53 protein-coding genes and 1 other RNA gene (1 of these 54 running past the window's edge) are annotated in these 56,687 nt (G+C 62.0%); 23 read left to right on the top strand and 31 right to left on the bottom strand.

Annotated elements, in window-relative coordinates:
- Window positions 1–542: 542 nt before the first annotated feature.
- Window positions 543–1,841, bottom strand: coding sequence for an amino-acid N-acetyltransferase (gene argA, locus ACXX81_RS23720; RefSeq protein WP_209986156.1), 1,299 nt, complete (start codon window positions 1,839–1,841; stop codon window positions 543–545).
- A gap of 135 nt (window positions 1,842–1,976) precedes the next feature.
- Entirely contained in the window at window positions 1,977–3,125 is a 1,149-nt protein-coding gene (argE, locus tag ACXX81_RS23715; RefSeq protein ID WP_231422769.1) for an acetylornithine deacetylase, read from the bottom strand.
- 158 nt (window positions 3,126–3,283) lie between these two features.
- Between argE and ACXX81_RS23710 the strand changes: the two genes are divergently transcribed.
- From ACXX81_RS23710 to ACXX81_RS23685, 6 genes are all read left to right on the top strand, one after another.
- Complete coding sequence (locus tag ACXX81_RS23710; RefSeq protein WP_209986162.1) at window positions 3,284–4,651, top strand: CYTH domain-containing protein; 1,368 nt, start codon at window positions 3,284–3,286, stop codon at window positions 4,649–4,651.
- 316 nt (window positions 4,652–4,967) lie between these two features.
- A complete protein-coding gene (locus ACXX81_RS23705) occupies window positions 4,968–6,629 on the top strand; it encodes a GspE/PulE family protein (protein ID WP_458572489.1) in 1,662 nt (553 codons plus the stop codon).
- 90 nt (window positions 6,630–6,719) lie between these two features.
- Window positions 6,720–7,640 (top strand): SPFH domain-containing protein, encoded by a 921-nt coding sequence (locus tag ACXX81_RS23700; RefSeq protein ID WP_057006438.1) that lies wholly within the window; start codon window positions 6,720–6,722, stop codon window positions 7,638–7,640.
- A 10-nt stretch (window positions 7,641–7,650) separates the two neighbouring features.
- Window positions 7,651–8,097 (top strand): NfeD family protein, encoded by a 447-nt coding sequence (locus tag ACXX81_RS23695; protein ID WP_231422771.1) that lies wholly within the window; start codon window positions 7,651–7,653, stop codon window positions 8,095–8,097.
- Between the two features lie 66 nt (window positions 8,098–8,163).
- The gene (locus ACXX81_RS23690; RefSeq protein ID WP_003234790.1) at window positions 8,164–8,478 is read left to right on the top strand and encodes a DUF2388 domain-containing protein; all 315 of its coding nucleotides are present in this window, start codon (window positions 8,164–8,166) and stop codon (window positions 8,476–8,478) included.
- Window positions 8,479–8,639: 161 nt separating this feature from the next.
- On the top strand, window positions 8,640–9,782 hold the full coding sequence (locus tag ACXX81_RS23685) for a DegT/DnrJ/EryC1/StrS family aminotransferase (protein ID WP_322212143.1): 1,143 nt from the start codon (window positions 8,640–8,642) through the stop codon (window positions 9,780–9,782).
- A gap of 139 nt (window positions 9,783–9,921) precedes the next feature.
- Here the strand turns inward: ACXX81_RS23685 and gcvH are convergent, their stop codons facing one another.
- The 8 genes from gcvH to ACXX81_RS23645 all read right to left on the bottom strand — a co-directional run bounded on the left by gcvH (window position 9,922) and on the right by ACXX81_RS23645 (window position 18,872).
- Window positions 9,922–10,305, bottom strand: coding sequence for a glycine cleavage system protein GcvH (gcvH, locus tag ACXX81_RS23680; protein ID WP_209986175.1), 384 nt, complete (start codon window positions 10,303–10,305; stop codon window positions 9,922–9,924).
- 53 nt (window positions 10,306–10,358) lie between these two features.
- Window positions 10,359–11,441: a glycine cleavage system aminomethyltransferase GcvT gene (gcvT, locus tag ACXX81_RS23675; protein ID WP_209986178.1), complete on the bottom strand. Its 1,083-nt coding sequence runs from the start codon at window positions 11,439–11,441 to the stop codon at window positions 10,359–10,361.
- Between the two features lie 157 nt (window positions 11,442–11,598).
- Entirely contained in the window at window positions 11,599–13,215 is a 1,617-nt protein-coding gene (locus ACXX81_RS23670) for an ABC transporter permease (RefSeq protein WP_458572488.1), read from the bottom strand.
- Between the two features lie 156 nt (window positions 13,216–13,371).
- Window positions 13,372–14,376, bottom strand: a complete 1,005-nt coding sequence (locus ACXX81_RS23665; RefSeq protein WP_458572487.1) for an extracellular solute-binding protein — start codon at window positions 14,374–14,376, stop codon at window positions 13,372–13,374.
- Between the two features lie 95 nt (window positions 14,377–14,471).
- The gene (locus ACXX81_RS23660) at window positions 14,472–15,689 is read right to left on the bottom strand and encodes a 2-octaprenyl-3-methyl-6-methoxy-1,4-benzoquinol hydroxylase (RefSeq protein ID WP_209990560.1); all 1,218 of its coding nucleotides are present in this window, start codon (window positions 15,687–15,689) and stop codon (window positions 14,472–14,474) included.
- A 99-nt stretch (window positions 15,690–15,788) separates the two neighbouring features.
- Complete coding sequence (gene ubiH / locus ACXX81_RS23655; RefSeq protein ID WP_458572486.1) at window positions 15,789–16,976, bottom strand: 2-octaprenyl-6-methoxyphenyl hydroxylase; 1,188 nt, start codon at window positions 16,974–16,976, stop codon at window positions 15,789–15,791.
- Window positions 16,973–18,295 carry a Xaa-Pro aminopeptidase gene (gene pepP / locus ACXX81_RS23650; protein WP_209986189.1) on the bottom strand — a complete coding sequence of 441 codons (1,323 nt, stop codon included), beginning with the start codon at window positions 18,293–18,295 and terminating at the stop codon, window positions 16,973–16,975. Before pepP ends, ubiH begins: the two co-directional genes overlap by 4 nt.
- A 19-nt stretch (window positions 18,296–18,314) precedes the next feature.
- Entirely contained in the window at window positions 18,315–18,872 is a 558-nt protein-coding gene (locus ACXX81_RS23645; RefSeq protein ID WP_057006429.1) for a YecA/YgfB family protein, read from the bottom strand.
- A gap of 138 nt (window positions 18,873–19,010) precedes the next feature.
- Here ACXX81_RS23645 and ACXX81_RS23640 point away from each other — a divergent pair, with 138 nt between their 5' ends.
- From ACXX81_RS23640 to ACXX81_RS23625, 4 genes are all read left to right on the top strand, one after another.
- On the top strand, window positions 19,011–19,220 hold the full coding sequence (locus ACXX81_RS23640; RefSeq protein ID WP_003177365.1) for a TIGR02449 family protein: 210 nt from the start codon (window positions 19,011–19,013) through the stop codon (window positions 19,218–19,220).
- Complete coding sequence (locus ACXX81_RS23635) at window positions 19,217–19,534, top strand: cell division protein ZapA (RefSeq protein ID WP_003234809.1); 318 nt, start codon at window positions 19,217–19,219, stop codon at window positions 19,532–19,534. The genes ACXX81_RS23640 and ACXX81_RS23635 overlap by 4 nt, the downstream gene beginning before the upstream one ends.
- Before the next feature lie 30 nt (window positions 19,535–19,564).
- A non-coding RNA gene (gene ssrS / locus ACXX81_RS23630) (6S RNA) lies at window positions 19,565–19,743 on the top strand.
- 58 nt (window positions 19,744–19,801) lie between these two features.
- The gene (locus tag ACXX81_RS23625; RefSeq protein WP_209990563.1) at window positions 19,802–20,431 is read left to right on the top strand and encodes a 5-formyltetrahydrofolate cyclo-ligase; all 630 of its coding nucleotides are present in this window, start codon (window positions 19,802–19,804) and stop codon (window positions 20,429–20,431) included.
- 7 nt (window positions 20,432–20,438) lie between these two features.
- Here ACXX81_RS23625 and ACXX81_RS23620 read toward each other — a convergent pair whose 3' ends face one another.
- Entirely contained in the window at window positions 20,439–20,585 is a 147-nt protein-coding gene (locus tag ACXX81_RS23620; RefSeq protein ID WP_163001020.1) for a hypothetical protein, read from the bottom strand.
- A gap of 194 nt (window positions 20,586–20,779) precedes the next feature.
- Between ACXX81_RS23620 and ACXX81_RS23615 the strand changes: the two genes are divergently transcribed.
- Both ACXX81_RS23615 and ACXX81_RS23610 read left to right on the top strand, forming a co-directional pair.
- Window positions 20,780–21,229 (top strand): EVE domain-containing protein, encoded by a 450-nt coding sequence (locus ACXX81_RS23615; protein WP_231422773.1) that lies wholly within the window; start codon window positions 20,780–20,782, stop codon window positions 21,227–21,229.
- 102 nt (window positions 21,230–21,331) lie between these two features.
- Window positions 21,332–23,323: an acyltransferase family protein gene (locus tag ACXX81_RS23610; RefSeq protein WP_458572485.1), complete on the top strand. Its 1,992-nt coding sequence runs from the start codon at window positions 21,332–21,334 to the stop codon at window positions 23,321–23,323.
- Here the strand turns inward: ACXX81_RS23610 and ACXX81_RS23605 are convergent.
- Window positions 23,313–23,720, bottom strand: a complete 408-nt coding sequence (locus tag ACXX81_RS23605) for a flagellar basal body-associated protein FliL (protein WP_209986201.1) — start codon at window positions 23,718–23,720, stop codon at window positions 23,313–23,315. The genes ACXX81_RS23610 and ACXX81_RS23605 overlap by 11 nt on opposite strands.
- A gap of 150 nt (window positions 23,721–23,870) precedes the next feature.
- Between ACXX81_RS23605 and ACXX81_RS23600 the strand changes: the two genes are divergently transcribed.
- Window positions 23,871–24,848, top strand: coding sequence for an NADPH:quinone oxidoreductase family protein (locus tag ACXX81_RS23600; protein ID WP_003234819.1), 978 nt, complete (start codon window positions 23,871–23,873; stop codon window positions 24,846–24,848).
- 247 nt (window positions 24,849–25,095) lie between these two features.
- Complete coding sequence (glpT, locus tag ACXX81_RS23595; protein ID WP_209986205.1) at window positions 25,096–26,433, top strand: glycerol-3-phosphate transporter; 1,338 nt, start codon at window positions 25,096–25,098, stop codon at window positions 26,431–26,433.
- Here glpT and ACXX81_RS23590 read toward each other — a convergent pair.
- On the bottom strand, window positions 26,430–27,083 hold the full coding sequence (locus ACXX81_RS23590; protein WP_003234823.1) for a gamma-glutamylcyclotransferase: 654 nt from the start codon (window positions 27,081–27,083) through the stop codon (window positions 26,430–26,432). The two genes, glpT and ACXX81_RS23590, sit on opposite strands and share 4 nt — an antisense overlap.
- Window positions 27,084–27,304: 221 nt before the next feature.
- Between ACXX81_RS23590 and ACXX81_RS23585 the strand changes: the two genes are divergently transcribed.
- Window positions 27,305–27,787, top strand: a complete 483-nt coding sequence (locus ACXX81_RS23585; RefSeq protein WP_209986208.1) for a sn-glycerol-3-phosphate transporter — start codon at window positions 27,305–27,307, stop codon at window positions 27,785–27,787.
- A gap of 87 nt (window positions 27,788–27,874) precedes the next feature.
- Here ACXX81_RS23585 and ACXX81_RS23580 read toward each other — a convergent pair whose 3' ends face one another.
- The 6 genes from ACXX81_RS23580 to ACXX81_RS23555 form a co-directional block, all read right to left on the bottom strand.
- Entirely contained in the window at window positions 27,875–28,846 is a 972-nt protein-coding gene (locus ACXX81_RS23580) for a CDP-6-deoxy-delta-3,4-glucoseen reductase (protein ID WP_209986211.1), read from the bottom strand.
- Window positions 28,846–30,312, bottom strand: coding sequence for a 4-hydroxy-3-polyprenylbenzoate decarboxylase (ubiD, locus tag ACXX81_RS23575; RefSeq protein ID WP_209986213.1), 1,467 nt, complete (start codon window positions 30,310–30,312; stop codon window positions 28,846–28,848). The genes ACXX81_RS23580 and ubiD overlap by 1 nt, the downstream gene beginning before the upstream one ends.
- 59 nt (window positions 30,313–30,371) lie before the next feature.
- A complete protein-coding gene (locus ACXX81_RS23570; protein WP_458572484.1) occupies window positions 30,372–32,354 on the bottom strand; it encodes an acyltransferase family protein in 1,983 nt (660 codons plus the stop codon).
- Between the two features lie 148 nt (window positions 32,355–32,502).
- A complete protein-coding gene (gene rho, locus ACXX81_RS23565; protein WP_003176825.1) occupies window positions 32,503–33,762 on the bottom strand; it encodes a transcription termination factor Rho in 1,260 nt (419 codons plus the stop codon).
- Window positions 33,763–33,996: 234 nt separating this feature from the next.
- Window positions 33,997–34,326: a thioredoxin TrxA gene (gene trxA / locus ACXX81_RS23560; RefSeq protein ID WP_003234832.1), complete on the bottom strand. Its 330-nt coding sequence runs from the start codon at window positions 34,324–34,326 to the stop codon at window positions 33,997–33,999.
- A 119-nt stretch (window positions 34,327–34,445) separates the two neighbouring features.
- Complete coding sequence (locus ACXX81_RS23555; protein WP_231422776.1) at window positions 34,446–35,141, bottom strand: FadR/GntR family transcriptional regulator; 696 nt, start codon at window positions 35,139–35,141, stop codon at window positions 34,446–34,448.
- 265 nt (window positions 35,142–35,406) lie between these two features.
- On the opposite strand from ACXX81_RS23555, the gene ACXX81_RS23550 reads away from it, so the two are divergent.
- From ACXX81_RS23550 to ACXX81_RS23535, 4 genes are read left to right on the top strand one after another with little or no spacing between them, the layout of a single operon-like run.
- Entirely contained in the window at window positions 35,407–36,192 is a 786-nt protein-coding gene (locus ACXX81_RS23550) for a transporter substrate-binding domain-containing protein (protein ID WP_458572483.1), read from the top strand.
- Window positions 36,193–36,209: 17 nt separating this feature from the next.
- The gene (locus ACXX81_RS23545) at window positions 36,210–36,878 is read left to right on the top strand and encodes an amino acid ABC transporter permease (protein ID WP_209986224.1); all 669 of its coding nucleotides are present in this window, start codon (window positions 36,210–36,212) and stop codon (window positions 36,876–36,878) included.
- Window positions 36,875–37,525, top strand: a complete 651-nt coding sequence (locus ACXX81_RS23540) for an amino acid ABC transporter permease (protein ID WP_209986227.1) — start codon at window positions 36,875–36,877, stop codon at window positions 37,523–37,525. Before ACXX81_RS23545 ends, ACXX81_RS23540 begins: the two co-directional genes overlap by 4 nt.
- On the top strand, window positions 37,512–38,249 hold the full coding sequence (locus ACXX81_RS23535) for an amino acid ABC transporter ATP-binding protein (protein ID WP_209986230.1): 738 nt from the start codon (window positions 37,512–37,514) through the stop codon (window positions 38,247–38,249). Before ACXX81_RS23540 ends, ACXX81_RS23535 begins: the two co-directional genes overlap by 14 nt.
- Here the strand turns inward: ACXX81_RS23535 and ACXX81_RS23530 are convergent.
- The 4 genes from ACXX81_RS23530 to ACXX81_RS23515 form a co-directional block, all read right to left on the bottom strand.
- A complete protein-coding gene (locus tag ACXX81_RS23530; RefSeq protein ID WP_231422780.1) occupies window positions 38,221–38,754 on the bottom strand; it encodes a DUF1120 domain-containing protein in 534 nt (177 codons plus the stop codon). The two genes, ACXX81_RS23535 and ACXX81_RS23530, sit on opposite strands and share 29 nt — an antisense overlap.
- Window positions 38,744–41,215 (bottom strand): fimbria/pilus outer membrane usher protein, encoded by a 2,472-nt coding sequence (locus ACXX81_RS23525; protein ID WP_458572482.1) that lies wholly within the window; start codon window positions 41,213–41,215, stop codon window positions 38,744–38,746. Before ACXX81_RS23525 ends, ACXX81_RS23530 begins: the two co-directional genes overlap by 11 nt.
- 7 nt (window positions 41,216–41,222) lie before the next feature.
- Window positions 41,223–41,921, bottom strand: coding sequence for a fimbria/pilus chaperone family protein (locus ACXX81_RS23520; protein ID WP_416195183.1), 699 nt, complete (start codon window positions 41,919–41,921; stop codon window positions 41,223–41,225).
- A 121-nt stretch (window positions 41,922–42,042) separates the two neighbouring features.
- Window positions 42,043–42,693, bottom strand: coding sequence for a DUF1120 domain-containing protein (locus ACXX81_RS23515; protein ID WP_458572481.1), 651 nt, complete (start codon window positions 42,691–42,693; stop codon window positions 42,043–42,045).
- 447 nt (window positions 42,694–43,140) lie between these two features.
- On the opposite strand from ACXX81_RS23515, the gene ppx reads away from it, so the two are divergent.
- Window positions 43,141–44,643, top strand: coding sequence for an exopolyphosphatase (gene ppx / locus ACXX81_RS23510; protein ID WP_209986242.1), 1,503 nt, complete (start codon window positions 43,141–43,143; stop codon window positions 44,641–44,643).
- A gap of 126 nt (window positions 44,644–44,769) precedes the next feature.
- On the opposite strand, the gene ppk1 is transcribed toward ppx, so the two are convergent.
- Entirely contained in the window at window positions 44,770–46,992 is a 2,223-nt protein-coding gene (gene ppk1, locus ACXX81_RS23505) for a polyphosphate kinase 1 (RefSeq protein ID WP_209986245.1), read from the bottom strand.
- Between the two features lie 18 nt (window positions 46,993–47,010).
- Window positions 47,011–48,024 (bottom strand): porphobilinogen synthase, encoded by a 1,014-nt coding sequence (gene hemB / locus ACXX81_RS23500; protein ID WP_322212156.1) that lies wholly within the window; start codon window positions 48,022–48,024, stop codon window positions 47,011–47,013.
- Window positions 48,025–48,232: 208 nt separating this feature from the next.
- Here hemB and ACXX81_RS23495 point away from each other — a divergent pair, with 208 nt between their 5' ends.
- Window positions 48,233–48,874: a DedA family protein gene (locus tag ACXX81_RS23495; RefSeq protein WP_458572480.1), complete on the top strand. Its 642-nt coding sequence runs from the start codon at window positions 48,233–48,235 to the stop codon at window positions 48,872–48,874.
- 104 nt (window positions 48,875–48,978) lie between these two features.
- Window positions 48,979–49,644: an isoprenoid biosynthesis glyoxalase ElbB gene (gene elbB / locus ACXX81_RS23490; protein WP_209986255.1), complete on the top strand. Its 666-nt coding sequence runs from the start codon at window positions 48,979–48,981 to the stop codon at window positions 49,642–49,644.
- A 3-nt stretch (window positions 49,645–49,647) separates the two neighbouring features.
- Here the strand turns inward: elbB and ACXX81_RS23485 are convergent, their stop codons facing one another.
- The 5 genes from ACXX81_RS23485 to ACXX81_RS23465 all read right to left on the bottom strand — a co-directional run bounded on the left by ACXX81_RS23485 (window position 49,648) and on the right by ACXX81_RS23465 (window position 55,449).
- Window positions 49,648–50,103 (bottom strand): YaiI/YqxD family protein, encoded by a 456-nt coding sequence (locus ACXX81_RS23485; RefSeq protein WP_458572479.1) that lies wholly within the window; start codon window positions 50,101–50,103, stop codon window positions 49,648–49,650.
- A gap of 159 nt (window positions 50,104–50,262) precedes the next feature.
- Complete coding sequence (locus ACXX81_RS23480) at window positions 50,263–52,131, bottom strand: FTR1 family protein (RefSeq protein ID WP_458572478.1); 1,869 nt, start codon at window positions 52,129–52,131, stop codon at window positions 50,263–50,265.
- Between the two features lie 138 nt (window positions 52,132–52,269).
- The gene (locus tag ACXX81_RS23475) at window positions 52,270–52,902 is read right to left on the bottom strand and encodes a LysE family transporter (RefSeq protein ID WP_209986263.1); all 633 of its coding nucleotides are present in this window, start codon (window positions 52,900–52,902) and stop codon (window positions 52,270–52,272) included.
- 73 nt (window positions 52,903–52,975) lie between these two features.
- Window positions 52,976–53,539, bottom strand: coding sequence for a mechanosensitive ion channel family protein (locus ACXX81_RS23470; RefSeq protein WP_057006403.1), 564 nt, complete (start codon window positions 53,537–53,539; stop codon window positions 52,976–52,978).
- A complete protein-coding gene (locus ACXX81_RS23465) occupies window positions 53,539–55,449 on the bottom strand; it encodes an ATP-binding cassette domain-containing protein (protein WP_209986266.1) in 1,911 nt (636 codons plus the stop codon). Before ACXX81_RS23465 ends, ACXX81_RS23470 begins: the two co-directional genes overlap by 1 nt.
- A gap of 50 nt (window positions 55,450–55,499) precedes the next feature.
- Between ACXX81_RS23465 and ACXX81_RS23460 the strand changes: the two genes are divergently transcribed.
- Window positions 55,500–55,964 (top strand): TIGR02444 family protein, encoded by a 465-nt coding sequence (locus tag ACXX81_RS23460; RefSeq protein WP_209986271.1) that lies wholly within the window; start codon window positions 55,500–55,502, stop codon window positions 55,962–55,964.
- Here the strand turns inward: ACXX81_RS23460 and ACXX81_RS23455 are convergent.
- Window positions 55,961–56,687, bottom strand: the 3' portion of a protein-coding gene (locus ACXX81_RS23455; protein ID WP_458572477.1) for an AlgP family protein. It continues 419 nt past the right edge of the window; the window shows 727 of its 1,146 coding nt (coding positions 420–1,146); its start codon lies off the right edge, out of view — the gene reads right to left on this strand; its stop codon occupies window positions 55,961–55,963. The genes ACXX81_RS23460 and ACXX81_RS23455 overlap by 4 nt on opposite strands.

Raw genomic sequence — 56,687 nt, 5'->3', positions numbered from 1 at the left:
ACAGATGCGCGATTAGCACCGGTTAGTGACTGACAAGTCAATCGTAACCTTGTGTGTCTACTACCTTCGTCTAATCACAGTTGATTTGGTCCGTGCAGGGTAATGAGTTTCTCATACACCCAAAAAGAATTATTTCATCCTTTTTCATACGATTCAGGAATAAGACTTTGCAGGGCAGCGAACCGGTCAGAGTAGACGAGTTGCCGCGCAACCTAATTCCTAAAGGGTATTATTCAGAGCTTTTTTAGATCGTTTAGGACACTGCAGACGTCATTCACGACCAGAAAGGCGGCGCCATCATGGCTAAGCGCTATCCTGGCGTCAATTTGTTACAGTTTTTGTGTCACTAATAATTTCTTTGGTTGTCCAAGCGGCCGATTTGATCGCTGGCAATTGTTGTATCGGCGCGCTTTCACGGTTCTGAAGTATTGAAACAAATGTGGGGGCTTGCTCCCGACGGCATTCGATCAGTCAACACATCAGTGACTGAGCTAAGGCCATCGGGAGCAAGCCACCTCCCACATTTTTGATGTGTGCTGTCTTTACAGCGCCTTTTCGAAGATCTTGGAATTGCGCTGATAGTTGTACAGCGACGCCCGCGCCGAAGGCAGGCGGTCTACGCTGCTGGGTTCAAAGCCGCGCTCGCGGAACCAGTGCGCGGTGCGCGTGGTAAGCACGAACAAGGTCTTCAAGCCCTGGGCCCTGGCACGGCCCTCGATACGCTCGAGCAACACATCACCGCGCGCGCCATGGCGGTATTCCGGGTTCACCGCCAGGCAGGCCAGCTCACCGGCGTCGGAATCGGCGATCTGGTACAGCGCGGCGCAGGCGATGATCATGCCTTCGCGTTCCACCACGCTGAACTGCTCGATCTCGCGCTCCAGCACTTCCCGCGAACGGCGTACCAGAATGCCCTGCTCTTCCAGCGGGCTGATCAGGTCAAGCAAACCGCCGACGTCTTCAATTGCCGCCTCGCGTACCAGTTCGAATTGCTCCTGGGCCACCAGCGTGCCGCCGCCGTCGCGGGTAAACAGCTCGGTGAGCAAAGCGCCGTTCTCGGCGTAGCTGACGATATGGCTGCGCCCCACGCCGCCGCGGCAAGCCTGGGCGGCAGCGTCGAGCAGTTCAGCCTGATAATTGCTGCCCAACCGCTGCAGGTGCGCCGGCACTTGCTGTGGACGCAACTCACGCACCAGGCGACCATTTTCGTCGATCAGACCAAGGTCGGCGCCAAACAGCAGCAGTTTGTCGGCAGCCAGGTCGATGGCGGCGCGGGTGGCCACATCTTCACAGGCCAGGTTGAAGATCTCGCCGGTGGGCGAGTACCCCAGCGGCGACAGCAGCACGATGGAGCGTTCGTCGAGCAGGCGATTGATGCCCTTGCGGTCGACCCGGCGCACTTCGCCGGTGTGGTGATAGTCCACGCCGTCGAGCACGCCGATGGGCCGCGCGGTGACCAGATTGCCACTGGCCACGCGCAGGCGTGAACCCTGCATGGGCGATGAGGCCATGTCCATGGACAGGCGCGCCTCGATGGCGATACGCAAGTGCCCGACCGCATCGATCACACATTCCAGGGTGGCAGCATCGGTGATGCGCATGCCTTCGTGATAAGCCGACGTAAGGCCACGCGCCTCAAGGCGGGTTTCAATTTGCGGACGCGAGCCATGCACCAGCACCAGCCGCACACCCAGGCTGTGCAGCAGCACCAGGTCGTGGACGATATTGCCGAAGTTGGGGTGGTCCACACCGTCGCCAGGCAACATGACCACAAAGGTGCAATCGCGGTGGGCGTTGATGTAAGGGGAAGCGTGACGAAGCCAATTGACGTATTCGGGCATAACACCTGGGCCTGTAATAAAAAGCAGCCGAAAAAGGAAGGATCGTGGAAGCGCACGGCGGGCTGATGGTTATCGTCGGAACAGGCTTGGCGACACGCTCACTCTCCTTCTATGGACGTACAGGCAGGGGTTAATTTATGCAGGTTTGAGGCAGTAATGTTCGATCAGTTCGCGCAATAACTGCACTGTAGGCGTCAAGCGTGACATTTCGAGGTACTCGCCCGGCTGGTGCGCACAGGCGATATCACCAGGGCCGAGCACCAGGGTTTCGCAACCAAGGCGCTGAAGATAAGGCGCTTCGGTGCCAAACGCCACTGCTTCGGCACGATGGCCGGTCAAACGCTCCGCAACCCGCACCAGTTCGGCGTCTTCGGGCTGTTCGAACGGTGGCACTTCGGGAAACAGCGGCGCGTAGTCGATTTGGACGTGATGGCGCTCGGCCAGAGGTGCGAGTTTCTGCCGGATAGCGGCACGCAGCACTTCAGGGTCCATGCCCGGCAATGGCCGCAGGTCGAACTCCAGGGAGCACTGGCCGCAAATGCGGTTGGGGTTGTCGCCGCCGTGGATGCAGCCCAGGTTCAGGGTGGGCTGCGGCACGCTGAATTGCGGGTTGCGGTATTCGCGCTGCCAGGCCAGGCGCAGGCCGCGCAGTTCGCCGATGGCATCGTGCATGGCTTCAAGGGCGCTGTGGCCCAGGCTCGGGTCCGACGAATGGCCGCTGCGGCCGAGGATGTCGATGCGCTCCATCATCACGCCCTTGTGCAGGCGGATCGGCCTCAGGCCAGTGGGCTCGCCGATCACCGCTGCGCGGCCCAGCGGACGGCCCGCTTCGGCCAACGCCCGGGCGCCGGACATGGAGCTCTCTTCATCGCAGGTGGCGAGAATCAGCAACGGCTGTTTGAACGGCTGGTCGAGCAGCGGCAACACCGCTTCGATGGCCAGGGCGAAAAAACCCTTCATGTCGCAGCTGCCCAATCCTACCCAGCGGCCGTCAACTTCCGTCAGCTTGAGCGGATCGGTCTGCCACAAGGCGTCATCATACGGCACCGTGTCGCTGTGCCCGGCCAGCACCAGCCCGCCGGGACCGCTGCCGAAGGTGGCCAGCAGGTTGAACTTGCCGGGGCTGACCTGCTGGATGTCGATGGCAAAGCCCAGATCGCCCAGCCAACTGGCGAGCAGATCGATCACCGGACGGTTGGTCTGGTCCAGAGACGCCTGCGTGCAACTGACCGATGGCGCGGCAATCAGCGCGGCGAATTGCTCTTTCAGGGTAGGTAACGGCATGCGCGGCCTCTCGACTTCACGGATGGGGCCCACTATAGAGCCATCTGCACGACACAATAAACCGTTGCGGCGCGTTGCCGGGCTCAGTCCTGTACACTGCACGGCCTTGGCAGCCACTCTTTTCCCCGGCTGCGCTCCCGATCCTGGATTTTCCGGCCATGCAGAAAGAAACCGAAATCAAGCTCCGCGTCAGCCGCGAAACCCTCGCTGCGCTGCGTGAGCACCCGCTACTGAAAAAACGCAACAAAAGTGGCTGGGAACGCCGTGAGTTGATGAACCAGTATTTCGACACCCCCGAGCGCGACCTGGCCCAGGCCAAGGTTGCCCTGCGCCTGCGCAAGGACGGTGACGAGATTATCCAGACCCTCAAGACCCGTGGCCAAAGCATCGCCGGCCTGTCGGAACGCAACGAGTACAACTGGAACCTGCCCAAAGCCAAGCTCGACGTGAAGAAACTCGACGGCGAATGCTGGCCCGAGCAACTGGCCGAGCTGGACAAAAAGACCCTCAAGCCGATCTTCACTACCGATTTTGTGCGCGAGCGCGCCGAAATCGCCTGGGGCCGTGGCAAAGCCAAGGTGGTGATCGAAGCCGCCCTGGACCTGGGCCACGTGGTGGTCGGCAAGCAGAAAGAAGAAATCTGCGAGCTGGAACTGGAGCTGCGCGAAGGCGAACCGGCGGCCCTGCTGGAACTCGCCGCCGAGCTGGCCGCCACGCTGGCGCTGATGCCGTGTGACATCAGCAAGGCCGAGCGCGGCTACCGCCTGTACGACGCCGGCAGCTACTCTCTGAGCCTGCCGGCGCCGCAGATCCACGCCGAAATGCCGCTGGACGACGCCTTCGCCGCGATCATGTGGCACCTGCTGGGCAGCAGCCAGCGTCTGGCCGAGCAATACCGGTTCAACGGCCATTGGCGCCTGTTGCAGGACTGGGTAGATCACCTCGGCGAACTGCGCGCCCTGATCGGCAGCCTTGGTCAGGCGGCGCCACGCCAGTCCACCAGCGAACTGCGCAGCGCACTCGATGCCCTGCTCGAAGACTGGCGCCCGCTGGTACAGGCCGGTGACGACGACGAAGACATTCGCAAAGCCGCGCCGGAGCAATTCGCCGAAGAGCTCGAAGACGTGCGCTGGGGCCTGTTCTCATTGAACACCTCGCGCTGGCTGCTGGCCCGCACCTGGACCGCCGAGCGCACCGTGCGCGGCAACCGCCAGGGCGCAGCGCAACTCACCAACTGGCTGCCGCGCCTGCTGGCCGACGATGCCGTCGCCCTGCAACTGCCGCGCTACCAGCAGCAACCCGAAGACCTGGCCGAGCAGCTGCCGCGCATCGAGCGCATCCAGGCCTGGCTGCATCACGCACGTCAGGTGGTGGACATTGCCGAGCTGGACCGCCTGTACGGCGAGCTGAACAAGTTGGTGCAACTGGCCAACCAGCCAATCACCGATGAGTCGCTGGACGCGCGGATGCATCAGGCGATTGCGGTGTATCAGAACCGGGCGTGGAAAACGTTGCTGCGTCTGTAATACCAAACCACGGCCCTGTGGCGAGCGGGCTCGCCCCGCGTTGGGGCGCGAAGCGCCCCCACTCAAGGAAAACGCGGTGTACCTGATATGGCTCAGCGCCTGGCTTTGGGGCTGCTGCGCAGCCCAACGCAGGACAAGCCTGCTCGCCACAGGGAATCTGCGCTTAACTGAACGGCATTAGGGCAAGCCCGCTCGCCACGGGGATGTGGCTGCCTTCCCGTTGTTCAGCGTAAAAGCCTGCAATACACCCTGAGAGGCAAAAATACAGCACCTGACTAGCCTGAGGAGACGTCCAGCGCTTCTCAGGTAAATCTGCATGTCTGTTGATCACCGTTTGCAATTGCACGCGTTGCTGCCGCCTCTGGTCGAGGCCGGGCTGGTCGCAGCCGACGTCGCACAGCGCCTGTCGACATTGCCCGCCGGCAACCGGCATCCGCTGGAACTCATCGCGGCCCAGGGCGCCGACCTGGAAGCGCTGACGCAATGGCTCGCCCGGCAGGCCGGACAACCTTATCTGCGCATCGACCCGCTGAAGATCGACGTGGCGACGGTGGTGCCGCTGATGTCCCACGCATTCGCCCAACGTCACGCGATCCTCGCTGTGGCCGTGGATGCACACACCGTCACCGTCGCCAGTGCCCAGCCCTATGTCACCGAGTGGGAAGCCGGCCTGGCGCAGGTGCTCAAACGCTCGATAAAGCGCGTGGTCGCCAACCCCCAGGCAATCGAGCACTGCATGGGCGAGTTCTACCGCGTGGCGAAGTCGGTGCGCGGCGCGGATCAGAAAATCGCGGCGCCTGCCAATGTCGAACTGCTCAACCTCGGCGGCAGCGATCAGGAGCCGGATGCCAACGACGCGCATATCGTCACGATCGTCGACTGGCTGTTGCAGTACGCCTTCGGCCAGCGTGCCAGCGATATCCACATCGAACCTTGCCTGGACCAGGGCCGCGTGCGCTTTCGCATCGATGGGCTGCTGCATGATGTCTATCAATTCCCGCCCCAGGTCACGATGGCAGTGGTCAGCCGCCTGAAAAGCCTGGGCCGGATGAACGTGGCGGAAAAACGCAAACCCCAGGACGGCCGCCTCAAGACCAGAAGCCCTGCGGGCGCCGAGGTGGAGTTGCGTCTGTCGACCTTGCCCACGGCCTTTGGCGAGAAACTGGTGATGCGGATTTTCGACCCCCAGGTGCTGCTCAAGGACTTCGACCAGCTCGGCCTGTCGCCCGAAGACCAGCAGCGCTGGCACGCCATGACCAGCAAGGCCCATGGCATCATCCTGGTCACCGGACCGACCGGTTCCGGCAAGACCAGCACCCTCTACACCACGCTCAAGCGACTGGCGACCCGCGAGGTCAACCTGTGCACGGTGGAGGACCCGGTCGAAATGGTCGAGCCTGCGTTCAACCAGATGCAGGTGCAGCACAATATCGACCTGACCTTCGCCAGCGGCATTCGCGCCCTGCTGCGCCAGGACCCGGACATCATCATGATCGGCGAGATACGCGACCAGGAAACCGCCGAAATGGCGATCCAGGCCGCGCTTACCGGGCACCTCGTGCTGTCGACCCTGCACACCAACGATGCGCCCAGCGCCATCAGCCGCTTGCAGGAGCTGGGGATTGCTCATTATTTGATCAAAGCCACCTTGCTGGGGGTCATGGCCCAGCGTCTGGTACGCCTGCTGTGCCCCGCCTGCAAGCGCGTTGCGGGCGATAGCTGCGAGGCCGTGGGGTGCGCAGAGTGCCGTGACAGCGGTTACCGAGGCCGAGCCGGCGTCTACGAAATCATGGTGATGGATGAGGCGCTCACGACACTGATCACGCCCGGCACCGATGTGCAGGCATTGCGCAAGGCGGCGTTGCGGCAAGACATGCACAGCCTGCGGATGGCCGGGTTGCTGAAGGTACAGGCCGGGCTGACCACCCTGGCCGAAGTGCTGCGGGTCACCCCTGGAGATTCAGAAATAATCCTTTGATTGTCGGACAATGAAACCGTCTTATCGGCGACAACCCCGTTACAATCGGCCGAACGTCGTTTTACCGACACCATCAGATAGGGAATCGCAATGCAGATCGGAACCGTACTGCTTCTTTTCGTGGGTTTGGCCATCGCCATTCTTTTCATGGGCTTCAAGGTGGTGCCCCAGGGCTACCAGTGGACGGTCGAGCGTTTTGGCCGCTACACCAACACCCTCAAGCCTGGCCTCAATATCATCATTCCGGTCATGGACCGCATCGGTCGCAAGATCAACGTGATGGAAAGCGTGCTGGATATCCCGCCCCAGGAAGTGATCACCGCCGACAACGCCACTGTGCAGATCGACGCCGTGTGCTTCTTCCAGGTGGTAAACACCGCCCAGGCGGCCTACGAGGTCAACAACCTCGAACACGCCATCCGCAACCTGCTGCAAACCAATATCCGTACCGTGCTCGGTTCCATGGAACTGGACGCCATGCTCAGCCAGCGTGACGGCATCAACGAAAAGCTACTGCGCACCGTCGACGAAGCCACGGCGCCGTGGGGCATCAAGATCACGCGTATCGAAATCAAGGACATCAGCCCGCCGGCAGACCTGATGGCTGCCATGTCCGGGCAGATGAAGGCCGAGCGAATCAAGCGTGCGCAGATTCTCGAAGCCGAAGGCCTGCGCGCTTCGGCGATCCTGACCGCCGAGGGCAAGAAGCAGGCGCAGATCCTCGAGGCCGAGGGTAGCCGACAGGCCGCATTCCTGGAGTCTGAAGCCCGTGAGCGTCAGGCCGAAGCGGAAGCCCGCGCCACGCAAGTGGTGTCGGAAGCAATCGCGTCGGGCAACGTGCAGGCGGTCAACTATTTTGTCGCGCAAAAGTACATCGACGCCCTGGGCAAGCTGGCGTCGGCCAACAACAGCAAGGTGATCCTCATGCCGCTGGAAGCCAGCCAGGTGATCGGCGCCATCGGTGGTATCGGCGAGATCGTCAAGGCAACGTTCGACAACAAGAAAGGCTGAGACCATCGCCATGTGGGAATTCCTTCAGCATCTGTCGTTCTGGGACTGGTTGGCACTGGGTACCGTGTTGTTGATTCTCGAGGTGTTCGGGGCCGGCGGGTATCTGCTGTGGATGGGCATCGCGGCCGCTGCGGTGGGCGTAATCAAGTTCGTGGTGCCATCGCTGGGGCTGGAATGGCAACTGCTGCTGTTCGCCCTGCTGTCGATTCTGACGGCGGTGTACTGGTGGAAGCGTCAGCGCAGCAGCGCCAAGGCGAGCGATCAGCCGGGTCTGAACGAGCGGGGCTCGGAGCTGATCGGCCGCACCTTTGTTGTGCATCAAGCCATTGTGGATGGCCGGGGCAAGGTGAAAGTCGGCGACGGTGTATGGATGGTGACCGGCCCGGATACGCCTGCAGGCGCTCAAGTGCGGGTGATCGGCCAGGACGGCGTGGTATTGAAAGTCGAAACTGTTTAGTCATGATTGAACTCGATTGGTCTGATTACAATCAAACCCAACAGACAACCACCGGAGTCACCTACCATGCGTCTTAAATATGCTGTCGCAACCCTCGCTGTGCTATCCCTCCCAGTCGGTTCAGCCATGGCCGACAGCTTCTGGCGCAATGTCATCTCGTCGGGTGCCACGACCGGCTCCACGTACCTGACCTTCAAGGACCACAAGATGGTGGTTGCCGCTCAAGACGACGCAGGCAGCTTCGTTGCCAGCGACGGCGGCATCCGCGGCCCTTACCTGGAAGCCGCCATGCAGAAGGTCCGCGCCGACAACCCTGGCCTGCAGGCCACGGACATGCAACTGGCCAACGCCATTCTCGCGAAGAATGCCGTTACCGAGTGATACCTGCTCTAAAGGATGCCGCTTTTTCAAGCGGCATTTTTTTGCCTGCCAGATGACAATTCGTTCACCGGCGACAGGCTATATTCAGTCGAACCGTGCAACCATGCCGGGCACTCACAGCCTTTATTCGTCGCCACTCTGAAACGGATGCCTTCCTCGTCATGAGCCAACAGCCCTTCCTGCCGTTTTCCAAACCCACCATCGATGAAGCCACTATCTCGGCGGTCGGCGATGTGCTGCGCTCCGGCTGGATCACCAGCGGGCCGAAAGTGCAGGCATTCGAAGCACAGCTGTCGGAATATTTCGGCGGGCGCCCGGTACGCACGTTCAACTCGGGCACCTGCACCATGGAGATTGCCTTGCGCATCGCCGGTATCGGGCCGGGCGATGAAGTCATTACCACGCCAATCTCGTGGGTCGCTACAGCCAACGTGATTCTGGAAGTGGGTGCAACGCCGGTGTTTGCCGATATCGATCCGGTCACCCGCAATATCGATCTGACGCAGGTGGAAGCGGCCATTACCCCGCGTACCAAGGCGATCATTCCGGTATACCTGGCCGGTTTGCCGCTGGATATGCCAATGCTTTATGCACTGGCCAACAAGTACAACCTGCGCATCATTGAAGACGCCGCCCAGGCCCTGGGCTCCAGCTGGGATGGCGAGCGAATCGGCGCCACCGGCGACTTCGTTTCCTTCAGTTTCCAGGCGAATAAAAACATCACCTCGTCCGAGGGCGGTTGCCTGGTATTGAACAACGCCGAGGAAGCACGCCTGGCGGAAAAATACCGCCTGCAGGGTGTTACCCGCACCGGCTTTGACGGCCTGGACGTGGATGTGTTGGGTGGCAAGTTCAACATGACTGATATCGCCGCTGCCATCGGCCTGGGCCAGTTCGCCCATATCGAAAAAATCACCGCCCACCGCCAAAATCTGGCGCGGCATTACTTCCAGTGCTTCGGCAGTGATTTTGAACAGGCATACGGCGCGCAATTACCGCCAGCGGACTTCGAAAACAGCAACTGGCACCTGTTCCAACTGGTGCTGCCGGAACGCCAGGACGGCTTGCCCGCCCGCGCGACGTTCATGGAGCAGATGCAGGCCCATGGCGTCGGCATCGGTTACCACTACCCACCGATCCACCTGCTGAGCCTTTATCGGGCACAGGGTTTCAAGGAAGGCATGTTCCCGGTGGCGGAAAAAGTCGGCCGTTTGATTGTGTCGTTGCCGATGTTTACGGCAATGACCAAGGCGGATGTGGAACGAGCGGTAGCGGCGGTCAAAGCGGTACTGAACGCGAACTGAAAAATCCGGCTCACCTCAACCCAATGTGGGCGCTGGCTTGCCTGCGATGACATCACTGCGGTGTAACTGATACACCAAGGTGTCTGCATCGCGGGCAAGCCAGCGCCCACACTGGTTTGTGCTGTTCAACGCTTTGCGTTTACTCGCCGATAGCAGCCTTGTAGCCGGCGGCGTCCAGCAGTTTATCCAGGTCAGCCGGGTTGCTTGGCTTGAGCTTGAAGATCCACGCGCCGTAAGGGTCGGAGTTCAGCAGCTCGGGGCTGCCACTCAGCTCTTCGTTCACAGCGATCACTTCGCCAGCCACTGGCGCGTAGATATCCGAGGCGGCCTTCACCGACTCAACCACCCCCGCCTGCCCTTCGGCTTCAAACGTGGCGCCCACTTCGGCCAACTCAACAAACACCACATCCCCCAGCGCTTCCTGGGCATGGTCGGAAATCCCGACGGTCACCGTGCCGTCGGCTTCCAGACGGGCCCATTCGTGACTTTCGGCAAAACGCAGTTCGGCAGGGATAGTGCTCATATTCTGTGCCCTCTAGAAGGAATGTCAGCGGCCAAATGGCCTGCCGGAAATAGTTAGATCAGTGTCTTGCCATGGCGCACGAAGGTCGGTTTGACCACTCGAACCGGGTACCACTTGCCGCGGATTTCCACCTCGGCCCGGTCGGCCGTCGCCGTCGGTACACGCGCCAGGGCAATGGATTTGCTCAGCGTAGGGGAGAAACTACCACTGGTGATCTCTCCTTCGCCAACATTGGCGATACGAACCACCTGATGAGCGCGTAAAACGCCGCGTTCTTCCAGGACCAAACCCACCAGCTTGAACTGCACACCCGCCGCCAGTTCGGCTTCCAGCGCCGCGCGCCCGATGAAGTCGCGCTCCGCCGGCTCCCAGGCAATGCTCCAGGCCATATTGGCCGCCAGGGGCGAAACGTCCTGATGAATATCCTGACCATACAGGTTCATGCCCGCTTCCAGGCGCAGGGTATCGCGGGCGCCGAGGCCGATGGGGGAAATACCGGCACCGACCAGGTCGTTGAAAAATCCCGGAGCCTGCTCGGCTGGCAGGACAATTTCCAGGCCGTCTTCGCCGGTGTAGCCGGTGCGAGCGATAAACCAGTCGCCGTCGGCCTGGCCTTCAAAGGGCTTGAGCTGGTGGATCAGGGTGCTGCGGGACTGGGTCACCAGCTCGGCGATTTTCTGTCGGGCATGGGGGCCTTGAATGGCGAGCATCGCCAGTTCCGTGCGCTCATGCAGTTGCACCTGGTAGTCACCAAGCTGCGCCTGCATCCAGGCCAGGTCCTGGTCACGGGTGGCGGCGTTGAACACCAGCCGGTAACCGGTCTGGGTGCGATAGACGATCATGTCGTCCACCACGCCGCCCTGCTCATTGAGCATGGCGCTGTAAAGCGCACGGCCGCAGCCATGCAAACGATCGACGTCATTGGCCAGCAGGCGCTGAAGCCACTCCCTGGCCTGAAGGCCTGTGACATCGACCACGGTCATGTGGGACACATCGAACACCCCGCAGTCGCGTCGCACCTGATGGTGCTCCTCAACTTGCGAGCCGTAGTGCAGAGGCATATCCCAACCGCCAAAATCGACCATTTTCGCGCCCAGGGCGAGATGCAGGTCATACAGAGGCGTACGCTGTCCCATGGGTTTCTCCTTCCGGGCTTGGCGAAGATGCGCAGGCTTGCCATATGCGCTGGACACCTTTTAATCACAAGGCCTGCAGCCACGCACAGCGACCCGATCCGAAAGACGGCGCGCACCGAATGCCGCGCATTGTAGCCGCAAGCTGTAGGACTGGCACCTAGCCGATTGGCCGGGCCGAGCGACGAATCAGGCCGATGACGGGCAACAGGCCGACACATACCAGCGTCAAAGCCGGCAGCGACGCCCTTGCCCACTCGCCTTCGCTGGTCATTTCAAAGATCCGCACCGCCAGTGTGTCCCAGCCAAACGGGCGCATCAGCAGGGTCGCGGGCATTTCCTTGAGCACATCGACGAACACCAGCAGCGCCGCGCTCAGGGTGCCCGGCAGCAACAGCGGCAGATACACTTTGCAAAACAGTCGTGGCCCACTGACCCCCAGACTGCGCCCCGCTTCAGGCAATGACGGGCGGATGCGCGCCAGGCTGTTTTCCAGCGGCCCGTAGGCCACCGCAAGGAACCGCACCAGATACGCCAGCACCAGCGCCAACAGGCTGCCCAGCAGCAACGGCTTGCCCGCACCGCCCAGCCAGCCGGACAGCGGCACCACCAGCACGCGGTCCAGATAGCTGAACGCCAACATGATCGACACCGCCAGCACCGACCCCGGCAACGCGTAACCGACGTTGGCCAGGCTGACGCCGGAGCGAATCGCCCGGGTCGGCGCCAGACGGTTGGCGAACGCCAGCAGCAGCGCCACGCTGACGGTGATGAGCGCCGCGATACCGCCCAGATAAAGGGTGTGCACGATCAGCCCCGTGTAACGTTCATCCAGATCGAAGCGGCCACGCTGCCAGAACCACACCACCAACTGCAGCATCGGAATCACAAAGGCACAGGCGAACACCAGACCACACCAGGCAGTGGCCACCGCCGCCTTGACCCCGCGCAAGTGATACAGCGCCTTGCCCCGTGGCCGATCATTGCCGGGTCGGCTGGCGCCCCGTGCGCGCCGCTCGCCGTACAGCACCAGCATCACCACCAGCAGCAACAGGCTGGCCAGTTGAGCCGCGCTGGACAGGCTGAAAAAACCGTACCAGGTCTTGTAGATCGCGGTGGTAAACGTGTCGAAGTTGAACACCGAGACCGCGCCAAAATCCGCCAGGGTCTCCATCAACGCCAACGCCACGCCCGCACCGATCGCCGGCCTGGCCATCGGCAACGCGACGCGCCAGAACGCCTGCCACGGCGATTGCCCGAGTATCCGCGCCGCCTCCATCAGGCCTTTGCCCTGGGCCAGGAATGCGCTGCGCGCGAGCAGATACACGTAAGGGTAGAACACCAGCACCAGCACGATGATCACGCCGCCGGTGGAGCGCACGCGCGGCAGGCGCAAGCCGCTGCCGAACCCTTCGCGCAGCAGGCTCTGCACCGGGCCTGCAAAATCCAGCAGGCCGACAAAGACAAAGGCCAGTACATACGCCGGAATCGCAAAAGGCAGCATCAACGCCCAGTCGAGCCAGCGCCGTCCGGGGAACTCGCAGAGGCTGGTCAACCAGGCCAGGCTGACGCCCAACAAGGTCACACCGACGCCAACGCCAAGCACCAGCGTGAGCGTATTGCCCAGCAGGCGTGGCATTTGGGTATCCCACAGGTGGGCCCAGATGTGTGCATCAACACTTTGCCAAGACAGCAACAGCACGCTCAGTGGCAATAGCACCAGGGCGGCGACGGTGAACACCGGCAGGTACCAGCGGCGTTGGGCGGGGTGGGCCAAGAGCAAACTTCCTGCGAATGACGATCCAAAGGCAAAACACAGTGTGGGAGGGGGCTTGCTCCCGATAGCGGGTTGTCAGTCTACTCATGAGTAACTGATCCACTGCTATCGGGAGCAAGCCCCCTCCCACATTTTGATCTGCGGCGTTTTACACGTTCAGTTCCAGCCAGCGCGATCCATCAGGCGAATCGCCTCAGCCTGACGCTTGCCCGCCACTTCCACCGGCAAGGTATCGGCCACGAACTTGCCCCAGGTCGCCACTTCGGCAGAAGGCGGCACCGCCGGGTTGGCCGGGAACTCCTGGTTCACATCCGCAAAGATCTTCTGCGCCTCAGGCGTGGTCATCCACTCCACCAGCGCCTTGGCGGCTTCCGGGTGCGGCGCGTACCTGGTCAGGCCGATGCCCGACAGGTTGACGTGCACGCCACGGTCGCCCTGGTTCGGCCAGAACAGCTTCACCGCCAACTCCGGCTTCTGCTTGTGCAGGCGACCGTAGTAGTAGGTGTTGACGATGCCCACGTCGCATTGCCCGGCGTTGATCGCCTCCAGGACCGCAATGTCGTCGGAAAACACGTCGGTGGACAGGTTGTTGACCCAGCCCTTGACGATTTCCTCGGTCCTGGCCGCGCCGTGGGTTTCGATCAGGGTGGCGGTCAGCGATTGGTTATAGACCTTCTTCGCCGTGCGCAGACACAGGCGGCCTTCCCATTGTTTGTCGGCGAGGGCTTCGTAAGTGGTCAGGTCGCCCGGTTTCACCCGGTCGGTGGAATAGGCGATGGTACGCGCGCGCAGGCTCAAGCCGGTCCAGGCGTGAGCGGATGAGCGATATTGCAACGGGATGTTCTTGTTGATGACCGCCGAGGTGAACGGTTGCAGGATGCCCATGTGCTCGGCCTGCCAGAGGTTGCCGGCGTCGACGGTGAGCAGCAGGTCGGCGGTAGCGTTTTCGCCCTCGCCCTTGATGCGCTGCATCAGCGGCGCTTCCTTGTCGGTGATGAACTTCACCTGCACGCCGGTCTTTTGGGTGTAGGCGTCGAACACCGGCTTGATCAGTTCGTCGATGCGCGAGGAGTAGACCACGACTTCGTCGGCTGCCTGGGCGCTGCTGCAGCCGATCAGGGTGAGTGCCAGGGCAGTCAGGAGGCGCTTGGGTGCCGACATGGGGGCGGTCGCTCATTTGCAAAAAGAGGGCAAATGATAAGGACTCACATTTGGTAACGCTTGGTGGAGGCGTTACCAGATGTTGCACGGCAGTGTCAGGGTTTCGCCAACTCCGGCAGATCCCCGGTCAGCCCCAACGCCTGGCGAACGAACACAGCCTTGGCTTCAGGCATCCGATTGACCACCTTCAACCCGGTATTACGCAACCAGCGCAACGGCAGCTGATCGGCCTGGAACAGGCGCTCGAAGCCTTCCATCGCCGCCATCAACGCCAGGTTGTGCGGCATGCGCCGACGCTCGTAGCGGCTCAGGACTTTTACCTCGGCCAGGCGTTCACCGCGCTCGCTCGCCGCCCGCAGCACCTCGGCCAGCACCGCAGCATCGAGCAACCCCAGGTTAACGCCCTGCCCCGCCAGCGGATGAATCGCGTGGGCCGCATCGCCGATCAGTGCCAGGCCTTCGGCCACGTAGCGCTTGGCATGACGCTGGCGCAAGGGCACGCAGACGCGAGGGTCGGCGCTGACCACCGTTCCCAGCCGCCCTTCGAATGCGCGCTCCAGCTCACGGCAGAAGCGTTCATCATCCAGCGCCATCAAGCGTTCGGACTCAGCCGGAGTGGTCGACCACACAATCGAACACCATTCCTGCTGCCCGTCCCGATCCAGCGGCAGAAATGCCAGCGGGCCGGTATCGGTGAAGCGCTGCCACGCCGTACGCTGGTGCGGCTGGCTACTGCGCACGCTGGTGACGATGGCGTTGTGCAGGTAATCCCATTCGCGGGTGGCGGTGCCGGTCAGGCGGCGCACGGCGGAGTTGGCGCCATCGGCGGCCACCACCAATGGCGTACGCAGCTTGCGGCCATCTGCCAGGGTCAGCAGCCAGTCGTCGCCGGAACGACGCATCTGCTCCAGGCGTGCATTGGCCAGCAAGCCCAGGTCGCAGTCGTGCAGGCGATCGAGCAAGGCGTCCTGCACCACACGGTTTTCAACGATATGCCCGAGCACGTCGGCGTGCACACTGGCCGCCGAAAAGTGGATCTGCCCGGTGCCGCTGCCGTCCCACACCTGCATTTCGCCATATGGGCTGGCGCGGCGCGCCACGATGCCATCCCACACGCCAAGCCGTTCGAGGATGCGCTGGCTGGCGGCCGACAAGGCGCTCACCCGCGGCTCGAACGCTGCGTCTGGGTCAAACGGTTTGACGCTCAGCGGGCTGCCATCGAGCAGCAGCACCTGCAGGCCACTGCCCTGCAACGCCAGCGCCAGGGCGCTTCCGACCATTCCGGCCCCGACAATCAGCACATCTGCGCGCATGTCCATGCTTTAAACCTGCCTCGCTGGCGGCCTGCGCCGCACGTAAAGGGTTTTGCCGACGCACCTGATCAAGCAAGGCATCGTCGATAAAGAATTCACTCACACATCCGAGCGCGTGCCCAGGCCCATGGCCTGACGGGCGAACCAGCGCTTGGCCGGCGGCAACAGGTCCAGGCCCAGCAGGCCGAGGTTACGGCCCAATGCCACCAACGGCTGGCCGCTGCCAAACAGGCGCGTCACCTGGTCGGAGAAGCCCACGGTCAGTTGCTGATCGCCACGCTGACGGTCGCGATAAGCCTGCAAGGTCGCGAGGTCGCCCGGCACTTGCGGACCTGCCAGCAGGGCTTCGGCCAGGGCATCCGTATCGCGCAGGGACAGGTTGAAGCCCTGCCCGGCAATCGGATGCAGGCTATGGGCCGCATTGCCAAGGATCGCCAGGTGCGAGCGCACTTGTTCTTCAGCCTCCACCAGAGTCAGCGGGTACAAATGACGCGCGCCGACTTGCTTGAACGTGCCCAGGCGGTAGCCGAACACGCTCTGCAGTTCGCTGAGGAAGCTGCGCTCATCGAGGTCGACCAGGCGCTGGGCATCCATGCCGATGCGGGTCCAGATCAGCGCGCAGCGGTTGTCCGGCAGCGGCAGCAAGGCCATCGGGCCGTCATCGGTAAAACGCTCGAAAGCCTCGCCGTTGTGGGCTTCGCTCGGGGTCACATTGGCGATCAGCGCGCTCTGGTTATACGGCCGGGTTTTGACACCGATGCCGAGCTGTTCACGCAAGCTGGAACGGCCACCATCGGCCAGCACCGCAAGGTCGCAAGACAGCACCGTTTCATCGTTGAGGGTCAGGCGATAGCCGTCCGGCAACGGCTCCATACGCGTGACTTCCGCCGGACAGCGCCAGCTCACCACGTCTTTATCAAGGCTCTGCCACAGGCATTGGCCGAGCCAGGCGTTTTCCACCACATAGCCCAGGGCCGGCACGCCTTCCTCCAGAGCGGACAGGCGCGCGGTGGAGAAACGGCCACGGTCAGACACGTGAATCTGCTTGATCGGCTCGGCTCGGCGGGAAATGTCCTGCCAGACGCCCAGCCGCTGATAGATCTGCCGCGCGCCGAATGACAGCGCCGAGGACCTCGCATCGTAGCTTGGCTGGTAGCTGTCGCCCGGGGCGAAGGGTTCGATCAGCATGATCTTCCAGCCCCGCGCCTTGGCGCCGGCCTGCAATGCCAGCGCCAGGCTCGCGCCCACCAGACCGCCGCCGACAATCGCCAGGTTGACCCGGCTCATCGCGCAGCCGCCATCAGCGCTTCGATTTCGGCCACGGTCTTGGGCACGCCGCCGGTCAGGATTTCACAGCCCTTCTTGGTCACCACCACGTCGTCCTCAATGCGCACGCCAATGCCACGCCATTTCTTTGCCACGTTCTGATTATCCGGGGAAATATAGATACCCGGCTCCACGGTCAATACCATGCCCACTTCCAGCACACGCCACTCGCCACCGACCCGGTACTCACCGACATCGTGCACGTCCATGCCCAGCCAGTGGCCGGCGCGGTGCATGTAAAACGCGCGGTAGGCTTCGCTGGCGATCAACTCGTCGACATCGCCCTGCAGCAGCCCGAGGCTCACCAGCCCGGCGGTGATCACGCGCACGGTCGCCTCGTGGGCCTGGTTCCAATGTTTGTTCGGCGCGATCTCGGCAAAGGCGGCTTCCTGGGACGCCAGCACGATCTCATAGATCGCCTTTTGCTCGGCCGAGAACCTGCCGTTGACCGGCCAGGTGCGCGTGATGTCGCTGGCGTAGCAGTCGATCTCGCAACCGGCGTCGATCAGCACCAGATCGCCGTCCTTGAGCAGCGCGTCATTCTGCTGGTAATGCAGGATGCAGCTGTTGCGCCCGGCGGCAACGATGGAGCCATAGGCCGGCATTTTCGCCCCACCCTGGCGAAACACGTAATCCAGCTCGGCTTCGAGGCTGAACTCATGCAGACCGGCGCGACTGGCCTGCATCGCCCGCACATGGGCCGCGCAGGAAATGCGCGCGGCCTCGCGCATCACCCTGAGCTCTGCCGCCGACTTGTACAGACGCATGTCGTGCAACAGATGATCCAGGGCCACGAACTCTTTGGGCGGCTGGGCGCCCAGGTGGGCTTTGGAGCGGATCACGTTGATCCACTCCATCACATGGCGGTCGAACTCGGCATTGCTGCCCATGGCCGAATACACCCGGTCGCGGCCTTCGATCAGGCCGGGCAGGATGTCGTCGATATCGGTGATGGGGAAAGCGTCGTCAGCGCCAAAGTCGCGGATCGCGCCTTCGGTGCCGGCGCGCAGGCCGTCCCACAGTTCGCGCTCGGCGTTGCGCTCGCGGCAGAACAGCACGTACTCGCCGTGCTGGCGACCGGGCATCAGCACGATCACCGCCTGCGGTTCAGGGAAGCCGCTCAGGTACTGGAAATCGCTGTCCTGGCGGTAGACATGCTCGACATCACGATTACGAATGGCCACCGCAGCGGCCGGCAGAATCGCGATGCTGTTGGGTTCCATCTGCGCCATGAGCGCCTTGCGGCGCCGGGTGTATTCCGCTTTGGGGATATGGATCATGGGCAGAGGGGCTTCCTTTTTAGTGCAACGACGGCTTGGGTGCAGCGGGCTCAGCGGACTTTTTGGTCTCGGTGAACAGCAGCAGCGGCGCCACGCGCAGGTATTCCATGACCTCCATGTAATCGCCTTCGCCGTCTTCGGATTCTTCCAGGGCATCTTGCACCTGGGAGATGGCGGCGAGGTCCTGCAGCACTTCCCTGGCGTCGGTGCTCAGCTCCAGGCCGCCTGCGTTCACGCCGAAACCGTGGAGGAAGCCCTGGCACCACTGGCCCAGCGCAGCGGCGCGGTCGGCCAGCGGTGCGTCGTCGGAAGGCAGCAGCAGGACGACGGTGACGTCATCGCCGGTCAGCTCGCCTTTGACCATCTCTTGCAGGCCGATCAACGCGTTGCGTACGTTATCGGTGGGTTCGGTCTCCAGCAGCTCGGCCACATCGGCCAGCCAGTTGTCGGCATCGAAGCCGACACCGGTGCAACTGCGGCCCAACAGCACGCCATGCAGTTCGGCAGGCGAGCAGGGGTGGCCGCTGGTGCTCAGCAGTTTGGAAAAGGCATCGTACGGGGAGTTCTGAATAGGCATGGTGAGCTAGGCGCCAGACGGCGCAATGTCTAGAATGGAGCGCTGTATCCTAGCACCGGCAGACGTACCAAGACTATCGAGGGCGTCAGATCGTTTATCCTGCAGTTGCCATTCATCAGACAAATCCAGTGGAACCCAATGGAAGACACCGACCTGCAAGCGCTGATGGCCAGACTCGAATTGCTAATTGATCGGGTCGAGCAACTTAAGAGTCAAAACGGACTCCTACTAGCTCAGGAAAAAACCTGGCGCGAGGAACGCGCTCACCTCATTGAAAAAAACGAAATCGCCCGGCGTAAGGTCGAATCGATGATTTCGCGCCTGAAGGCCCTGGAGCAAGACTCATGAGTTCAAGCAATAGCGTTACCGTGCAGATCCTCGACAAAGAATATTCGATCATCTGCCCCCAGGAAGAACGCAACAACCTGGTGAGCGCTGCCCGCTACCTGGACGGCAAGATGCGTGAAATCCGCAGCAGCGGCAAAGTGATCGGCGCCGACCGCATCGCCGTGATGGCCGCGCTGAACATCACCCACGACCTGCTGCACAAGCAGGAACGCCCCGATGTGCAGGCCAGCGGCTCGACCCGCGAGCAAGTGCGCGACCTGCTCGACCGCGTCGATCTGGCGCTGTCCAGCGATTCGGACGCAGCCAAGGGCTGATTGCCAAGTCTGTTTAAGGTATACTCGCCCCACTCCCTGGCGTGCTTGCCAGTCGGCGATGTCCCGGAGCCGATTCGCACTACCCTGGAAGTTGCACGTTGGGCTGGTGTGCATGTCCGCTAGACGGAAAGCCTTAAAGCCTACTGCTTCTTCCACCTTGAACTTTCGGGTTCAAGGGCTTAGTCGACAGCGGTTCTGTCGGGGAGCCTGAATTCCCAAACTCAATGCCAGTCTTCGGACTGGCATTGTTTTATGAGCCGAAAACCCATGACCGAACCTGCGCCGCTTTCCCGTCCGCAACTTCGACGCATGTTGCGCAAGGCCCGTCGCGCCCTCACGCCGAGCGAGCAGCGCCAGGCCGCCCTGGGCCTGTATCGGCAACTGGCACAGCACCCGCTGTTTCGCCGGGCCAAACATATTTCCCTGTATCTGCCGACGGACGGTGAAATCGATCCGCGCCTGCTGCTGCGTGCGGCCCAGCGCCGGGGCAAGGCCACCTACCTGCCGGTGCTGAGCGCATGGCCGCGAACCAAGATGGTGTTCCAGCGCGTGCGTCCTGGGGAGGCATTACGGCCCAACCGCTTTCGCATTCTGGAGCCAAGGGTGAATGCCCGCCGCCAGCGCAAGGTGTGGGCGCTGGACCTGGTGCTGCTGCCGCTGGTGGGGTTCGATGATGTTGGCGGACGCCTGGGCATGGGTGGCGGATTCTATGACCGCAGCCTGGCCTACCTCGCCCGCCGCAGGCACTGGCGCAAGCCTACGCTGCTGGGCCTGGCCCATGAATGTCAGAAGGTTGATCGTCTGGCGCAGGCCAGTTGGGATGTGCCGTTGGCAGGCACCGTCACTGACAGGCAATGGTATATCGCAGGAGCGCCACTGGAATCAGCGGCGCCTTGAAGCGGGGTTAACGCTTGTACTGTTGCTGCACGGGAGAGAGCTGAGCCGGCGCATCGGTCTTGTTTGTCCACAAGCTTTGCGCATACCCGGTGGTCACGACGCCCAGACCAAATAAAATCACCAAAATCCATAGTAAATCCGGTTTACGTTGCATCGATTGCCCCCCTTCAGGCATCTCGTACACGATGACAACAACGTTCCAAAGTAGTCCGTTGCAGCTGCGTCAAGCTTAAAAGCCGGCATTCTGCGGTAACGTGAACCAACACGCAAACCTTGGCGCCAACCGACTGTCGGTTTGTCATGGAATTGCCCGACAGCTCGCCCAACGCCTTTTTCAGGAACCCGACAATGGCCTACTGGCTGATGAAATCCGAGCCCGACGAACTCTCCATCGACGGCCTGCAAAAGCTCGGCGAAGCCCGCTGGGACGGAGTGCGTAATTACCAGGCGCGCAACTTTCTGCGCGCCATGGCCGTGGGCGATGAATTCTTTTTTTACCATTCCAGCTGCCCAGAGCCCGGCATTGCCGGCCTCGGCAAAATCATCAAGGCCGCCTACCCGGACCCGACCGCGCTGGAGCCAGAAAGCCACTACTTCGACGCCAAGGCCAGCGCCGATAAAAATCCGTGGAGTGCGATCGATGTGGCGCATGTGCAGACGTTTCCCAAGGTGCTGGGCCTGGGTTACCTGAAACAGCAAGCCGCGCTCGCCGAGTTGCCACTGGTGCAAAAAGGCAGCCGTTTGTCGGTGATGCCGGTCACGGCTGAGCAATGGGCAACCGTGTTGGCGCTGCGCTGAGCGCACGCAACACCTGGACGCATACCTGTCCGAACGGCTAGTCGCGGCGGACCACAGGGTTTGGCAGAATCGTCCACCCCGTTGTCCAGGAAGGAAGATCCCGTGACGCGTTCCACCTGTGCTTACCTACCCGCCATCGACGGCATGCGCGCCATAGCCGTGCTCAGCGTGATCATTTTCCACCTGGATTTTCTCGACCTGCTGCCCGGCGGATTCACCGGCGTCGACCTGTTTTTCGTCATCTCAGGCTATGTGATCAGCCAATCCCTGTGGGAGCGCCGTGACCTGACTCTGGGCGCGTACCTGAAAGACTTCTACCGTCGCCGCCTGCTGCGCATCATGCCGGCGTTGCTGGCGGTACTCTCTGTGAGCTTCATGCTGTCGGCGATGTTCACGCCGCAGTTCTGGCTCAGCGAACTGATCGACCGTACGGGCCTCGCGGCGTTCTTTGGCCTGAGCAACTTCGTGCTGGCCTGGAATACCGACACCTATTTCTCCCCCACTGCCGAACTCAACCCTTACCTGCACACCTGGTCGCTGGGGGTTGAAGAGCAGTTCTACCTGATCTTTCCGGCATTGTTTTTTATCTGGTTACGCTACCGGCAACGCGTTGCGATCGTGTGGGCCGTGCTGCCGTTGATGGCCGCTGCTTCGTTGATCGTCGGGGCCTATCAGGTCAACGCCGCGCCGCTGTCGGCGTTCTACCTGCTGCCCGGGCGCTTTTGGGAACTGGCTTCGGGAGCGCTGCTGTTCCAGCTCATCGGCACGGTGCCGCGCTTCAACCGGTGGGCTCCTGCCATGTTGGCCGCCGGTCTGGGTTTGGTCATCGTCGGTTTGCTGTTCGCCAACCCCGGTCAATTCCCGTTCCCCTGGGCGATGGTCAGCGTGGCGGGCGCGCTCTCGATGCTCGCCGGAATCGTGCTGCAAGCCGATCAACCACCCGGTGCGCTGCAACGCCTGCTGCAAAACCGGGTGGTGACCTACCTCGGCCGACTGTCGTATTCGCTGTACCTGTGGCATTGGCCGGTCGCGGTGTTCCTGCGCTGGACCACCGGGCTCGAGCTGCTTGCGGTGCAACTGCTTTACCCGGTGCTGGTACTCGCCCTCGCGGCAGCGTCCTACCACTGGATCGAGATGCCGATTCGCACCGGCCGCTCCGTGGTGCAACGCCAGGCATGGCCTGCGATTGCCAGTGTTGCGGGCGTCACCGGGCTGCTGTGGCTGGGGGCGCAGTGGGTATCGACGAACGCATCGACCCTGTCACTCAGCCAGACCCGCGACAGTTACACCTGGTATGCCTACAAACATTATCCACAGGAAGACTTTGAAACCCTCGATGACCCGCGTGTGCAGGGACGCCAGCTGTTCGTCATGGGGGACTCGCATACGGCGGCCTACCGCACCTTGTTGAAGTTGATCTCGCTCAAGCTCGGGGTGACGGTGGTGGAATATGAACAAGGGGGTTGCGCTGTCGCCAGCTTGATCGGGCCGGACCCCGTGCGCTGCGCCCCGTCGCGCGAAGCCCAGCTCAAGCAGATCGAGGCCCGCGCCAAGCCGGGTGACGTGGTGTTCCTGGCCTCCCTGCGCATGCCTGAACTCACCGCCCGCCCGTGGCGCGAAGGTGAGTCAGCGATAATCGATGAAGCCTTGAAAGAGCTGACTGACGAGAACATGGAAGCGGCGCGAACCGATGCCGAGCGATTATTGCAACGCCTGCAGGCGGCGCAGCTCAACATCCTGATCGACGCCCCCAAACCTGTGTTCAAGGCCGCGCCCAATCGTTGCGCGGACTGGTTCAATCGCATGAACCCGGTGTGCGAGCCGGGCCTGACAATGGAGCGCAATCAGCTTGAGCGGCTGCGCGCGCCGCAGATGCAATTGCTGCGACAACTGGAGACGCGTTATCCGGCCTTGCATACCTGGGATCCATTGCCGCTGTTATGCCCCGGTGCCACCTGTTCGGCCTACGAGGAAAACGCCAAACCGTTGTTCTTCGACTCCAACCACCTCAGTGGCCATGGCAACCGCGTACTGGAGCCCGCGTTTACCGCAGCCTTGCTGAAGATATGGGAGGTGCCGCCGGTTACTGAATGATCAGGTTGTTGAACAACAGGTCTTCCACCATCGGCTTGCCGGTCTCATCGTTCATGACCTGCTGGGTTTGCTTCAGAGCTTCCTGACGCAGTTTTTCCTTGCCTTCGACGGTGCTCATGGCTTCGTTGGTCTGTTGGGTAAACAGCGCCACCAACTGATTACGGATCAGCGGGTCATTGGCCTTGACCGCCGCAGCCGCTTCGGTACCGGTGACACGCAGGGCAATATCGGCTTTGAACACCTTGAGTTTCGCCGTGCCATCGAGGCCATAGTTGCCCACGAACGGCGGGGTCAGGCTGATATAACTGACCTTCGGCGCCTCACCTTCCTTGGCCTCTTCAGCCTGAGCCGCCATCGGCAAGGTCAGGGCCAGCATCAACAGGATCCACGCTTTCACAATTCATTCCTCACATTTGGTTGCCAAGCAGCATAACGCCAGCGAGGCAGAGCACAAGCTTATGGCGACTCATCAGGCCCGGGCATGCTCGTTGACCCACGGGCGTTCCCTCCTACACTTATCGGCCAAGACGCCAAAAGGAATAGTCCGATGAAAGCTGTGCTGTGCAAAGCCTTCGGCCCCGCCGAAACCCTGGTGCTGGAAGAGATCGAAAGCCCGGCGTTCAAAAAGAACGAAGTGCTGCTGGACGTGCACGCGGCCGGGGTGAATTTCCCGGACACTCTTATTATCGAGGGCAAGTACCAGTTCAAGCCGCCCTTCCCGTTCTCACCGGGCGGCGAAGCGGCCGGGGTGGTCAGCGCAGTCGGCGAAAAAGTCAGCCACCTGAAAGTCGGCGACCGCGTGATGGCTCTGACGGGCTGGGGCAGCTTTGCCGAACAGGTCGCCGTTCCCGGCTACAACGTACTGCCGATCCCGCCGAGCATGGACTTCAACATCGCCGCCGCCTTCAGCATGACTTACGGCACCTCGATGCACGCGCTCAAGCAACGGGCCAACCTGCAACCCGGCGAGACTCTGCTGGTACTCGGCGCTTCCGGGGGCGTGGGCCTGGCCGCCGTGGAAATCGGCAAGGCCATGGGCGCGCGGGTGATCGCCGCCGCCAGCAGCGCCGACAAACTCGCCGTGGCCAAGGCGGCCGGCGCCGATGAACTGATCAACTACAGCGACGCCAGCCTCAAGGACGAGGTCAAGCGCCTGACCGACGGCAATGGCGCCGATGTGATCTACGACCCAGTGGGTGGCGACCTGTTTGACCAGGCCATCCGCGCCATTGCCTGGAACGGCCGCTTGCTGGTGGTCGGTTTTGCCAGCGGACGCATTCCCGAACTGCCGGTGAATCTGGCACTGCTCAAGGGGGCGGCGGTGGTCGGCGTGTTCTGGGGCTCTTTCGCGCAGCGTCAGCCGCAGGACAATGCGGCGAACTTTCAGCAGTTGTTCACCTGGTATGGCGAAGGCCGGTTAAAACCGCTGGTGTCGAAAATGTATCCGCTGGATCAGGCGGCCCAGGCGATCAACGACCTGGGGCAGCGCAAGGCTGTCGGCAAAGTGGTCGTCCAAACTCGCTGAATGCAGTGAAATGCAATCACTGCGGGAAGGGGCTCGCTCCCGATTGCTGACCCACCGCTATCGGGAGCAAGCCCCCCCGCCCACATCTGCAGCGCTGATGTGCCCTGGCGCGCAATCACGACTCGCACTTATCCATTTACGACGTGTTCGGATTTCTTGTGTTTGCCCATGAGAGGCGGTGCTATTTTCGGTAACGAAACTGTAACATTCGCATCCGCAGTCAAAACAAGAAATCTGGAGCTCTTGAATGTTTGCTTTCTTTCGTCCTGCCGCGCACCAGGCGCCCCTGCCTGAAGAAAAGATCGACAGTACCTATCGACGACTGCGCTGGCAGATCTTCGCCGGTATTTTCATCGGTTACGCCGGTTACTACCTGCTGCGCAAAAACTTCTCCCTGGCCATGCCCTACCTGATCGACGAGGGTTATACCCGTGGTCAACTGGGCCTGGCGATGTCGGCGATCGCGATTGCCTACGGCCTGTCCAAGTTCCTCATGGGCCTGGTGTCCGACCGCTCCAACCCGCGCTACTTCCTGCCCTTCGGCCTGCTGGTGTCGGCGGGTGTGATGTTCATTTTCGGTTTCGCACCTTGGGCAACGTCCAGCGTGACCATGATGTTCATCCTGCTGTTCATCAATGGCTGGGCCCAGGGCATGGGCTGGCCGCCAAGCGGGCGGACCATGGTGCACTGGTGGTCGCAGAAAGAGCGCGGCGGCGTGGTGTCGGTGTGGAACGTGGCGCACAACGTCGGTGGCGGCCTGATCGGTCCGCTGTTCCTGCTGGGCATGGCCTGGTTCAACGACTGGCATGCAGCCTTCTACGTGCCGGCGACCGTGGCGTTGCTGGTGGCGGCGTTTGCCTTTATCACCATGCGTGACACGCCGCAATCGGTGGGCCTGCCGCCCATCGAGCAATACAAGAACGATTACCCGGAAGGCTACGATGCCAGCCACGAAGAAGAATTCAGCGCCAAGGAAATCTTCGTCAAGTATGTGCTGCGCAACAAAATGCTGTGGTACATCGCGCTTGCCAACGTCTTCGTTTACCTGCTGCGCTACGGCGTGCTGGATTGGGCACCAACGTACCTCAAGGAAGCCAAACACTTTACCGTCGACAAGTCATCGTGGGCCTACTTCTTCTACGAGTGGGCAGGTATTCCGGGCACGCTGCTGTGCGGCTGGATGTCGGACAAGATCTTCCGCGGCAACCGTGGCCTGACCGGCATTGTGTTCATGGCCCTGGTGACCGTGGCGACTCTGGTGTACTGGCTCAACCCACCGGGCAACCCGACTGTCGATATGATCGCCCTGGTGTCGATCGGCTTCCTGATCTACGGCCCGGTGATGCTGATCGGCCTGCAGGCGCTGGAACTGGCGCCGAAAAAGGCCGCCGGCACCGCTGCAGGCTTCACCGGTCTGTTCGGTTACCTGGGTGGTTCGGTGGCCGCAAGTGCCGCCATGGGCTACACCGTGGACCATTTCGGCTGGGACGGTGGCTTTGTGTTGCTGATCGGCGCGTGCCTGCTGGCGATTGCGTTCCTGATCCCGACCCTGTGGCACACCAACAGTGTCAGCTCGGCGCGTTAATCCGCCGCGCAATCCTTGATACAACGCTTGAGCCGCGCCTCCAGGTTTTTATCTGGCATGGCGTGGCTGCGCAGGGCGTTGACGGTCTGCTCGACATAATCGCGAGTGGTGCCGTAACGCCCGCAAGCGCTCTGCAGTACGTGATTGAGCACGATATCGGGCAAGTTGCCGGCATAGCTGGGCAAGTGTCGCTCCAAGACAAATCCCAGCGCCTGAACCTGACTGCCATCTTCCAGACGGCAGCTGAGCCAGTGCGGTTTATAGGAGGGGTAAGGCATCTCGCGCTGCCACAAGGCGTAAAGCGACGCCTCCAGTTGATCTTCCGGCAAGCGATAGGCGAACCCGCTGCACGAGCCGCCGCGATCAAGCCCGAATACCAGCCCCGGCAACTCCGGCGTACCCCGGTGCTCGTGGGACCACAGGTACAGCCCGCGATGATAGCCATGCACCCGTGCCCGCACGCGTTCGGTCGACGAACATTCAGGGCGCCAGATTAACGAACCGTAAGCAAACAGCCACACCGGCCCACCCTTGTGCCGCGCCATGGTGGCCTGCATCGAGCTCATCAATTGTTCGTGAGTGAGTTGCGGCCCCAGATCGAGTCGCGGAGGGTAAGCCAATTGCAGAAGATCGGTTTCTATGGCGGTCATGGCGAAAAGCGGTGCGCCTCCTGTGTATTACCAGTTGTGAGGGACTTTACCGCAATAGAACGCAGCGCTGTAAGCGCATGGCCCACCTTTGGTCAGGATTGAGCCCGGCACTTCCGCTACTTTCAGCCCCGGTTCAGCCTTGTAACGCGTCCCGGCGCCAAAATGGCGCACACGTTACGGCCCGTTGTCCGCTCCTCACACTGACTACCGAGGTCGCCTCCATGAAAAAGATCCGACTGCCAGGCCTGCTGTTTCTGGCCCAAGCCACCACCGCTTTCGCTGCAGAAGTGCCACCGGCCGAAGACGACAAAGGCTTCTGGTATGCGCAGACCAGCGTGTATACCCGGCACTTTTCGCCCGACCCTGACCACAACAACAAACAGAATCTGATCGGCCTGGAACGCAATGAGGCCTCAGGTTTTGTGTATGGCGGGGCGACGTTTCGCAACTCGTTCGGCCAGCGTTCGTACTACGCCTACGCAGGCCAGCGCTATGACATGGCGAATTACCCCGTCTACCTGAAGATCACGGGCGGGGCGATCCAGGGCTATCGCGGTAAATACCGCGACAAGATCCCACTGAACCGGCTTGGCGTGGCGCCGGTGGTTATCCCGTCGGTGGGCACGTATTACGGGCCGGTGGCGGCGGAGGTGGTGTTGCTCGGCTTCAATGCAGTGATGCTGACCACGGGCGTGCGATTCTAGGTCCGAGACCCGGCTCACCGCCGTGCATAGGGGTTTTGAGGCGAGCGGCACGCGGTGCGTCTCGAACATTGTCCACGCTGCCAAGCCTCAGGGGCGTGGGGCGTAGGCGAACACGTCGGCGCGCATCTGGTGGGCGTCCATGCCTGCTTCGACCAGCGCATCAAGGGTGCCGTAGATCATGGCGGGTGAACCGCTGGCGTAGACGTGCACCGCCGTAAGGTCGGTGATGTCTTCGCACACGGCTTCATGCAGCAATCCGCAGCGCCCTTCCCAGCCGCACAGGTCGCTGACCACCTTGTGCAGAAACAGGTTGGGCAATTGCAGCCACTGGTCCCAGTGTTCGATTTCGTAGAAGTCTTCCGGGCGCCGCACGCCCCAGTACAGGTGCACCGGGTGTTTGAAGCCCGACGCGCGGCAGTGCTCGATCAGGCTGTTCATCTGTGCCATACCGGTGCCGGCGGCGATCAGCACCAGCGGACCGTCCGGCAGCTCGGCCAGGTGCGTATCGCCAAACGGCAATTCGACGCGGGCCATCCGGTCTCGCTGCAATTGTTCGAGCAAGTCGCGGGCGCTGTCCTCGCGCACCAGCACATGCAGTTCCAGCTCGCGCCCGGAATGGGGCGCCGACGCCAGGGAAAACGCCGACTTTTTCTCGCCATTGTCCCGCTCGATCATCAGGTACTGCCCGGCGTGGTAACGCACCGCCTTGCCGGCCGGTGCAAGCAGGCGCACGCGCCATACATCGCCACCGACCTCGACGCATTCACTCAATTGGCACGCCAATTTGCGCAACGGCAACTCTCCCGGCGCCAGCACGCCATCCCACAACACAATGCAATCTTCCAGCGGCTCGGCGATGCAGGTGTAGAACTCACCATGGTCGAGCACCTCGCCATTTTGTTGCACGCGCCCTTCCACCAGCAGCGCCACGCACACATGGCACACGCCATTGCGACACGCCTGGGGGCATTCGTAGCCCAGGCGGCGTGCGCCTTCGAGGATTCGCTCGCCGGGGACAAGCTCCAATACAGCGCCGGAAGGTTGCAGGGTTACACGCATCAATCTATTCCCAATTCTTTCCAGATCGCATCGACACGTGCCGTGACAGCTTCATCCTTGACGATCACCCTGCCCCACTCGCGGGTGGTTTCGCCCGGCCATTTGTGCGTGGCATCCAGGCCCATTTTCGAACCCAGGCCCGACACCGGCGAGGCGAAGTCAAGGTAGTCGATCGGCGTGTTATCGATCATCACCGTGTCGCGCTTGGGGTCCATGCGCGTGGTGATGGCCCAGATCACGTCATTCCAGTCGCGGGCATTGATGTCGTCGTCGGTGACGATAACGAACTTGGTGTACATGAACTGTCGCAAAAACGACCACACACCCAGCATTACCCGCTTGGCATGGCCCGGGTACGACTTCTTCATGGTCACGATGGCCATCCGGTACGAACAGCCTTCGGGCGGCAGATAGAAGTCGGTGATTTCCGGGAACTGCTTTTGCAGAATCGGCACGAACACTTCGTTGAGCGCCACGCCGAGAATGGCGGGCTCATCGGGCGGCCGGCCGGTGTAGGTGCTGTGATAGATCGGCTTGATGCGATGGGTGATGCGCTCCACGGTAAACACCGGGAAGCTGTCGACTTCGTTGTAGTAGCCGGTGTGGTCGCCGTAGGGGCCTTCATCGGCCATTTCGCCCGGATGAATCACGCCTTCAAGGATGATTTCGGCAGTGGCCGGCACTTGCAGGTCGTTGCCACGGCATTTCACCAGCTCGGTGCGGTTACCCCGCAACAGGCCGGCGAACGCGTATTCGGAGAGGCTGTCGGGCACCGGGGTCACGGCACCCAGGATCGTGGCGGGGTCGGCACCCAGCGCCACGGAGACCGGGAACGGCTGCCCGGGATGCTTTTCGCACCACTCGCGGAAATCCAGGGCGCCGCCACGGTGGCTCAGCCAGCGCATGATCACCTTGTTGCGGCCGATCACTTGCTGACGGTAAATGCCGAGGTTCTGGCGATCCTTGTTCGGGCCTTTGGTGACGGTCAGCCCCCAGGTGATCAGCGGGCCGACGTCACCGGGCCAGCAGGTCTGCACAGGGAGCATGGCCAGGTCCACGTCATCGCCTTCGATGACCACTTCCTGGCACACCGCGTCCTTGACCACCTTGGGCGCCATGGCAATGATCTTGCGAAAGATCGGCAGCTTCGACCAGGCATCCTTCAAACCCTTGGGCGGCTCGGGCTCCTTGAGGAAGGCCAACAGCTTGCCGATCTCGCGCAGCTCGCTGACGGACTCGGCGCCCATGCCAAAGGCCACGCGCTCGGGTGTGCCGAACAGGTTGCCGAGCACCGGGATATCAAAGCCGGTCGGGTTCTCGAACAGCAGCGCCGGGCCCTTGCTGCGCAAGGTGCGGTCGCAAATCTCAGTCATTTCCAGCACCGGGGAAATCGGCATCTGGATGCGTTTCAACTCTCCGCGCTGCTCAAGTTGCTGCACGAAATCCCGAAGATCCTTGAATTTCATTAACCCTGCCACCCGTAAAATAGGCTTACATCCTACCTGCTCTGAGGACGGCTGGCAGCTTAATTGGCCGTCAGCCCCCGTGATTGGAGCGAACTGAACAAGGGCTCCAGGAACGCCTCGATGTGCCGCGCGCCCACGTCGGACAGGTGATTATCGTCGGTGTACAGCGCGCGCCCATTGAGTTCTACCCGGCACAGGCCATCGGCGCCACACAGCTGTGGCGCCGGGTCCAGCACCCTTACACCGCTGTCGGCGGCGGCCAATTCGTCGAACAGGTTGGCGATGAATGCCTCGCGCGCCAGGTGCTTGGCGATCGGCAGTCCTTCACGGTCCACCGGCCGGTGCATCATGGCCAGGCGGCTGAGGCGATACGGCACGATGATTTCCTGCAGCGGCACCTCCTTGACCAGCCACACACGGTGCCCCGCCGCACGCAGGCCCTTGATGCGCGCGCGCATGCCGTCGGCGAAGCGTTGTTCAGCTACCGCGCGTACGTACTGGCCGGTGCTCGGGTCTTTGAGCGCATGCTCCTTGTCACCGGACATCTGCCCATACAGATACAGGCTCCAGCGTGCCGCCAGCACCACATCGCTGATCGGCCGTTCGCTCATGGCTTTCTCGACGCGTCGATTGAAATGCGCGCAGCGGGCAATGTTTTCCAGGCCATCCAGCGGCACACAACCGGCGAAACTGGCCTCCATCAAGCTGATGTCGTGCTTCTTCGCGCCGATTTCGAGCGCCGGGATCAACGCAGTGGCATGGCTGTCGCCCCACACCAACGCAGACACCGCCGGATTTTTCGGACCGAAGTGACAGAACAGGCGCTCATCGGGCGTGTCCTTGTCTGCCATGCAGGCCATCAACTCGGGGCTCCACTTCTTCGCCTGGGCATACCGCAGCGCCTGCTCGGACAAGCGCGACGGCACCCCATCGGCCTTGCGCAGCGCCACGCCCGTGAGGCCGATGGACAGGATGCCAACCGCTGCCGCAACGAGAATCGCCTTGCGTGTTGCCAGCAGACGCTTCTCCCTGAAGGGGGTTTCCACAAAGCGCCAGGACAGATAGCCCAACACCAGGCTCAGCAGCATCAGAGCGCCCAGTTCCGTGGCGCTCAAGCCATCGACCGCCGCGTAGTTGGCGTACACGAATACCGGCCAGTGCCAGAGGTACCAGGAGTACGAGATAAGCCCCAGGCCCACCATCACCTTCGAGCTCAGCAGGCGGCCCACCCAGGTGTATTGCTGCCCGTTGGCCCAGATCAGTCCGACCACGCCGAGCACCGGCAGCAGAGCGGCGGCGCCGGGGAAGGCTGTCTGTGAATCGAAGCCGAATACGGCAATCAGGATCAACCCCATCGCCCCCAGGCTGACCCACTGGGCCAGGGCCGGTGAGGCGCGCCACTCACGTGCGGGCAGCACCGCCAGCATGGCGCCGGCGAGCAATTCCCAGGCGCGCAAATGCAACAGGAAGAAGGCTTTTTGCGGTTCATGCTCCACCGCCCAGACGCTCATGCCGAACGACACCAGCAGCACGCCGAACAGGGCCAGGCGCCAGTGCTTCAAGCGGCTTGAAAGCAGGGTCAGTAGCAAGGGAAAGAGGATATAGAACTGTTCTTCGACCGCCAGCGACCAGGTGTGCAGCAGCGGCTTGATGTCGGACGCCGCCTCGAAATAGCCGTGCTGGCGCGCAAACAGCAGGTTGGAGGTGAAGATCACCTGATAGTGCGCCGCCCGCCCCAGCTCCTCATAGTCTTTGGGCGCCAGCAGGAACCAGCCCGCCACCAGCGTCGCCACGATCATCACGAACAGCGCCGGCAGAATGCGCCGGGCACGCCGCGCCCAGAACTCCACAAAACTGAAGCGCCCGGCCTGGCGTTCGCGCCAGATGATCGAGGTGATCAGGAAACCCGAAATCACGAAGAACACATCAACGCCAACAAAGCCGCCGGTGACGCCCGGCACGCCAAAGTGAAACAACACAACAGCCAGAACCGCGATAGCACGCAGGCCATCAATGTCTCTTCGGTAAGCAAGAACAGTCATAAATCAATGTCAGCCAGATACGAATGGGGATGAGCGTAGACGCACTCGTGTTTTTTTGTGTCTCAACTGACACGTATGCCGCGAACCGCTCATTTGTGACACAAAAAAATGGCGCCCCAAAGGGCGCCATTCTCACGGACCTGAAGTGTTATTTACGCTTCATCGACAAGAAAAACTCGTCGTTGGTCTTGGTGGTTTTCAGCTTGTCGATCAAAAACTCGATGGCAGCGACTTCATCCATCGGGTGCAGCAGCTTGCGCAGGATCCACATGCGCTGCAGTTCGTCGTCAGCCGTCAGCAACTCTTCGCGGCGGGTGCCGGAACGGTTGATGTTGATGGCCGGGAACACGCGTTTTTCAGCGATGCGACGGTCCAGGGGCAGTTCCATGTTGCCGGTACCCTTGAACTCTTCGTAGATCACTTCATCCATCTTCGAGCCGGTTTCAACCAGCGCGGTGGCGATGATGGTCAGCGAGCCGCCTTCTTCGATGTTGCGCGCGGCGCCGAAGAAACGTTTCGGTTTCTCCAGAGCGTGGGCGTCGACACCACCGGTGAGTACCTTGCCGGAGCTCGGTATCACGGTGTTGTAGGCACGCGCCAGACGGGTGATGGAGTCGAGCAGGATCACCACGTCCTTCTTGTGCTCGACCAGGCGCTTGGCCTTTTCGATCACCATTTCGGCAACCTGCACGTGGCGGGTTGGCGGCTCGTCGAACGTCGAGGCAACCACTTCGCCGCGCACGGTGCGCTGCATTTCGGTCACTTCTTCCGGACGCTCATCGATCAGCAATACGATCAGGTGAACTTCAGGATTGTTACGCGCGATGTTTGCGGCAATGTTCTGCAGCATGATCGTTTTACCGGCTTTCGGCGGGGCGACGATCAGGCCGCGCTGGCCCTTGCCGATGGGCGCACACAGGTCGATCACGCGACCGGTCAAGTCTTCGGTGGAACCGTTGCCGGCTTCCATCTTCATGCGCACGGTCGGGAACAGCGGGGTCAGGTTCTCGAAGAGAATCTTGTTTTTCGCGTTCTCGGGACGATCGAAGTTGATCGTGTCGACCTTGAGCAGGGCGAAATAACGCTCGCCTTCCTTCGGAGGGCGGATCTTGCCGACGATGGTGTCACCGGTGCGCAAGTTGAAGCGACGGATCTGGCTCGGCGAGACGTAGATATCGTCCGGGCCGGCGAGATAGGAAGCGTCTGCAGAGCGGAGGAAGCCGAAGCCGTCCTGGAGAATCTCCAGCACGCCATCACCGGAGATTTCCTCGCCGCTTTTTGCGTGCTTTTTGAGCAGGGAGAAAATCACGTCCTGCTTGCGCGAACGGGCCATATTTTCTATGCCCATTTCTTCGGCCAGTTGGAGCAGGTCGGTAATCGGCTTTTGCTTGAGTTCAGTCAGATTCATATAGGAATGACGTAATCATTTATGGAGGGGGGAAATTAAGCTTTTGGCTTAATGAGGCCGCGCCGCAGAGAAGGCGACAGGATCGCGTACTAATCGAAAAGGAATGCGTCGGCGACGGCTTGCAGGGGGCAGTGGAGAAACCAGTGCGGGGCCGAATGTACCACCTGAATTTCGGAGCGTCCAGCCCTGTTTCACGAAAAAGCCCCGCGATTTGCGGGGCTTTTTTGACGACGCTTAGATGTTGGCGTCGAGGAAAGCTTGCAGTTGGGACTTCGACAGCGCGCCAACCTTGGTGGCCTCAACGTTGCCGTTCTTGAACAGCATCAACGTAGGGATACCACGCACGCCATGCTTGGCCGGGGTTTCCTGGTTCTCGTCGATGTTCAGCTTGGCAATGGTCAGCTTGCCTGCATACGTGGTTGCAATGTCGTCCAGGACCGGGGCGATCATTTTGCAAGGACCGCACCACTCTGCCCAGTAATCAACCAGTACAGGGCCGGTAGCCTTGAGTACATCAGCTTCGAAGCTAGCGTCGCTAACGTGTTTGATAAGATCGCTGCTCATGGAAGTCTCCAGGTTGTAAGCAAAAAAACGTCGCCCATCATAGCCGCCCTTCCCCCGTTCAGGAAGTCGCCTCTGATTGAGTGTTGCTATGGCGGCGCATGAGTTTGGGTATGAGCCACTCAGGGCGACACGGGGGTCACGAAGGCAATCCCGGTGCGCAACGCTGCATTGCGTACGTGTTCCTGCATGGCTTTCTGCGCCGCCGCGCTCGCGCGCCGGGCCAGGGCGCGCAGGATCCTGCGGTGTTCCTGCCAGGTCTCCATCGCCCTCTCCGGCCGGATGAACGGTAGCTTCTGGCTTTCCAGGAACACCTCGGCGCTGGCACTGAGGATGCTCACCATCGCCTGGTTACCGCTGGCGAGCAGGATGCGTTGGTGAAAGTCGAAGTCCAGCCGCGCCGCCGCTTCGAAATCGCCGGCCCTGAGCACCTTGCGCATCGCCTCGACATTGTCTTCCAGGCCATCGAGTTCATCGAGGGTCAACGTCATCGCCGCCAAACCGGCGGCGAACCCTTCAAGGGCATAGCGCAATTGAAAGATATCCAGCGGCGTGGCCTGCGCTGCAAACGGCCAGGCGAACCCGGGCGACTCCTGCGCCGCCTGCACGAACACGCCTTTGCCCGGCTGCACACTGACCACGCCCAAGGCACTCAGGGACGACAACGCCTCGCGCAACGACGCGCGGCTCACCCCCAACTGCAGCGCCAGGTCACGCTGGGACGGCAGTGCATCGCCCGCGCAGAAGCCTTGCTCCTTGATCAGTTTGCGGATGGCCTGCAAGGCCGCTTCCGGTACGGCTTGGGCGATGGAATGCATAAAAAACTCAAGGTTCCAGTCAACTGAGCGGCTAGTTGTAAAGCTATTCCGGGCCGTCGGCAAGCCACGCCCCAAAGGGGCTCGTGCGGTTTTGGCGACGCTCGAAAAAGGTGCGAAAAGCCCGCGAACTGTTCAGACCAGTAAGACCACCGGAACTCAGCAAATTCCGGCCCCGCAGACGATTCAGGGAAGGCTGGCATGGGCTGTGCAATCACGCACAGCAGTCAAATTCAGAAAATCCCTTCGCCCTTCCCGGAGAGTTGCCATGACCAAGCGCTACAGCGCCCTGCTCACTGCCCTGTTTGCCAGCCTGATGCTGAGCCAGGCGCCCGCCCAGGCCAACGGTCTGGACGATATCGTCGCCCGTGGCACCCTGAAGGTCGCCGTGCCCCAGGACTTCCCGCCGTTCGGTTCGGTCGGCCCCGACATGAAGCCGCGCGGCCTGGACATCGACACTGCCAAGCTGCTGGCCGACCAGCTCAAGGTCAAACTGGAACTGACGCCGGTCAATAGCACCAACCGCATCCCGTTCCTCACCACCGGCAAGGTCGACCTGGTGATCTCCAGCCTGGGCAAGAACCCCGAGCGCGAGAAGGTCATCGACTTCTCCCGGGCCTACGCGCCGTTCTACCTGGCCGTATTCGGCCCGCCTGACGCCGCCGTCAGCACCACCGACGACCTCAAGGGCAAGACCATCAGCGTCACCCGCGGCGCCATCGAAGACATCGAGCTGAGCGCCGTGGCGCCCAAGGAAGCGACCATCAAGCGCTTCGAAGACAACAACTCGACCATCGCTGCCTACCTCGCCGGCCAGGTCGACCTGATCGCCAGCGGCAACGTGGTGATGGTGGCAATCAGCGAGCGCAACCCCAAACGCGTGCCGGCGCTGAAAGTGAAACTAAAGGATTCGCCGGTGTACGTGGGCGTGAACAAGAACGAGCCGGCACTGCTGGAGAAGGTCAACCAGATCCTGGCGGCGGCCAAGGCCGATGGCAGCCTGGAAAAGAACGCACTGCAGTGGCTTAAAGAGCCATTGCCTGCCGACCTCTGATACCACGGAGCTGAGTTATGGCGTATCAATTTGACTTCGTGCCGGTGCTGGCCAACACCGACCTGCTGTTACGCGGCGCGCTGTTCACCCTTGAGCTGACGGCCATCGGCGCGATCCTGGGGGTGGCCCTGGGCATCGTCGGGGCGGTGGTGCGCGCATGGAAGATCCAGCCATTCGCCTGGTGCTTCGGCGTCTATGTCGAGTTGATCCGCAACACGCCGTTTCTGGTGCAGTTGTTCTTCATCTTCTTCGGCTTGCCGTCCCTGGGGCTGAAAATCACCGAATGGCAGGCCGCCGTGCTGGCGATGGTGATCAACCTTGGGGCCTATTCCACCGAGATCATCCGCGCCGGCATCCAGGCTATCCCGCGTGGGCAACTGGAAGCCGCGGCGGCGCTGGCGATGACGCGCGTCGAAGCGTTCCGCCACGTGGTGCTGCTGCCTGCGCTGGGCAAGGTGTGGCCGGCATTGAGCAGCCAGATCATCATCGTGATGCTCGGTTCGGCGGTGTGTTCGCAGATCGCCACCGAAGAACTCAGCTTTGCCGCCAACTTCATCCAGTCGCGCAATTTCCGTGCGTTTGAAACCTATGCCCTGACCACCCTGGTGTACCTGTGCATGGCGCTGATGATTCGTCAGTTGCTCAACTGGATCGGGCGCCGCTTTGTGATGAGGAACGCCCAATGAGTGATTTTTCGTTCTGGGACATCGTGCGCAACCTGCTCACCGGCCTGCAATGGACGCTGTTGCTGTCGCTGGTGGCCTTCGTCGGCGGCGGCGTGATAGGCCTGCTGGTGATGACGATGCGCATCAGCCGCAAGGCCTTTGCGCGCAATGTGGCGCGCGGCTATATCGAACTGTTCCAGGGCACGCCGCTGCTGATGCAGCTGTTCCTGGTGTTTTTCGGTGTGGCCCTGCTCGGCGTGGATATCTCGCCCTGGCTCGCCGCCGCGATTGCCTTGACCCTGTTTACCAGCGCCTACCTGGCCGAAATCTGGCGCGGCTGCGTCGATTCCATCGCCAATGGGCAGTGGGAAGCCTCGGCCAGCCTGGCGCTCAACCCGCTTGAGCAACTGCGCTACGTGATCCTGCCCCAGGCGCTGCGCATTGCCGTGGCACCCACCGTGGGTTTCTCGGTGCAGGTGGTCAAAGGCACCGCCGTGACCTCGATCATCGGTTTCACCGAACTGACCAAGACCGGCGGCATGCTCGCCAACGCCACCTTCGAACCCTTCATGGTCTACGGCCTGGTGGCCCTTGGTTACTTTCTGCTCTGCTACCCCTTGTCCCTCAGTGCGCGCTACCTGGAAAGGAGACTGCATGCCTCTGCTTAGAATTTCCGCCCTGCATAAGTATTACGGCGATCACCACGTCCTCAAGGGCATCGACCTGACCGTTGAAGAAGGCCAGGTGGTGGCGATCATCGGCCGCAGTGGCTCGGGTAAATCCACCCTGCTGCGCACCCTCAACGGCCTCGAATCGATCAACGACGGCGTGATCGAAGTCGATGGCGAATACATCGATGCGGCACGCGCCGACCTGCGCAGCTTGCGGCAGAAAGTCGGCATGGTGTTCCAGCAGTTCAACCTGTTCCCGCACCTTACCGTTGGCGAAAACGTGATGCTCGCGCCCCAGGTGGTGCAGAAAGTGCCCAAGGCCAAAGCCGCGCAGCTCGCCAGGCAGATGCTGGAGCGCGTGGGGCTCGGGGAAAAGTTCGACGCTTTCCCCGATCGCCTGTCCGGCGGCCAGCAGCAGCGCGTCGCCATTGCCCGCGCGCTGGCCATGTCGCCCAAGGTGCTGCTGTGCGACGAAATCACCTCGGCGCTGGACCCGGAACTGGTCAACGAAGTGCTCAGCGTGGTGCGTCAACTGGCCAGGGACGGCATGACGCTGATCATGGTCACCCACGAAATGCGCTTCGCCCGCGAGGTCGGCGACAAGCTGGTGTTCATGCACCAGGGCAAGGTGCATGAAGTGGGTGATCCGAAGGTGTTGTTCGCCAACCCGCAAACGGCGGAACTGGCCAACTTCATTGGTTCGGTGGAGCAGCCGGGCTGACCAGTTCGAAACTGCCCTGCCCTTGCAGCAATGTCCGGTAGCGCACCTGCAAGGCGTCGGCGGGCAGTTCGGCGTCGATCTCGACCTGAGCCGTCAATCGTCGACCTGTGGCCTGCGCCAGCAAGGTCTTGCCAGGCAGCAAGCGGCCATCGTCGGGTTCGCCTGACGACTGCGCTGCACGCCATTGCACAGGCCGCCCATCCACCTGCGCATGTTTGAGACTCAGGCGAAAACGCCCCTCGCGCCCAAAGCGATAGCCCTGCCCGTCAGCCGCCGCGCCATTGAAGCGCACACCGATGGCCGCGGGCGCAAGACACAGGATGTTCAAGTGCAGCGTGCGCGTTCCGAGGGCGACGGTGGCGCGGTCATCGAGGCTTTCGCGGTGAACCACGCCGTACTCGACCTGGGGCTGGCTGAGGGACAGTCGGCAGTTGTCGGCCCGCGCGGCATGGCTCATCACGCCGCCCCAGAGCATCAGGCACAGGGCCATGGGTTTAAAGCGCATGACACACCGCCGTCGTGGTTTCATATAGTTTCTCGTCGTCAGGCTTGCTGTCGGTTTCAAGGCGCAGCACGCAGGTGGAGGCATTCGGCAGCGTCACGCGCAGGCTTTGCGGCCCCTGAACGTCGCTCAGGTAGATCATGCCGTCGCCGACCACGCTGGTCAGGAAGCGATTGTCCTTGCCGAATACCGGCGATCCTTGAGTCAACGGCTTGCCCTGGTTGTCCTGCGCCTGGACCAGCACACGGCGCACCTTGACAACCTCGAAATCCACCGTACTGACGGAGCCACGCCCGGCGGTGAGGACCTGGGTGCCGTTTTTGAGGTCGACGCGTTTGGGCAGCGAGCGGGTCTGCACTTCGACACGGCTGTGGGTGTAAGCGGGCAATCCGGCAATCACCGCCTGCCCGGTAAAGTCGGTCCATACCGGCCCCTGGGGGGTATCGACCCTGGCCGAGCCAATGTCGCCCACCGACACGATGCCGAAGGTGTCCTGTACGGTATACGGCGAAAACGTCACGCCGCGCTTGTGGGCCACCACGCCTCCGCGCAGCTGCCCCGAGTAGGTGGCGCCCTGTGGGTCGCGGCTGACGCCCAGGCCGGCCTGGGTATAGCGCGGCAACATGTTCAACTGGCCGCGAACCGATTGCTCGCGCGCCGAAACATCGCGCTCAACCGCCACCTCGTAGTTCACCGATTCGATGACCCGTTCACTGAGGGCCGTGCCTGCATTGAGCTGTTGCCCGCGACGGCTGACGTAGCTGCTCAAGCGGCGGTCATCGCCCAACGGCACGCTGACCTGCAAGCGCACCGAAAGGTCGTTGTCCAGCCCCCGATCCCGGCGGTTCTCCAGCGCCGCCGTATGCTCACGTGCCTGCCTGCCGCCCACTCGGGAGTCGGCGATCAGGGTCACGTCGGCGCCGCTGAACGTTTTGTTCCACGACGCAAATACGTGCTCGAGCGATTGCCCGTCAAATTGTGCGCTGCGGCTGTATCCCACGCTGAAACCACCCAGTGCCGGATCAACCCAGGTCATGCCCGCCGTGTACTGGTTTTTGAAGCGAGAATCCAGGGTATCCAGCCGTGAGGATCGTCCGGCTTCAAGAACCTCGCGATAACCAAGGCTTTGAGTGGTGGCGCTGAGGGTGACGTCAAGGTCGGCATACACCGGACTGCTCAACGACAAGGTGCTGCGCGCTCCGGACACCGCGTCGCGTGTGTCGCGGGACAGGTTATGCCGGGTGCTCACGGAAACTTTCTGGAAGAACACGCTACCCAGGCTCGCCCCGACGGCGCCGTAATCCTCGCTGCCCAACACACCCAGGCCCGCCGATGTGGAGCCGCCCAGGCCCCAGGTGCCGCTGCCCATGACAACCGAAGGCGTCTGGTTTTCGCCGGGTGCCGATTCACGCACCTTGCCCACCGACAGGTAGTAACCCGGCGCCGCCTGCGCAGCCCCCTGGAACGAGGCCGCCGGCACGACAAAACTGCGCCTGGCCCCGCGCACATCAATGACGCTCACCTCCAGGTCGCTGGTGCCGTTGAGCAACGGCAAACCGGTCAGCCGGAAAGGCCCCTCGGGCACCAGTGTGGTGTGGATCAACACCCCGGATTGGCGCACCTCGATTCGCGACTGACTTTGGGCCAGCCCCTCAACCACCGCATTATTGCTGCCCGCTGGCGTGCGTGACTGACCGTCGGGCGCCAACTGGAAACCGGAAAACTGAACACCGCCAAACACTGGACTGTTGCTGGACAACTGCCCCGCCTGAAACGTGGAATGCAGCGCTGCTATATCTCGCTGGGCGTAGGCGTACAGATGCTCGGTGCGCGCCTTGCCATCGTCGGACACATAGAACTGGCGACTGCGCACGATCCAGTCGCCCAGGTTGAAACCGGCCTCGGTATAGGCCGACACATACCGGCTGGACCCACTGCGCGAGCGGCTGTCAAAGCCCAGCACGTCATAATTGAACAACGCCGCCGCACCGCCGCTGGAAAAACCCGTGGCCTCCCATTCAGGCGCACGCAGTGACTGGGTCGGCACGACCAGCGTGACTTCGTCCGAGCCGGGGCGCAATCGCACCATGGTCGCTGGGAAGGCGCCCAGGAAGTCATGGCAGGCCTGGTCCGGCGTCGCACCTTCGCGCAGCACCCCGGCGGGCTTTACCAGCCCGGCCTTGGCCAGAAGCCCTGGGGTAAAGCACAGCTGGCCGCTGGAATCGAATTGCGCATCCACCAACCCCAACGGGTTGCCGTTGACGCGCAAGCCCACCACCTGAGAGCCCTCGCGAAAACGCGCGGCATTGCGAAAATAGTCGGAGACCCTGGGGTCGATGCCATGGGCGTTCAGGGCCACGAGATCAAAGCCTTCTCCCACCTCCAGCGCCGATGCGAAGCCGGGCAGGCCGCACAGCGTCGCCAGTCCAACAAGTATCGTGGGTTGGCGTTTGGGTCTGCTCATACGCCGATCAACCCCCGCTGGCATTGATCGTGGTCCGGTAGTTATCCACCGAGAAGCCATAGACCGTTGCCGGTTGAATCTCGACGGTGGACACGCCGGCCATACCGCCTTCGACCGTGGCGCGCAGGGTCTCCCCCGGCAGAATGTAAGTGCGCGGTAACGTCGCCACGCCCGTTTTGGGAAGCAGACGCACTTCGGGTGCCAGGCGCACCACGTAGGCGCTGTCGTTTTGCACCGACAGATGTTCGCCAACCCGCGTCCACTTGAGTAACTCCCATGGCGATTCATGCCGAGGCAAACCCTTGGGGTGCAGGATCAGTGGCAGGTTCTGGCGCAACGTGATGCCAATGGTCGCGCCGCCCGCCGCGCGCGCCTGGGGAATGCCCTCGAATGACACGCGCTTGAGCCGCTGGGTCTTGAGCGGCGTTTTCAGGGTGCTGATGAACCGCACCAATTGAATATCGCCCGCCTCCACCCGCGTGACAGGCGGCGTGACAATGACCAACGGCTCGTGATCCTCGGGCACGTTCTCCACCACCGAATGAAGAAGCGCCGGTCCGTCATCGGTGTTGATGATATTGATCGTGGCTTCGCCGTCTTCCTCATACAGCATGACCAACGTGCTTTCAGGTCGCATGCCACCCGCCACTGCGACCGTCGACAAACAGATACATACACTTGCACTCCAAAGAAGTGCCTTGCTTATTATTGAAAGACCACGCACGTGAGTTCCCCATGACTTGCAAAGCCACTGCCGATAATTAAGCACCCATATAAAAACAGCCGACAAGAAATGAATCGCTTCTTTATCGGCTGCACACTGTTACTTAGAGGTAACTCAGCACCAGCGTGGCGCGACCGTCGATAGTGACGTCACTGCTCAAGTTCAGGTCCTGTGCCTTGTTGATAACCGCCTTGACGGCAATGGTGCCGGTCATTTGAGTCACCGATACCGGGCTGAGAGATGAACTGTTGCGCCACGAATACTGGCTGGGCACCTGGGCAACGTTGCCGTCGCTGGTTTGCCAGGCACCGCTGCTGCTGGTTCGCATGATGGGATAGAGAGTTGTGGCCGAAGACCTCAGGTCTTTCAGGGTGATCGAGTAGCCACCGGTTCGCCTGCTGGCGACAGAGCCGAGGCCATAGTTCTGCGCTTCGGTGAAGCCTGCGCCCAGGATACCAGGGACCTTGCTGCCGGCTTGCAGGTCGGTAAACGCCAGCCCGAACCTGGCGGGTGTGGAACCGCAGTTGATCGACAGCGAGGTGGTGCGCTCTTCACGCGGATTGAACGCCGTTTGCGACAACTCGCCGGAACGAATGACGCCGTAATCGATGGTACCGCTCCCCGTCAAACTGAGGTTGCAGGAGGCCGGTGTGATCGTCCCCCTGACAGACAACTGGGCACTGGTGGAGGCCTGGGCATTGACCGCAGCCGCCAGACACGCAATAACAAATGTCATTCCAACAATGTTTTTCATAATCATCCTGTCACTGAGAGTTATCAGGTGCATTTACTGTTTTTGAATTCCAAAAGCATAAATAAATAACACCACGGCAAAATCGCCGAGTGACAGTCTGTCGCTTTGTCAGCCCGCAAAAGAATAAGACAACACGTCAATTACTGTGGGAACCATTAAAACCAACTGCCGTTTTAAACGCCCTGCGGCTGTAAGCAAACTCAAAACACAGATGAGAACTTAATCGTTGCAGTTGTAGCCGGAATCGCCGTCAGCTTTACAACAGCGCAAGGTCAAAAATTCCTACATAGTCATCCGCAACTTTCAACATAGGTACAGAGCAACAGCCTAAATTTCCTGCAACACCCCTCTGCAAAAGGCCTCAGGAAAATTACCGCAGCACTACGCGTTGGCGCCAGCGGTCGATCGTGGCACGATGGCAAGGTTATCGACCGAGAGCCCCAAACCATGCCGCAATCCCAAGCCAAGAATCTGTCCCTGATCGCTGCCATAGACCTGGGCTCCAACAGCTTTCACATGGTCGTGGCCAAGGCCCAGAACGGAGAGATCCGCATCCTTGAGCGGCTCGGCGAAAAAGTGCAGTTGGCGGCCGGCATCGACGACGCGCGCCAGCTCAACGAAGAATCCATGCAGCGCGGGCTCGATTGCCTCAAGCGCTTTGCCCAACTGATCAACGGCATGCCACTGGGCGCGGTGCGCATCGTCGGCACCAACGCCCTGCGTGAAGCGCGCAACCGGGGCGAATTCATCCGCCGCGCCGAAGAGATCCTCGGTCACCCGGTGGAAGTCATCTCCGGCCGTGAAGAAGCGCGCCTGATCTACCTCGGCGTGTCCCACACCCTCGCAGACACCCCCGGCAAGCGTCTGGTGGCGGACATCGGCGGCGGCAGTACCGAGTTCATCATCGGTCAGCGATTCGAGCCACTGCTGCGTGAAAGCCTGCAGATGGGCTGCGTCAGCTACACCCAGCGTTATTTCAAGGACGGCAAGATCACCCCGGCGCGCTATGCCCAGGCCTACACCGCCGCGCGGCTGGAGATCATGAGCATCGAGCATGCCCTGCACCGCCTCACCTGGGATGAGGCCATTGGCTCCTCCGGCACCATCCGCGCCATCGGCCTGGCCCTGAAGGCCGGCGGCCATGGCACCGGCGAAGTGAATGCCGAAGGGCTGGCGTGGCTCAAGCGCAAACTGTTCAAGCTGGGCGATATCGAGAAAATCGACTTCGACGGCATCAAGCCCGACCGCCGCGCCATCTTCCCGGCCGGCCTTGCGATTCTCGAAGCGATCTTCGACGCCCTCGAGCTGCAACGCATGGACCACTGCGACGGCGCCCTGCGTGAAGGCGTGCTGTACGACCTGCTGGGCCGTCATCACCACGAAGACGTGCGCGAGCGCACCCTCACCTCGTTGATGGAGCGTTATCACGTCGACCAGGAACAGGCCGCCCGCGTGGAGCGCAAGGCGCTGCATGCGTTCGACCAGGTGGCCGCCGACTGGGACCTGGAAGACGGCGTCTGGCGCGAACTGCTGGGCTGGGCCGCCAAGGTGCATGAGGTGGGCCTGGACATCGCCCACTACCATTACCACAAGCACGGCGCCTACCTGATCGAGCACTCGGACCTCGCCGGCTTTTCCCGGGAAGACCAGCAAATGCTTGCGCTGCTGGTGCGCGGCCATCGCCGTAACATTCCCAAGGACAAGTTCGCCGAGTTCGGCGACGACGGCATCAAGCTGATCCGCCTGTGTGCGCTGCTGCGCTTTGCGATCCTGTTCCACCACATCCGTGGCACCCAGGAAATGCCCCAGGTCACCCTGCGCGCCAACGGCGACAGCCTGGACGTGGTGTTCCCCGAAGGCTGGCTGGACGAGAACCAACTGACCCAGGCGGACTTCGCCCAGGAAGCCGAGTGGCTGACGCGGGTGGGGTTCAGCCTGAACCTGCGCTAAAGCACACCACAAAACAAATGTGGGAGGGCCTTGCTCCCGATAGCGGAGTGTCAGTACCAGATTCATTGGCTGACCCCCCGCTATCGGGAGCAAGCACCCTCCCACATTTTCAGACCCTATTGTCTGTTAGTTCACCGACAAAATCGGGCTACCCAGCTTCTCCAGCAACGTCGCTTGCGCACTGCGCGGGTTCTGGTTGCCGGTTGGCGTGTTGCGCACGTAGCGGCCGTCCGACTGCAGGCTCCAGCTGTGGGTGTTATCGGTGAGATAACTTTCCAGCTCCTTCTTGACCCGCATGATCAGCTTCTTGCCCTCTACCGGGAAGCAGGTCTCCACGCGCTTGTCGAGGTTGCGCTCCATCCAGTCGGCACTGGAGAGGAACATCTGCTCTTCACCGCCGTTGAGGAAGTAGAACACCCGTGTGTGCTCCAGGAAGCGGCCGATGATCGAGCGCACGTGGATGTTGTGCGACACCCCGACGATGCCCGGACGCAGGCAGCACATGCCGCGCACCACCAGATCGATGCGTACGCCGGACTGGCTGGCCTTGTACAGCGCGCGGATGATCTTCGGATCGGTCAGCGAGTTGAACTTGGCAATGATGTGCGCCGGTTTGCCGTCGAGGGCGAACTGGGTCTCGCGGGCAATCATGTCGAGCATGCCCTTCTTGAGCGTGAACGGCGCGTGCAGCAGCTTCTTCATGCGCAAGGTCTTGCCCATGCCGATCAACTGGCTGAACAACTTGCCGACGTCTTCACACAACGCGTCGTCGGAGGTCAGCAGGCTGTAGTCGGTGTAGAGCTTGGCGTTGCCGGCGTGGTAGTTGCCGGTACCCAAGTGCGCGTAACGCACGATCTCACCGGCCTCGCGGCGCAGGATCAGCATCATCTTGGCATGGGTCTTGAAGCCGACCACGCCGTAGATCACCACCGCGCCGGCCGCCTGCAGGCGGCTGGCCAGTTGCAGGTTGGACTCTTCGTCAAAGCGCGCACGCAGCTCGATCACCGCCGTGACTTCCTTGCCGTTGCGCGCGGCGTCGACCAGGGCGTCGACGATTTCCGAGTTGGCGCCGGAACGGTAGAGGGTCTGGCGCACAGCCAGCACATGCGGGTCCTTGGCAGCCTGACGCAGCAGGTCGACCACTGGCGTGAACGACTCGAACGGGTGCAGCAGCAGGATGTCCTGCTTGCTCACCACGCTGAAAATGTTCTCGCTGTTTTGCAGCAGCTTGGGGATCTGCGGGGTGAACGGCGTGTATTGCAGCTCCGGGTGACTGTCCAGGCCGGTGATGCTGAACAGCCGCGTGAGGTTGACCGGGCCATTGACCTGGTACAGCTCGGACTCGGCGAGGTTGAACTGCTTGAGCAGGTAGTCCGACAGGTGTTTGGGGCAGGTGTCGGCCACTTCCAGGCGCACGGCATCGCCGTAGCGTCGCGAAAACAGCTCGCCACGCAGAGCGCGGGCCAGGTCTTCGACGTCTTCGGAATCCAGCGCCAGGTCGGCGTTACGGGTCAGGCGGAACTGGTAGCAGCCCTTGACCTTCATGCCCTGGAACAGGTCATCGGCGTGCGCGTGGATCATCGACGACAGGAATACATAATTGTCGCCAGCGCCCCCCACCTCTTCCGGTACCTTGATGATGCGTGGCAACAGGCGCGGCGCCGGGATGATCGCCAGGCCCGAGTCGCGGCCGAACGCATCGATGCCTTCCAGCTCGACGATGAAGTTGAGGCTCTTGTTCACCAGCAACGGGAACGGGTGCGTCGGGTCGAGGCCGATGGGGGTGATGATCGGCGAAATCTCGTCGCGGAAATAGCGACGCACCCAGGTCTTGATCTTGGTGGTCCACTGACGACGACGGATAAAGCGAACCTGATGCTTCTCCAGCTCCGGCAGCAGGATGTCGTTGAGGATTGCGTACTGGCGGTCCACATGGCCGTGCACCAGCTCGCTGATGCGCGCCAGTGCCTGGTGCGGCTGCAGGCCGTCGGCGCCGGCCTGTTCACGGGCGAAGGTGATCTGCTTCTTGAGGCCAGCCACGCGGATCTCGAAGAACTCGTCCAGGTTGCTGGAGAAGATCAGCAGGAACTTGAGCCGCTCCAGCAGCGGGTAGGACTCATCCAGCGCCTGCTCCAGCACGCGGATGTTGAATTGCAGCTGTGACAGCTCGCGGTGGATGTACAGGCTGCTGTCATCCAGGTTGGTCACCGCGACCACCGGGGCCGGCGCAGGCACATCGGCGACCACGGCAGGCGGGGCCTGCTCAAGCTCCGGCGGGGTCTCGGCGACTTGTTCAACCACCGGGTGAGCGTCTTTTACGGCAACGTCGGTAAGTCCTTCGGTATTCATCGAGTGTTCCTGTGAGGGCTATTGTTGCTCTCTAAGCAATTGGGCTGCGCGGGCGGCAAAATAGGTCAGGATGCCATCGGCCCCGGCACGTTTAAAGGCAGTCAGGGATTCCAGGATTACCCCTTCACTCAACCAGCCATTCTGTATTGCCGCCATGTGCATGGCGTATTCGCCGCTGACCTGATAGACAAAGGTCGGCACCTTGAATTCCTGTTTGACCCGGTAAAGGATGTCCAGGTACGGCATACCGGGCTTGACCATCACCATGTCGGCGCCTTCGGCCAGGTCGGCCGCCACTTCGTGCAGGGCCTCATGGCTGTTGGCCGGGTCCATCTGGTACGAGGCCTTGTCGGCCTTGCCCAGGTTAAGCGCCGAGCCCACCGCATCGCGGAACGGGCCGTAATAGGCGCTGGCGTACTTGGCCGAATAGGCCATGATCCGCACATTGACGTGGCCGGCCAGCTCCAGGGCTTCGCGGATCGCCTGGATGCGACCGTCCATCATGTCCGACGGCGCCACCACCTGGGCGCCTGCGGCGGCATGGGACAACGCCTGTTTGACCAGCGCATCGACGGTGATGTCGTTCTCGACATAACCGTCCTGATCCAGAATGCCGTCCTGGCCATGGGTGGTGAACGGGTCTAGCGCCACGTCGGTGATGATACCCAGTTGCGGGAAGCGCTCGCGCAGGGCGCGGGTAGCGCGCTGCGCAATGCCTTGCGGGTTCCAGGCTTCGGCGGCATCCAGAGACTTGAGCGCAGGCGGCGTCACGGGAAACAGCGCCAGCGCCGGGATCCCCAGTTCAACCCACTGCGCCGCTTCTTCAAGCAGCAGATCAAGGGTCAAGCGCTCCACACCCGGCATCGACGCCACCGCTTCCCGGCGATTTTCACCGTCGAGCACAAACACCGGCAGGATCAGGTCATTCGTCGTCAGCACATGTTCACGCACCAGGCGGCGAGAAAAATCATCACGACGATTGCGACGCAGACGAGTGGCGGGGAACAGGCGATTGGCAGGGGTAAAGCTCACGACAGACTCCTGAGCCCGCGTTTCACGGGCGAGCGTTGCAGTTATAAGCGGCCATTATGACGAAGGAATGACAGTTGTGCTTATCGGCGCGACCTGTAGGCACATTCGTCATTCACGTAGGAATTGTTCACTTCGTGACACATCTCGATACTTTCATGAATCTTCGTGAAGGCGTAGGCTGCGCGTTCATTTCGCCAGCACCCAGACCATGCTTCAACAATTTCTGCATGACTTCGGCTACTTTGCCCTCTTCCTCGGCACGTTCTTCGAAGGTGAGACCATTCTGGTACTCGCAGGCTTCCTGGCGTTCCGTGAATACATGGACATCAACCTGGTGGTGGTGGTGGCCTTTTTCGGCAGCTACGCCGGCGACCAGCTTTGGTATTACATGGGCCGCAAGCACGGCCGCAAATTGCTGGCGCGCAAGCCGCGCTGGCAATTGATGGGTGACAAGGCCCTGGAGCACATCCGCAAGCACCCGGATATCTGGGTGCTGAGCTTCCGCTTCGTCTACGGATTGCGCACGGTGATGCCCGTGGCAATCGGCCTGTCGGGGTACCCGCCGCTGCGCTATCTGGTCCTCAACGGCATTGGCGCTGCGATCTGGGCAGCAGCGTTGGGCGCAGCGGCCTATCACTTTGGCGCTGTGCTTGAAGGCATGCTGGGCAGCGTGAAGAAATACGAGCTGTGGGTGCTCGGCGCCCTGATCCTGCTGGGCTTTGTGCTGTGGCTGCGGCGCCGCTTCAAGAATGCGCGGATTGCCCGCGAAGAATGCGCCCAGGCCAGGGCCCGAGAGGCGGCCGACCGCGTTGCGGCCGAAACGCCTGTCGAGCAAACCGACCGCAAATAATGAACACCCCGCCGCCGTTGCGATCCATCTAGAGAGCGTTCCATGCGCGGGGTGCCGGTTACCCGTCAATCGCCATCCCACGCCATCAACCAGGAGAAATGCCCATGAGCAAAAAAATTGCAGTGATCCTTTCCGGCTGTGGCGTGTACGACGGTGCAGAAATCCAGGAATGCGTGATCACCCTGCTGCGCCTGGATCAGCGCGGTGCTCAGGTCCAATGCTTTGCTCCGGATATGGCGCAGTTGCACGTGATCAATCACCTCACGGGCGAAGAGATGCCCGAGTCGCGCAATGTGCTGGTGGAGTCGGCGCGCATCGCCCGTGGTGAGGTCAAGGACATTGCTGAAGCCAGCGCCGCCGACTTTGACGCGCTGATCGTACCGGGCGGGTTTGGCGCGGCGAAGAACCTGTCGAATTTCGCCGTGCAAGGTGCCGCTTGCAGTGTCAACCCGCAGGTACTGGCGCTGGCCGAAGCCTTTGCCGAAGCCGGCAAGCCAGTGGGCCTGATCTGCATCTCGCCAGCCCTGGCCGCGAAGATCTACGGCCCGGGCGTGACCTGCACCATCGGCAACTGCGCCGACACCGCCGCCGCCCTCGACAAGATGGGCGCCACGCATCAGGAATGCGCGGTGGAGGATATTGTCGAGGACTACGCGCGCAAGCTAGTGAGTACGCCGGCCTACATGCTGGGAAAGAACATCAGTGAGGTGGCTTCGGGCATCAATAAGCTGGTAGATCGCGTGCTGGAACTGACTCACGAGAACGACTGAGGGTCAGGACTGGCGCATCAATTGGGTCAGAATACGGTCCAGTGAGTTGGCGAACGCCTGTTTGTCCTTCTCGCCATGGGGCGGCGGCCCGCCACCCATCTGACCTTGTTCACGCAGGTCGGTGAACAGGTTGCGCACCGCCAGCCGTTCGCTCATGTTGGCCGGGCTGAATTCCTTGCCACGCGGGTCAAGGGCGGTGACGCCCTTTTTCACCAGGCGATCGGCCAGAGGCACATCGCTGCAAATCACCAACTCGCCGGGCGTGGCGTGTTCCACCAGGTAATCGTCCGCCGCATCCGGCCCGCTGGGCACCACGATCAGCTTCACGCAGGCAAAGCCTGGCTTGATCTGACTCTGCCCGGCTACCAGAACCACTTCGAACCGGCGCTTGAGGGCGAACTTCACCACCTGATCCTTGGCCGCCCGAGGGCAGGCGTCGGCATCGATCCATACGCGCATACAGCATCTCCACACATGCAATTGTGGGAGCAAGCCCCCTCTTATCAAACACAAAATAGCGTGCTGATTTCAAACCCTGAAATTTCAGGCAGCCACAAAGGCTCCAGTTTGCTGCGCGACAGCGCTAAGCCGAAGACCCGGCGGAGCCTCCCACATTTTTTACCGGCTGCGGCGGTACAACACCACAATCGCCAGGATAGCCACCGCCTGCGCGCTTAACGAATACGCGTCGGCGTGAATCCCCAGCCAGTCGAACTCAAAGAACGCCACCGGCCGTGTGCCAAAGACACCGGCCTCCTGCAGGGCCTTGACGCCATGCCCGGCGAACACCACCGACAGCGCGCACAGCAGCGCTGCGTTGATGCCGAAGAACAGTGCCAGCGGCAACCTCGCCGAGCCGCGCAGAATCACCCAGGCCAGGCCCACCAACAACACCAGCGCCGTGGCGCCACCGGCCAGTACCGCGTTGTGCCCGGCCGGGCCGGCTTGCAGCCACAGGGTTTCGTAGAACAGGATCACCTCGAACAGCTCGCGGTACACCGAGAAGAACGCCAGCAGCGCAAAGCCGAACCGCCCGCCGCCGCCCACCAGGCTGCTCTTGATGTAGTCCTGCCAGGCCGCCGCATGACGGCGGTTGTGCATCCACACGCCAAGCCACAGCACCATCACGCTGGCGAACAGCGCCGTGCAGCCTTCGAGCAGTTCGCGCTGGGCACCGCTGACGTCGATCACGTACGCCGCCAATGCCCAGGTCGCGAGGCCGGCCACCAGCGCCAGGCCCCAGCCCACATTGACACTGCGCACCGCCGATTGCTGGCCGGTATTGCGCAGGAACGCAAGGATCGCCGCCAGCACCAGAATCGCCTCCAGGCCTTCGCGCAGCAGAATCAACAGGCCGGAGATATAGCTCAGCGACCAGCTCAAGCCGTCGCTGCCGAGCAGGTCGGCGGACTCGCCGAGCTTGCCCTTGGCCACGTCCAGGCGCTGCTGCACCTGTTCCAGCGGCAGGCCGTCCTGCAGCGACTGCCGATAGGCCATCAGGGCTTTCTCGGTGTCCTTGCGCACGTTGGCGTCGACGTTGTCCAGCGAGCTTTCCACCAGCTCGAAGCCTTCCAGGTAGGCCGCAACGGATAAGTCGTAGGCCTGCTCGTGGTCACCGTTACGGAACGCGGCGATGCTTTTGTCCAGCGTGGTGGCGGTGTATTCAAGCAATTGCGCGGGGCCGCGCGTGACCTGCGGTGGCTGCGCACGCTGGGCGCGGAAGGTCGCGGCGGCGGCCGGGCCGCTGGTGGTCAGCACCTCATTGGGGGTCTGGCGGGCCAGGTCAGCGAGGTTGAAGGGCTGCCCGCTCCTGGCCGCGGCCGGGTCGGCGGTGAAGCCCGCGAGGTAGGTGGCCAGGTCCCAACGCTGACGTTCGTCCAACTGATCGGCGAACGATGGCATATCGCTGCCTTCGATGCCCAGGCCAAGGGTGTTGTAGATCGCGTAGAGGCTCAGGCGGTCGAAACGCGCCGCGTCGCGCAGGTCACCAGGCGCAGGCTCCATGCCCAGCGCGGCCGGGCCGTCTCCGGCGCCGGTGGCGCCATGGCACACCGAGCAATGCTGAGCGTAGAGCGGCGCACCGCGCGCCGGGTCCGGCGTGATGGCCGGTGCCTGGCTGACTTCATAGGCCACCGCCAGCCTGGCGCCCAATTGCCGGGCCTGGCGGGCCACTGTGGCGGCGTCCGCACGGGCGCTGACAGCGGCCAGCAACTGATCGACGCCTGTAACCAATTCGGCGCGTTCAGGCTTTTCCGGCAACTGCGCGACCAGCCCCTGCAATGCGCCGATAGACTCCACTTGCTCGCGGTAGCGCGATGGATCCACCACCTCGCCCGCCGCCACGGTCGGTGGGTAGTCGGCGCTAACGTAGTCCAGCAGATGCAAGGCTTGTGGGGCACCTTCGGCGGTGGCGGCCAGCAGATTGAGGCTGCACGACATCAACCCCGGCAACAGCAGCCAGGCGAGAAAACGGAAGGGGGCGGTCATGAATGAATCTCAGGGGGAAATACGAAGTAACACTATTGTTCAGCTTTAACCGATTGGACTCAAGCTTATTTGACACCGCCACACACCACTGTGGGGGGACTTGCTCCCTCCCACAGGTTGATCTGTGTTCAGTGCACGTTATGCCGTGGCGCGGTGCAGGCTGGCGAGGAAACCTGCTGCCCCCACGAACAACCCGGCGAACGTGCGGTTCACGCGCTTCTGCTGCGTGGGCGTGCGCAACAGGCGCAGGACTTTGGAGGCCAGCCCGGTGTAACCGGCCATCACGATCATGTCGACGCTGATCATGGTCGCGCCGATGATCAGGTACTGGATCGCCAGCGGCGCCTGCGGATTCACGAACTGCGGCAACACCGCCAGCATGAACACCAAGGCCTTTGGGTTGCTGGCATTGACCAGGAAACCGCGAAACATCATGGCCATCGGCTTGCCGATCTGGCGCGGAGTGGCGTCATCGGTGAGGTCCATGGGCAAGGCGCGCCATTGCTTGATGGCCAGGTACACGAGATACGCCACGCCAAACCATTTGATCGCATAGAACGCGGTGGACGACGTCGCCAGAATGGCACCCAGCCCCCCCGCCACCACGGCAATCTGCATCGCCAGGCCCAGTTGCAGGCCAATGGCGTTCCAGTAGCCACGCGCAAAACCGTATTGCAGGCCGCTGGACATCGAGGCGATAGCGCCCGCGCCAGGGGACAGGGAGATGATCCAACTGGCGAGGAAAAACGCCAGCCATGTGTCGAGTGCCATTGCACACCTCAAGGGGGAGTTTGCTGTTGTGCCCTAAGCTAACGCCGCCGAATGAAGGCTGGCTATCAGTTTTTTACAGCGGCGAGATATTGCCGGGCCAGCGCCGCACCGAACGCTGGAAGAACAGGCTGTTGGGCACCTGCACAATGGCACTGTTGGTGCCGGCCTCTTCCACTTCGATCAACGTGGTGTAAAGCAGGTTGATCGCGACCACGCGCCCCTTAACGCCGGGCTTGTCGACGGTGTCCACCAGTTCGACGATGTCACCCAGGCGAAACGGCCCGACGGTAAAGATCAAAATCGCGCACAGCAGGTTGGACAACACCGACCACATGGCGAAAAACGCCACCGCCGCCACCGCCACGAACCCTGACAACGCCGTCCACAACACCGTGGCGGACACGCCCAGGCGGCCCAGCACGAAGATCAACGCACTGCCCATGATCAGCCAGCGCAGCCCACCGCGCAGGGGCATCAGCAACTGGGGCGGGAACGGGTAGCGCTCACCCAGGCGAGTCAGGCCCTTGGCAACGAAGCGTTGGGCAAAATAGCCGGCCAGCAGGATGAGCAGGATCTGCACACCGATCCAGATCGGCGCCACCCATTGCGCCGGCAGTGGCAGTTGCAGCGCTTCCATCAGGACAGCGCCTCCAGCTCCGCTTGCAGGGATTCCAGCAGTTCGAGGGCTTCCATCCAGGTTTCCTCCAACTGGCCTTCACGCACCTTGAGTCTGGCCTGCTCGGCCAGCAGGTCGCGCAACTCATCCTTGCGTGCGGCCTCGTACACGGCGCTGTCACCCAGGCTGGCTTCGATGCTGGCCAGGCGCTCGTGCACCTTGCCCAACTCAGCTTCCAGCTTGTCGGCTTCGCGCTTGTGCGGCGCCAACTGCTGGCGCAAGGCGGCAGCGGCCTGGCGCTGGGCCTTCTTGTCGGTCTTGTCCGGGTTGACTGGCGTGTTGCTGGCCGGCGCGTTGCGCAGACGGTAATCGGTCAGCCAGCGCGCGTAGTCATCCAGGTCGCCATCGAACTCTTCGACTTTGCCGTCAGCCACCAGCAGGAAGTTGTCGGTGGTGCTCTTGAGCAAGTGACGATCGTGAGACACCACCAGAACCGCGCCGCTGAACTCCTGCAGGGCCATGGTCAGCGCCAGGCGCATTTCCAGGTCCAGGTGGTTGGTCGGTTCGTCGAGCAGCAGCAGGTTCGGCCGGTCCCAGGCGATCAAAGCCAGGGCCAGGCGGGCCTTTTCGCCACCGGAAAAGTTCAGCACCGGTTCATCGATGCGCGCGCCACGGAAGTCGAAACCGCCGAGGAAATCGCGCAGGACCTGTTCACGTTCGGTCGGCGCCAGCCGCTGCAGGTGCAGCAACGGGCTGGCCTTGGAATCGAGCGAGTCGAGCTGGTGCTGGGCGAAGTAGCCCACCACAGTGTTTTCGCCGCGGGTGAGGCGGCCGGCCAGCGGCGAAAGCTCACCGGACAGGTTCTTGATCAGCGTCGACTTGCCCGCGCCGTTGGGGCCGAGCAAACCAATGCGCGCGCCCGGCGTAAGCTGCAGCCGGACCTTCTCCAGGATGGTCTTGTCGCCGTAACCCAGGCGCGCATCCGAGAGGTCCAGCAACGGGCTGGAGATTTTCACCGACTCGCGGAACACGAAGTCGAACGGCGAATCCACGTGGGCCGCCGACAGTTCTTCCATGCGCTCCAGGGCCTTGATGCGGCTCTGTGCCTGGCGCGCCTTGGTGGCCTGGGCCTTGAACCTTGCGATGTAGCTTTCCATGTGCGCCCGCTGCGCCTGTTGTTTCTCGAACGCCTGTTGCTGCTGGGCCAGGCGTTCGGCGCGCGCGCGCTCGAAGGCGGTGTAGCCGCCACGGTAGAGGGTGATTTTCTTCTGTTCGACGTGGGCGATGTTGTCGACCACGGCGTCAAGGAAATCCCGGTCGTGGGAAATCAGCAGCAAGGTGCCCTGGTAGTTCTTGAGGAAGTCTTCCAGCCACAGGATCGCATCGAGGTCCAGGTGGTTGGTCGGCTCATCGAGCAGCAGCAGGTCGGAGGGGCACATCAGCGCCTGGGCCAGGTTGAGGCGCATGCGCCAGCCGCCGGAGAAGTCGGCGACCGGACGGTCCATCTGTTCGTTGGCAAACCCCAGGCCGGCGAGCATTTTGCGCGCGCGGGCGTCGGCGGTGTAGCCATCGGCGCTGTCCAGCTCGGCGTGCAGGCGGGCCTGGGCGGCGCCGTCCTGGGCTTTCTCGGCCTCGGCGAGGTCGTGTTGCACCTGACGCAGACGCAGGTCGCCATCGAGCACGTAGTCGATCGCGATGCGGTCCAGGGTGTCGATCTCCTGGCGCATATGGGCGATGCGCCAGTCGGCCGGCAGCAGGCAGTCTCCGGAATCCGGGGTCAGCTCACCGAGCAACAAGGCGAACAACGTGGATTTTCCGGCGCCATTGGCACCGATCAGGCCGGCTTTGTGACCGGCGTGCAGGGTCAGCTCGGCATCTTCAAGAAGACGTTGCGGGCCACGCTGTAATGTTAGGCTTTGAAGTCGGATCATAATGGCGGCGGAGTCTACCAGCTTCGTTGGCCGCTGGCTTGGGTGTGAATATGTGCGCTGACCTGTGGAGCTTTGCCCTATCGACCTACGCCCGTCCCGGCGTCGAAGCCGCGTGCCTGCGCTTGCAGGAAACTGGCGCGGATGTGTGCCTCTTACTGTGTGGCGCCTGGCTGGAGGCGCGGGGCGTAGCGCCGAAGGCCGAACGTCTGGAGGCGTTGCAGCAGCTTGCTCGTCCGTGGCGCGAACAGGTTGTCGAGCCGTTGCGAGCGCTACGCGTGCAATGGCGTGAATTGGCGCAGCAGGAGGGTCAACTGGAGCCGTTACGCACGGCGGTCAAGGCGCTGGAACTGGAAGCGGAACGGGCGCTGTTGACTCGCCTGGAACAACTGGCGCAGGGCTGGCCGCAGGATGAGGCGAAGGGTCACTACGGATGGCTTGAAGGCCTGGCGACCGAAGTCGCCAACCTTGACCACAACGCGCTCCAGCAACTGCGCGTCGTGGTTGCCAGCACTTAGGAAGCGCTGGTTGGCGTGGTGCCTGGTGCTGCCGGTGCAGAGGTGCTGCTGGCCGGTGCGGTTGGAGCGGTGGATGCTGTCGAAGTAGCGGTCGATGCAGCAGGCTTGGCCGGTGCTGGTTTTGCAGCAGCAGGTTTGGCAGCTGGCTTGGCGGCCGGTTTTGCAGCAGCTGGTTTAGCAACTGGCTTGGCGGCCGGTTTCGCAGCGGCTGTTTTAGCAACTGGCTTGGCAGCTGGTTTTGCAGTAGCTGTTTTAGCAACCGGCTTGGCAGCTGGTTTTGCAGCAGCTGTTTTAGCAACCGGCTTGGCAGCAGGTTTTGCAGCAGCTGTTTTAGCAACCGGCTTGGCAGCTGGTTTTGCAGCAGCTGTTTTGGCAACTGGCTTGGCGGCCGGTTTTGCAGCAGCTGTTTTGGCAACTGGCTTGGCAGCTGGTTTCGCAGCGGCTGTTTTAGCAACTGGCTTGGCAGCTGGTTTTGCAGCAGCTGTTTTAGCAACCGGCTTGGCAGCTGGTTTCGCAGCGGCTGTTTTAGCAACTGGCTTGGCAGCTGGTTTTGCAGCAGCTGTTTTAGCAACCGGCTTGGCAGCTGGTTTCGCAGCGGCTGTTTTAGCAACTGGCTTGGCAGCTGGTTTTGCAGCGGCTGTTTTAGCAACTGGCTTGGCAGCGGCTTTAGCCGGAGCCTTCGCTGCAGCGGCCTTGCTCGCAGGCTTTTTAGCCGTGCTTGCC

The sequence above is a fragment of the Pseudomonas sp. GNP013 genome, from assembly GCF_054343995.1.
This window is presented reverse-complemented; position numbering and strand designations above follow the sequence as displayed.

Coding starts and splice junctions, on each gene's coding strand:
- rho (WP_003176825.1), bottom strand. CDS start 33,762: ATGAATCTGACTGAACTCAAGCAAAAGCCGATTACCGACCTGCTCCAA.
- ACXX81_RS23685 (WP_322212143.1), top strand. CDS start 8,640: ATGAGCCAACAGCCCTTCCTGCCGTTTTCCAAACCCACCATCGATGAA.
- ACXX81_RS23515 (WP_458572481.1), bottom strand. CDS start 42,693: ATGAAAAACATTGTTGGAATGACATTTGTTATTGCGTGTCTGGCGGCT.
- ACXX81_RS23665 (WP_458572487.1), bottom strand. CDS start 14,376: ATGTCGGCACCCAAGCGCCTCCTGACTGCCCTGGCACTCACCCTGATC.
- ACXX81_RS23480 (WP_458572478.1), bottom strand. CDS start 52,131: ATGACCGCCCCCTTCCGTTTTCTCGCCTGGCTGCTGTTGCCGGGGTTG.
- ACXX81_RS23625 (WP_209990563.1), top strand. CDS start 19,802: ATGACCGAACCTGCGCCGCTTTCCCGTCCGCAACTTCGACGCATGTTG.
- pepP (WP_209986189.1), bottom strand. CDS start 18,295: ATGATCCATATCCCCAAAGCGGAATACACCCGGCGCCGCAAGGCGCTC.
- ACXX81_RS23545 (WP_209986224.1), top strand. CDS start 36,210: ATGGCGTATCAATTTGACTTCGTGCCGGTGCTGGCCAACACCGACCTG.
- ACXX81_RS23600 (WP_003234819.1), top strand. CDS start 23,871: ATGAAAGCTGTGCTGTGCAAAGCCTTCGGCCCCGCCGAAACCCTGGTG.
- ACXX81_RS23570 (WP_458572484.1), bottom strand. CDS start 32,354: ATGACTGTTCTTGCTTACCGAAGAGACATTGATGGCCTGCGTGCTATC.
- ACXX81_RS23525 (WP_458572482.1), bottom strand. CDS start 41,215: ATGAGCAGACCCAAACGCCAACCCACGATACTTGTTGGACTGGCGACG.
- gcvT (WP_209986178.1), bottom strand. CDS start 11,441: ATGGGACAGCGTACGCCTCTGTATGACCTGCATCTCGCCCTGGGCGCG.
- ACXX81_RS23475 (WP_209986263.1), bottom strand. CDS start 52,902: ATGGCACTCGACACATGGCTGGCGTTTTTCCTCGCCAGTTGGATCATC.
- ACXX81_RS23555 (WP_231422776.1), bottom strand. CDS start 35,141: ATGCATTCCATCGCCCAAGCCGTACCGGAAGCGGCCTTGCAGGCCATC.
- ACXX81_RS23635 (WP_003234809.1), top strand. CDS start 19,217: ATGAGTTCAAGCAATAGCGTTACCGTGCAGATCCTCGACAAAGAATAT.
- argE (WP_231422769.1), bottom strand. CDS start 3,125: ATGCCGTTACCTACCCTGAAAGAGCAATTCGCCGCGCTGATTGCCGCG.
- ACXX81_RS23460 (WP_209986271.1), top strand. CDS start 55,500: ATGTGCGCTGACCTGTGGAGCTTTGCCCTATCGACCTACGCCCGTCCC.
- ACXX81_RS23530 (WP_231422780.1), bottom strand. CDS start 38,754: ATGCGCTTTAAACCCATGGCCCTGTGCCTGATGCTCTGGGGCGGCGTG.
- ACXX81_RS23540 (WP_209986227.1), top strand. CDS start 36,875: ATGAGTGATTTTTCGTTCTGGGACATCGTGCGCAACCTGCTCACCGGC.
- gcvH (WP_209986175.1), bottom strand. CDS start 10,305: ATGAGCACTATCCCTGCCGAACTGCGTTTTGCCGAAAGTCACGAATGG.
- ppx (WP_209986242.1), top strand. CDS start 43,141: ATGCCGCAATCCCAAGCCAAGAATCTGTCCCTGATCGCTGCCATAGAC.
- ACXX81_RS23590 (WP_003234823.1), bottom strand. CDS start 27,083: ATGACCGCCATAGAAACCGATCTTCTGCAATTGGCTTACCCTCCGCGA.
- ACXX81_RS23465 (WP_209986266.1), bottom strand. CDS start 55,449: ATGATCCGACTTCAAAGCCTAACATTACAGCGTGGCCCGCAACGTCTT.
- ACXX81_RS23615 (WP_231422773.1), top strand. CDS start 20,780: ATGGCCTACTGGCTGATGAAATCCGAGCCCGACGAACTCTCCATCGAC.
- ACXX81_RS23690 (WP_003234790.1), top strand. CDS start 8,164: ATGCGTCTTAAATATGCTGTCGCAACCCTCGCTGTGCTATCCCTCCCA.
- ACXX81_RS23645 (WP_057006429.1), bottom strand. CDS start 18,872: ATGCCTATTCAGAACTCCCCGTACGATGCCTTTTCCAAACTGCTGAGC.
- ACXX81_RS23640 (WP_003177365.1), top strand. CDS start 19,011: ATGGAAGACACCGACCTGCAAGCGCTGATGGCCAGACTCGAATTGCTA.
- ACXX81_RS23710 (WP_209986162.1), top strand. CDS start 3,284: ATGCAGAAAGAAACCGAAATCAAGCTCCGCGTCAGCCGCGAAACCCTC.
- ACXX81_RS23495 (WP_458572480.1), top strand. CDS start 48,233: ATGCTTCAACAATTTCTGCATGACTTCGGCTACTTTGCCCTCTTCCTC.
- ACXX81_RS23660 (WP_209990560.1), bottom strand. CDS start 15,689: ATGCGCGCAGATGTGCTGATTGTCGGGGCCGGAATGGTCGGAAGCGCC.
- ubiD (WP_209986213.1), bottom strand. CDS start 30,312: ATGAAATTCAAGGATCTTCGGGATTTCGTGCAGCAACTTGAGCAGCGC.
- argA (WP_209986156.1), bottom strand. CDS start 1,841: ATGCCCGAATACGTCAATTGGCTTCGTCACGCTTCCCCTTACATCAAC.
- ACXX81_RS23485 (WP_458572479.1), bottom strand. CDS start 50,103: ATGCGCGTATGGATCGATGCCGACGCCTGCCCTCGGGCGGCCAAGGAT.
- ACXX81_RS23470 (WP_057006403.1), bottom strand. CDS start 53,539: ATGGAAGCGCTGCAACTGCCACTGCCGGCGCAATGGGTGGCGCCGATC.
- ACXX81_RS23695 (WP_231422771.1), top strand. CDS start 7,651: ATGTGGGAATTCCTTCAGCATCTGTCGTTCTGGGACTGGTTGGCACTG.
- trxA (WP_003234832.1), bottom strand. CDS start 34,326: ATGAGCAGCGATCTTATCAAACACGTTAGCGACGCTAGCTTCGAAGCT.
- ubiH (WP_458572486.1), bottom strand. CDS start 16,976: ATGAGCCGGGTCAACCTGGCGATTGTCGGCGGCGGTCTGGTGGGCGCG.
- ACXX81_RS23705 (WP_458572489.1), top strand. CDS start 4,968: ATGTCTGTTGATCACCGTTTGCAATTGCACGCGTTGCTGCCGCCTCTG.
- ACXX81_RS23580 (WP_209986211.1), bottom strand. CDS start 28,846: ATGCGTGTAACCCTGCAACCTTCCGGCGCTGTATTGGAGCTTGTCCCC.
- ACXX81_RS23535 (WP_209986230.1), top strand. CDS start 37,512: ATGCCTCTGCTTAGAATTTCCGCCCTGCATAAGTATTACGGCGATCAC.
- ppk1 (WP_209986245.1), bottom strand. CDS start 46,992: ATGAATACCGAAGGACTTACCGACGTTGCCGTAAAAGACGCTCACCCG.
- ACXX81_RS23700 (WP_057006438.1), top strand. CDS start 6,720: ATGCAGATCGGAACCGTACTGCTTCTTTTCGTGGGTTTGGCCATCGCC.
- ACXX81_RS23620 (WP_163001020.1), bottom strand. CDS start 20,585: ATGCAACGTAAACCGGATTTACTATGGATTTTGGTGATTTTATTTGGT.
- ACXX81_RS23550 (WP_458572483.1), top strand. CDS start 35,407: ATGACCAAGCGCTACAGCGCCCTGCTCACTGCCCTGTTTGCCAGCCTG.
- elbB (WP_209986255.1), top strand. CDS start 48,979: ATGAGCAAAAAAATTGCAGTGATCCTTTCCGGCTGTGGCGTGTACGAC.
- glpT (WP_209986205.1), top strand. CDS start 25,096: ATGTTTGCTTTCTTTCGTCCTGCCGCGCACCAGGCGCCCCTGCCTGAA.
- ACXX81_RS23585 (WP_209986208.1), top strand. CDS start 27,305: ATGAAAAAGATCCGACTGCCAGGCCTGCTGTTTCTGGCCCAAGCCACC.